Genomic DNA, 56,594 nt, shown 5'->3' on the forward strand with positions numbered 1-56,594 from the left:
CCGGCAGGATCGAGGTGACCGCCCCGCTGAACGGCCTCAGTGACTGGGTGGCGATCCGCCAGCGGCTGGCCGGGAGCCCCGCGATCCGTGGCTACGAGGTGCTCGCACTGTCCCGCCGCGAGGCGCGGCTCGCGCTCACGCTTCCGGGCGGCCAGGCGGAGGCGGCGGCAGCGCTCGCCAGCGCCGGGCTTGCGCTCCGGGACGGTCCGGGTGGGCCGACGCTCGGCCTCGTCCCCGGCACCTGAGCAGCAGGTGCGGCAGCGGCCCACCTCATGATCAGCATCCCCAACGCGATCACGCTCGCCAGGCTCTGTGCCGTGCCGCTCGCGGTGTGGCTGATCCTCAAGCACGAGATGGTCGCGGCGTTCTGGCTGTTCGTCGCCGCGGGGATCTCGGACGCGGTGGACGGCTACATCGCCAAGCGGTTCGATGCGCGCACCGAGGTCGGCGCCGTGCTCGACCCTGTCGCCGACAAGGCGCTGCTCGTCACCGTCTATGTCACGCTCGGGCTGACCGGGCGGCTCGATGACTGGCTGGTCATCCTCGTGGTGTTCCGCGACATCTTCATCGTCGGCGGCGTGCTGGTTCTCTACGTGCTCGGCTCGCCGCCAGAGATCAGGCCGCTGCTGGTCAGCAAGGTGAACACGGCGCTGCAGATCGTCCTGGCCGGCGTGGTGCTGCTGCAGGCGGCCTACGGCATTCCGGGCGCGATGGTGGTCGAGGCGCTGGTCTGGGCCGTGGCGGCGAGCACGCTGGCCTCGGGCGGCGCCTATGTCGTGCACTGGGTGCGCGGCGGCGGCGCTGCCGGATGAGCGTCCCGGAACGCCCGAGGGAACCGGAGGTCGGCGAGGGCACGCACAGGCAACGGCTGATCCTGCTTGGTGCCGGCATCGCGCTGCTGCTGCTGGCGCTGCATGCCTTCGCCGCGATCCTGCTGCCCTTCGTGGTTGCCGCGCTGATCGCCTACCTGCTCGATCCGCTCGCTGGCAGGCTCGAGGCGGTGCGCATGCCGCGAGGGGTGGCGGCACTGCTGCTCACCACCGGCGTGGTCGCGCTGTTCGTGCTGTTCCTGCTGCTGTTCTACCCGCTGCTGCTGGCGCAGCTGACCATCCTCGTGACCCGCATTCCCGAGTACATCGGCGCGATCAGGGTGCTGATCACGGAAAGCCTGCTGTGGCTTGCCGACACGCTCGGGCCCGAGGTGGTCGACCGCCGCCTGCGTGAGCTCGCGGTCGGCCAGGCGGCCGGCATGCTGGGCTGGATCGCCGGCGCGCTGGGGGCGCTGATCGGCGGCGGCGCGCGGCTCTTCAACGTCGCGGCACTCGCGGTCGTGACGCCGGTGGTCACCTTCTACCTGCTGCGCGACTGGCCGCGCATGGTCACGGCGATCGATGGCTGGGTGCCGCGCCGCTACGTCGCGACCGTACGGCTGCTCTCGACCGAGATCGACCGCATCCTGTCGGCCTGGGTGCGCGGCCAGGCGATCGTCTGCCTGCTGCTTGGTGCCTTCTATGCCGCGGCGCTGACGGTCGCGGGGCTCGAGCTCGGGCTGATCGTCGGGCTGACGGCGGGCATCATCAGCTTCATCCCCTATGTCGGCACGCTGACGGGCTTCGTGATCGGGGTGGGGATGGCGGCGGTGCAGTTCCCGACCTGGTACGACGTTGCCGTCGTTGCGGCGATCTTCTTCGTCGGCCAGATGGTGGAGGGCTACATCATCTACCCGCGCCTGCTGGGCGACCGGGTGCAGCTTCACGCCGTGTGGGTGATCTTCGCGCTGTTCGCCGGCGGCGCCGCGTTCGGGTTCATCGGCGTCCTGCTCGCGGTGCCGGCCGCCGCGGCGATCGGGGTGGTCGCGCGGTTCTGGCTGCGGCGATATCTCGCGAGCCCGCTGTTCCACGACCGGAGCCCGTGACCCGTGGCGGATGACCCGCCTGCTGTGACGCAGCTGCCGCTGCCCTTTGCGCCCGCACGCTCCTTCGCCGCCGCGGACCTCGTTCCCGGCAGCGCCAACGCAGACGCCCGCGCCTGGCTCGCCCGCTGGCCCGACTGGCCATCGCTGCGCCTCGCCCTCTGGGGCCCCGAGGGCAGCGGCAAGAGCCACCTCGCCGCGATCTGGCGCGACCGCGTCGGTGCGGTGCTGCTCGAAGGGCCGTCGCTCGGGCAGGGCGGCCCCGTGGCGATGCTCGATGCCCTTGCCGGCCAGCCCGGCGCGGTGGTCGAGGACGCCGACCGCGCCGGCGACGAGCGCGCATTGCTGCACCTGATGAACGCGCTGGCCGAGGCAGGCGCGGGGCTGCTGCTCACCGCCCGCACCCCGCCGGCACGCTGGCCGGTCGCGCTGCCCGACCTTCGCTCACGCCTTGCCGCCACCGCGTCCGTCGCGATCGCCGCCCCCGACGAAGCGCTGGTCGAGGCGGTTCTCGCCAAGCTCCTGGCCGACCGGCAGGTGGAGGTGAGGCCTGACCTCGTTGCCGCCCTCGCTCTCCGGATGCCCCGTGACTTCGCGACCGTCCATGCGCTTGCCGCGGAACTCGACGCCGCCTCGCTGGCCGCCGGGCAGCGCGTGACGCGGGGCATCGCGGCCGTCGCGCTCTCCCGGGCGATGGCGGTCACCGGGCATGCCGCCCCCGGCCCCGGCGACGCGGCGGATGACAATTCGGTTGAACAGCCTGCCCCTCCCTCGCCCGGCCAAGGCTCCGTGCTGTAGGATTGATCCTTCGACCGTTGGGGAGACGAGGCCATGGCCCGCGTACGCGAGGTCGCCAAGCTTGCCGAGACCGATGACGCGCACGCCCCGGCCCAGCCCGGCGCGCCCGAGGCATCAGGCCCGCCGGAGGCATCAGGTCCGATCGACCCGGCAAGTCCGGAGCGCTTCATCAACCGCGAGATCTCGTGGCTCGCCTTCAACACCCGCGTGCTGGAGGAGGCGGACAACCCGCGCCATCCGCTGCTCGAGCGTGTGCGCTTCGTCTCGATCTCGGCCTCGAACCTGGACGAGTTCTACTCCGTCCGCGTCGCGGGCCTGGTCGGGCAGGCTGCCGCGGGCGTGGTCAAGGCAAGCCCCGATGGGCTGACGCCGATGCAGCAGCTCACCGCCATCCACGGCAAGGCACTGGAGCTGATCGTCGAGCAGCAGCGCGTCTGGCGGAAGCTGGCCGACCAGCTGCGCACTGCTGGCCTCGCCGTGGTCGATACGCCGGAACTTTCCGCCGATGACCGCCCATGGCTCGAGCAGTGGTTCATGGAGCGGATCTTCCCCGTCCTCACCCCGCTGGCGATCGACCCTGCCCACCCCTTCCCCTTCATCCCCTCGCTCGGCCTGGTGATGGTGCTGAAGCTGACCCATGCCGACGACGGCACGGCGATGCGCGCGCTGCTGCCGATCCCGACGCAGGTGGAGCGCTTCATCCGCCTGCCGGACGTGGCGGGACAGGGCCAAGGCCAGGGCCAGGCACAGGGAGGAGGCCAGGGAGGGGGTCCGCAGATCCGCTTCATGCTGCTCGAGGAGGCGATCGGGTTGTTCCTCGACCGGCTGTTCCCCGGCTACCGGGTTGCCGCGAAAGGCTATTTCCGCGTCATCCGCGACAGCGACGTGGAGTTCGAGGAAGAAGCCGAGGACCTCGTGCGGTCGTACGAGACCGCCCTGAAGCGTCGCCGCCGCGGCAAGGTGATCCGCCTCTCCGTCAACGCCACGATGCCGCAGGACCTGCTCGACTTCGTGACCGACGAGCTCGACGCCCCGCGGGCGGAGGTGTTCGCGGTCGATGGCATCCTCGGCGTGACCGACCTCAAGCAGATCATCGTCGATGACCGGCCCGACCTGCTGTTCACGCCGTACACCGCGCGCTTTCCGGAGCGTATCCGCGATTTCGGCGGCGACTGCTTCGCCGCCATCCGCCACAAGGACATCGTCGTCCACCACCCCTACGAGAGCTTCGACGTGGTGGTGCAGTTCCTGCGCCAGGCCGCGCGCGATCCCAACGTGGTCGCGATCAAGCAGACGCTCTACCGCACAAGCCGCGACAGCCCGATCGTGCGCGCCCTGATCGAGGCGGCGGAGAACGGCAAGATCGTCACCGCCATGGTCGAGCTGAAGGCACGGTTCGACGAGGAGCTGAACATCCGCTGGGCGCGCGAGCTGGAGGCGGCCGGCGTTCAGGTCGTCTACGGCTTCATCGAGCTCAAGACACACGCCAAGCTCAGCCTCGTGGTGCGCCGCGAGGGTGCCAACCTCCGCTCCTACGCCCATGTCGGCACCGGCAACTACCACCCCTACACCGCGCGGGTTTACACCGACCTCTCCTTCTTCACCTGCGACCCCGACATGACGCGCGACGCCCAGCGCCTGTTCAACTTCATGACCGGCTATGCGCAGCCGGTGGGGATGGACGCCTTCGCCTTCGCACCGCTGACGATCCGCCCGCGGCTCGGCGAATTGATTGACCGCGAGATCGGCTTCGCCCGCGCGGGCAAGCCGGCCACGATCTGGCTCAAGATGAACTCGCTGGTCGACGAGGACCTGATCGACCGCCTCTACGCCGCATCGCAGGCAGGGGTTGCGATCGAGATCGTCTGCCGCGGCATCTGCTGCCTCCGGCCCGGCGTGCCGGGGCTGTCGGAGAACATCCGCGTCAAGAGCATCGTCGGCCGCTTCCTCGAGCATGCGCGCATCTTCGCGTTCGGCAACGGCCACGCTTTGCCTTCGCGGGAGGCGGCGGTGTACATCTCCTCCGCCGACTGGATGGCCCGCAACATGGACTGGCGCGTCGAGGTCATGGCCCCGATCCACACCCCGACCGTGCACGCCCAGATCCTCGACCAGATCATGGTGGTGAACCTGAAGGACGAAGCCCAGTCCTGGATCCTCGGGCCGGACGCTGCCTATCGCCGCATCGTTGCCGCCGAGGGCGCCTTCTCCGCGCACGACTATTTCATGACCAACCCCTCCCTCTCCGGGCGTGGCAGCGCGCTGCACGGCCCGGCGACGGTGGCAGTCGCGCCAGGGCGCGAGCGGCAGGACCGTGTCGCGCAGGACTGAGCCGCTCACCGCTGCGCCCGACGAAGCGCATCCCCACCGCGTCGGCGTCGTCGATCTCGGCTCGAACTCGGTGCGCCTCGTGGTCTACGAGGGGCTGGCCCGGAACCCCGTGGCGATCTTCAACGAAAAGGCCATCCTCGGCCTCGGCCGAGGCCTCCAGGCCACCGGCCTGCTGAACGAGGACGCGATCGCCCATTCCATCCTGGTGATGGAGCGCTACGTCGCCGTCGCCCGCTCCATGGGGGCCGACCCGGTCGAGGTGCTGGCCACCGCGGCCGTCAGGGACGCCACCAACGGCGACGCCTATGTCGGCATGCTGCGCCGCCGCTTCCCAGGCCTGACGCTGCGCGTGCTGACGGGGCAGGAGGAGGCCAGGCTCTCGGCCGAAGGCGTGCTCTGCGGCATTCCCGACGCCGACGGCATCCTCGGCGATCTCGGCGGCGGAAGCCTCGAGCTCGTGCACATCCGCGGCGGTGCCATGGTCGGTGCGGCCACGCTGCCGCTCGGCGTCATCCGCCTGTCGGAGCAGTCGGGCAACGACGTGGTGCGCGCGCGCGCCATCGCCGAGGAGGCGCTCGCCGCCATCCCGTGGCTGCGCGAGGGCGTGGGCCGCGACCTCTATCTGGTTGGCGGCGCCTGGCGTGCGCTCGCCCGCATCCATATCGGGCAGACCGGCTATCCGCTGCAGATCGTGCACCACTACACCCTGCCGCGGGAGGAGGCGCGCGACCTCACCAGCGTCGTCACGAACCTCTCGCGGCGCACGCTCGAACGCATTCCCGGCCTGTCGCGCAAGCGTGTCGATGGGCTGCCCTTCGCCGCTGTGGTGATGCGCCGGCTGCTGCGGGTGACGCAGGCGCGGCGGGCGGTGTTCAGCGCCAACGGCATGCGCGAGGGCTGGTTCGCCGGCCGCCTTCCCCCCGCCGTGAGGGCCGAGGACCCGCTGATCGCCGCCGGCCGCGAGCTCAACACCCGCTTCGGTCGCGGCGACGCCCTGCCACCTGCCCTGATCGCGTGGACCGCCCCGCTGTTCACGGGCGAGACGCGGCAGGAGCGGCGGCTGCGCGAAGCCGCGTGCTGGGTGAGCGACATCGGCGCCCACGAGCACCCCGACTACAAGGCGGAGCAGGCCTTCCTGCGCATGCTGCGCCAGCCGGGCATCGGGCTCGACCACCACGCCCGTGCCTTCCTCGCCCTCGTCGTCGCCATGCGCCACGAGGCTGAGCCTGACCAGCCATGGCTCTCGCCAGCCCGCGTGCTGCTTGATGTGGCAGCCGCGCAGCGGGCGGAACTGCTCGGCGCAGCACTTCGCCTCGCCTACACGCTCTCGGGTGGGTCGGCTGGCCTGCTCGCGCTCACCGGGCTCCGGCGCGAGCATGAGCGCCTCGTGCTCCGCCTCTCCCAGGGCGGCGGCGTTTTCGCCGGCGACAGCGTGTGGCGGCGCCTCGAGCGCCTGGCGGAACTGGCCGGCGGGGAGCCCGCAACCGAGATCGCGCCCCCCAAGGACCAGGCAATCGACGTCGACGCGGCCGATTGACCGCGGCGCCGGCGTGGCCGATCACGTTTCGTGTCTTGCCGATGTCATGGTGGCGCATGGCAGGAATGCTCTGGTACTCTACGTCCCATGGTTGCAACGCGCCGTGCAGTCCTCTCCGCCATCCCCGCCCTCGCGGCGGCAAAGGCGGCCAGGGCAAGCGCAGAGCCCGTCGACGTGCTGCTCGTTCTCGCAGTCGACGTCAGCCGTTCGATCGACGAGGACGAGGCCAAGCTGCAGCGCGAGGGCTATCGCAGCGCGATGACCGACCCGCGCGTGGTCTCGGCGATCAGGAGCGGCACGCTCGGCGCCATCGCCGTCGTCTACATCGAGTGGGCGTCGGCCGACTACCAGCGCACCGTCATCCCCTGGACCAAGATCGACGGTGCCGCCTCGGCCAATCGCTGGGGCGAGGCGCTGTCTGCGGCGCCACGCGTCTCGATGAACTGGACCTCCATCTTCGGCGCGATCGAGGCCTCGATGCGCGCGCTGGGCGAGGCACCGTTCGAGGGCACTCGGCGGGTGATCGACATCTCGGCCGACGGGGTGAACAACTCCGGCGGCCCGGTGACGCTGATGCGCGACCTCGCCGTCGATGCCGGCATCACGATCAACGGCCTGCCCATCCTGAACGACCGCTCACCCTTCGGCCGGCCGCAGAACATGTCGCTCGACACGTATTTCCAGGATTTCGTGATCGGCGGCCCAGGCGCCTTCATGATCGCGGCCGAGGATTTCAACGCCTTCCAGGGCGCCGTCCTGCGCAAGCTGATCCGCGAGATCTCGGCAACGCCCGGCCCCCGCTACGGCTGAGGGATCATTCTGGCGCCCTCAGGCGCCGGGATCGTTCTGGTGCCCTCAGGCGCCGAGCGCCCGCTCCGCGGGCTTGGCTCGAAGTCTTTTTTCAGGCCCTCAAGCGCCGGGCGGCGGCGCGCAGTTCGCGCGCTTGGAAAAACGGGGACGGCAGCCGGTGGCGCTACTCCCCCGCGGCGTGGGCCGCCGGGGTGGACTTCTTGCCGAACCAGCCCTTGATGCGCTCGCGCTCGCGCTGGAAGAACACATAGAGCATCGGGATCACGAAGATGCCGATGAACGACGCGGCGATCATCCCCGCGAACACGCCGATCGAGACGTTCCGCCGCGCGATCTCCGCCGCACCCTGGGCGGTCACGAGCGGGACGAGGCCGAGGATGAACGCGAACGACGTCATCATCACGGGCCGGAAACGAAGCCGCGCGCCCTCGGTCGCGGCTTCCAGCAGCGGCATTCCCTTCTCGCGCAGCTCCTTCGCGAACTCCACGATCAGGATGCCGTTCTTGGCGGCCAGCGCGATCAGCACGACAATGCCGATCTGGGCGTACAGGTCGAGCGGCGCCTGCGCGATCCAGATGCCGATGAACGCGCCGAGCACGCCGACGGCCACCGAGAGCAGCACCGGCACCGGAATGGTCCAGCTCTCGTAGAGGCCGACGAGGAAGAGATAGGCAAACAGGATCGCCATCACGAGGATGCCGCCGATCTGCCCGGCCGCGCGCTTCTCCTGGAACGAGATGTCGGACCACTCGAAGCCATAGCCGGATGGCAGCGTCGCGCGCGCCACACCTTCCATCGCAGCCAGCGCCTGGCCGGACGAAACACCCTCGGCGCCGGCGCCAAGCACCGTCGCCGCGCGGTAGTTGTTGAACCGCGTGATCGACTGCGGCGCCTCCTCGATGCGCACCTCGGCGAGCGAGCGCATCGGCACCATCTCGCCATTCGCATTCCGCACGAAGATGCGGAGGATGTCATCGACCCCGCGCCTGTCATCAGGCTCACCCTGCACGTTCACCTGCCAGGTGCGGCCGAACAGGTTCAGGTCGTTCACGTAGGACCCGCCGAGCATCGTCTGCAACGTGCCGAACACGTCGGAAATCGGCACGCCGAGCGCCTGCGCCTTATCACGGTCGATCTCGAGGAACACCGACGGCGTGGAGGCCGAGAAGGTGGAGAACACGCGGGTGAGGCTGTCATTCTGGTTGGCGGCGACCACGAGGCCGCGCATCGCCTGGGCAAGCTCCTTCGGCTCGCGCCCCTCGAGGTCCTGGAGCATGAAGGTGAAGCCGCCGCCTGTGCCGAGCCCGATGATCGGCGGCACGTTCAGCGCCTGCACCGCACCGTCGCGCAGGGCACGGAACTGGCCGCCCAGGTCGCGGATCACCGCCTGGGCGCCCAGCGCCGGATCGGTGCGTTCCTGGAACGGCTTCAGCAGCACGATCATGAACACCGTGTTGGACTGCGCCGCGCCATCGACGAAATTGTAGCCGATGACGGAGGAGACGCTGGCCACCGCCGGGTGCGCGGCGAGGATCTTCTCGACTTCGGTCGAGAGCGCGGCCGAGCGGTTGACCGAGGCTGCATCGGGCAACTGGGCCACGACGAAGATCGTCCCCTGGTCCTCCTCCGGCACGAAGCCGGTCGGCGTCACGCGCGCGATGCCGACGATGCCGGCCATGCAGACGCCGACGACGACGAGCGAGACGGCGGACACGCGCACAAGACGCTTGACCACCGCGCCGTAGCCGTTCGCCACGCTGTCGATCCCGCGCATCATCGCCCCGATCGCTCTGCCGATCGGGCCCTTCCGCGGCCCATGGCTCGGGCGCAGGAACACCGAGGCGAGCGCAGGTGACAGGGTGAGCGCATTGATCGCCGACAGCACCATCGCGACCGAGATCGTCACGGCGAACTGGCGGAACAGCTCGCCGGTGATGCCGGGGATGAAGGCGATCGGCACGAACACCGAGAGCAGCACGAGCGTGATCGCGATGATCGGCGCGGTGATCTCGGCCATCGCCTTCTTCGTCGCCTCGGCCGGCGAAAGATGCGGCTCGGCGTGCATCACGCGTTCGACGTTCTCGACCACGACGATCGCATCGTCGACGACGATGCCGATCGCCAGCACCATCGCCAGCAGCGAGACGGTGTTGGCCGAGTAGCCGATCAGCAGCAGGATCGCGAAGGTGCCGATGAGGCTCACCGGCACCGCGATCGTCGGGATCAGCGTCGCGCGCAGGTTGCCGAGGAAGATGAACACCACGAGCACGACGAGGATGAACGCCTCGATCAGCGTCTTCTGCACCTCGTGGATGGTTTCGGTGACGAAGGTCGTCGCGTCGTAGGTCACCTCCCAGCGCAGCCCCTCGGGGAAGCGCTGGGCCATCTCGTCCATCGCGGCCTGCACCGCGCGCGCGGCGGTGACGGCATTGGCGCCGGGCGCCTGGTAGACCGCGAAGAGCTGGGCGGGCTTGCCCTGGAACCGCGTCTCGACGTCGCTCATCCGCGCGCCGAGCTCGATCCGCGCGACGTCGGAGAGCCTGAGCACGGAGCCGTCGGGGTTGGCGCGGATGACGATCTGGCCGAACTGCTCGGGGCTCGAGAGCCGCCCCTGCGTGGTGATGGTGAGCTGGAGCTGCTGGTCGTCGCTGATCGGCCGCGCGCCGATGCGCCCGACCGGCGCCTGCACGTTCTGCGCGCGCACCGCCGCCTGCACGTCGCCGGGCGTGAGGCCGAGCTGCGCGATCCGGTTGGTGTCGAGCCAGACGCGCATCGAATAGTCGAGCGGGCCGAACAGCGTCACGTCACCCACGCCCTGGGTGCGCTTGATCCGGTCGAGAACGTTGATGGTGAGGTAGTTGGAGATGAAGAGGTTGTCGTACTTCCCCTCCGGATCGTACACGGCGATGACGTTGAGGAAGGCGGAGGACACCTTCTTCACCGTGACGCCGATGCGCTTGACCTCATCGGGCAGCGAGGCAAGTGCCACCTGAACGCGGTTGTTCACGTTCACCGTATTGATGTCTGGATCGGTGCCAAGCTCGAAGCTGACGGTGAGCGAATAGGTGCCGTCGGAGGCCGAGAGGCTCCGCATGTAGATCATGTTGTCGACGCCGACGACCTGGCTCTCGATCACCTGGCCCACGGTCGTTTCGACGACGGATGCATTCGCGCCCGGATAGGTCGCCGTCACCTTCACCTGTGGCGGCACGATCTCGGGATACTGCGCGACGGGAATCCCGGTGAGCGCGATCAACCCCGCGATGGTCGTGACGATGGCGATGACGATGGCAAGGCGGGGACGGTCGACGAAGACGGCGCTGATCATCTCCGCTCAGCCCGCCCGGCCGGTGGCCGCGTCCGCACGCGGCGCCTGCGGCACCGCCTGCACCGGCACGCCGGGGCGGATTCGCTGGATGCCGTCCACGACCAGCATGTCACCCGGCTTGAGCCCGTCCTCGACCGCGATCCTGTTGCCCTGCTGCTGGCCGGTGCGGATGCGGCGCACCGCTGCACGGCCCTGCTCGGCCACGAACACGAAGGCACCCTGCTGGTCGAGCATGATGGCCGCCTGGGGAATGACGATCTTCTTCTCCGGCTCGCGGCCCTCGACGCGCACCGACACGAACATGCCGTCGGTCAGCAGGCGCTGCGGATTGCCGACACGCGCGCGCACCGCCACCGTGTCGGTTCCCTGCCCGACCGTAACGTCGACGAAATCGATCTCGCCCACCTCGCCATAGACGGTGCCATCGGCGAAGGCGACGCGCACCGCCACCTGCGACCGCCGCGCAGCCTCGCCCTGGCCGTCGCCAATCTGCTGGCGCTTGAGGTCGAGCAGCAGGCGCTGGCTGACGGGGAAGGTCACGAACATCGGGTCCTGGCTGACGAGCAGCGCGAGCGTTCCCGACTGCGGCGTGACGACGTTGCCGACGGTGAACGCCGCACGGCCGATGCGCCCGGCGACGGGGGCGCGGATCAGCGTGTAGGCGAGGTTGATCTCCGCCTGCTCGAGCGCGGCGCGCGCCTCGAGCACCTTCGCGGCGGCCTCCGCCGCCTCGGCGCGGCGCTGGTCACGGGTCGCGACCGGAATGTTGTTCGTGCGCACCAGCTCCTCGGCGCGGGCGAGCTGGACGTCGGCGTTCAGCTTCTGCGCCTCGGCCGAGGCAAGCGATGCCTTGGCGGCCGAGACCGAGGCGACGAAAGGCTCGCGCTCGATCACGAAGAGCAGGTCGTCCTTCTTCACCTCCTGCCCGTCGCGGAACGCCTGCTGCTCGAGGAACCCGGTGACGCGCGCGACGAGGGCCACGCGGTCGACCGCCTCGATCCGCCCGATGAACGCGACGGCCTGCGTCACGTCCTCCTCCGTCACGGCAACGACGCCGACGGAGACGGCAGGCGGCGCTGCCTGCTGCGCGACTGAGTGGAGCGGCACGGCAAGGAGCGCGATGATCGCTGTAGCGAGGCTGAACGTGCGCATGGCGGATTGGGCTCCTGGGGGATAGCGACCGTCGCAGAGACTAGACCAACGAGGCAGCATAGAATGGTGATTTTCGCAGGGGCGGCCTGTCGCCGTCCTTGCGCTGGATCAAGCCGCGTCGGGGCGCCGGCGCAGCGTCCAGTAGCGCGGGCGCCGGCCCTCGCGCAGCGCCTTCGCCTCGTAGCGCGTCGGCGGCCAGCCATCGGGCCGCGCATCGGCGACATCCTCGATCGCGAACCAGGGCTGGTTCGCCAGCGTCTCCGCCACCCAGGCCTGGTAGGTCGGGTCGTCGGACGCGAGCCGCCATTCGGCGCCGGCTGCGAGGATGCGCGCCACCTCGCCGAGCGTGGCGGGGTGCACGAAGCGCCGCCGCGCATGCCGCGCCTTGGGCCACGGATCGGGGAACATCAGGTAGAGGCGCTCCAGGCCGCCATCGGGGAGGGCTGCGATCAGCGTCCGCGCATCGGCCGGCCAGAGGCGGAGGGTAGGCGGCACCGCTGCCGTCGCCTCCTCGTCCTCGGGAACCAGGCGGGTGAGGAGGCTGGCCAACCCGTTCTCGAACACCTCGGCCGCGATCAGCCCGACATCCGGGTTGGCGGCGGCGATGGCCTCGGCATGCTCCCCCCCGCCGAACCCCACCTCGAGCCACACCGCGCGCACCGGGGCAGCGAAGGCGGCCTTCGGCGTCGCGGCAAGCGCCAGCGGAAAGACCATGCGCGGCAGCGTCTCGGCCAACAGCCGCTCCTGTCGCGGGCGGAGCGCATGGCCACGCCGGCGGCCGTAGAGCCGGGCCGCCGGGTCACGGTCGAGCTTCTTCGACCGGACCGGCGGTGCTTCCGTCACGTCAGCGCCAGGATCAACGACCGAAGGCGGCCTTCAGCGCGTGAACGAGGTCGGTCCTCTCCCAGGTGAAGGTGCCCTTCTCCTCGTCCGGCGTACGGCCGAAATGACCGTAGGCCGAGGTCGGCACATAGATCGGCCGGTTGAGGTGCAGGTGCTCGCGGATGCCACGCGGCGAGAGGTTCACCAGGTCCTGGACCACCTCGGCGAGCTTCACCTCGTCCACGTCATGGCCCGTGCCATGCAGGTCGAAATAGACCGACAGCGGCTTCGACACGCCAATCGCGTAGCTCACCTGGATTGTGCAGCGATCGGCCAGGCCAGCAGCGACCACGTTCTTGGCGAGGTAGCGGCAGGCATAGGCCGCCGAGCGGTCGACCTTCGTCGGGTCCTTGCCCGAGAAGGCACCGCCGCCATGCGGGGCAGCCCCGCCATAGGTGTCGACGATGATCTTGCGGCCGGTCAGCCCGGCGTCGCCGTCAGGCCCGCCGATCACGAACTTGCCGGTCGGGTTCACGTAGAACTCGTCCTCGGCGCACATCCAGCCCTTGGGCAGGCTGCTTTCGACGATCGGCCAGAGCAGGCGCTTGATCTCGGCCTGTTCCATCCCCTCGACATGCTGCGTCGAGAGAACGATCGAGGTCGCCGCCACCGGCTTGCCGTCGATGTAGCGGAGCGTCACCTGGCTCTTGGCGTCGGGCAGGAGGCCCGCGACGAGCTTGTCCTTGTTCCGCCGCATCTCGCTGATCCGGCGCAGCACGAGGTGGGCGTAGTAGAGCGGTGCCGGCATGAGTTCCGGCGTCTCGGTGCAGGCATAGCCGAACATGATGCCCTGGTCGCCGGCACCCTCGTCCTTGTTGCCGGCCGCATCCACGCCCTGCGCGATGTCGGCCGACTGGGAGTGGAGGTGGCAGTCGATCACCGCGTTGCGCCAGGAGAAGCCGGCCTGGTCGTAGCCGATGTCGTGGATGGCAAGCCGTGTCAGGTGCGTGAGGTACTCGGCCGTCACGGTCTCGGGGCCGCGCACTTCGCCGGCCAGCACGACGCGGTTGGTCGTCACCAGCGTTTCGCAGGCGACCCGGCTGTACGGGTCGGCCGCGAGGAAGGCATCGAGCACCGTGTCGCTGATGCGGTCGGCGACCTTGTCGGGATGGCCTTCGGACACGGATTCGCTGGTGAACAGGTATTCGCCCGTCGCGCGCATGGCGTGCTTCGTCCTCTTGTCGCAGGGGATGGTTCAGAGCGGCCGGGGCCCCCGGAAAAGCCGGCCATGGAAAGGGTCGGCGGGGGACATCGCAAGGAACCGTGGCCGGGTCAAGGCAGGGCAGGTCAGCGCGGTGCGGGGATATGCGCTCCGCTGGCCACGCCGGGGGCCCCCAAGGCCCTGCTCACCGCGCCATGCCGAGAACGTCGAGCATGCCATGCAGGCCCGGCGGCCGGCCCGCCGCCCAGAGCGCCGCCCGCACCGCGCCCTCGGCGTAGATGCGCCGGTCGAAGCTGCGATGGCCGATCGTGATGTGCTCGACCCCGCCGGCGAAGATCACGCTGTGCTCGCCCACCACCTGGCCGCCGCGCAGCGTGGCGAAGCCGATCGCGCCATCCGCCCGCCGCCCGGTATGGCCATGCCGGCCGCTCTCCATGACCGCCTCGAGGTCGACACCACGGCCGGCTGCCGCCTCGCGGCCGAGCGCGATTGCCGTGCCCGAGGGGGCATCGACCTTCTGGCGGTGGTGCATCTCGACGATCTCGATGTCGTAGTCGGGCCCGAGTGCCGCGGCCGCCTGGCGGACCAGGCCGAGCATGACGTTCACGGCGGGCGCGAAGTTCGCCGCGTAGACGATGGGGATGCTGCGCGCGGCATCGGCCACCGCCTCCTCCTCCGCACGCGAGAGGCCCGATGTGCCGAGCACCAGCGCCTTGCCGGCCGCCACCGCCGCCGCGAGATGGGGCGCGAGTGCCGCGGGGCTCGTGAAGTCGATCACCACGTCGGCACGGCCCAGGAGCGTCGCCGGATCATCGGTCGCTGGCATGCCGAGGGGTTCGAGGCCGGAAAGGCGGCCGACATCCTGGCCATAGAGAGGGCTCTCGCGCTTGACCGTGCCGCCGGCGAGCGCAGCACCCGTCGCGCGCCCGATCTCGGCCACCAGCAGCCGCCCCATCCGCCCACCAACGCCAAGCACGCCGATCCGTGTGGCCATCCGCACCCCTCCCTCCCGAACGGAAGCCACGGTGCTTGCAAGGGCGGGACGGGTCAATGCGGCCTTGCGCGCGCCACCAGCCGGCGCGACGCTGCACCAGGAGGACGAGATCCCATGACGATCCACCAGCCCGGGCCCGTGGCCATGTCGCGCGGCACAGCCTTCGTCGAGGGCGAGTTCGTTCCGCTCGCCGAGGCAACGGTGCCGATGCTCGACCGTGGGTTCCTGCGCTCCGACGCGACCTATGACGTCGTGCATGTCTGGCAGGGGCGGTACTTCCGCCTCGACGATCATCTCGACAGGTTCGAACGCTCCGCCGGGGCCTTGCGCATGACGCTGCCGCTCGCGCGCGAGGAGATCGTCGCCGCGCTGACCGGCTGCGTGCAGCGGAGCGGGCTCGCCGATGCCTATGTGCAGATGACGCTGACGCGCGGCGTGCCGCCGCCCGGCACGCGCGACCCGCGGCTCTGCCAGAACCGGTTCAGCGCCTTCGCCCAGCCCTTCGTGTGGATCGCCAACGCCGCACAGCGCGAGCAGGGCCTTGCGATGATCGTGTCGGAAACGCAGCGGATTCCGCCGGAGGCGGTGGACCCGCGCATCAAGAACTTCCACTGGCTCGATTTCACCCGCAGCATCTACGAGGCGGCCGATGCCGGGGCCGACGTGGCGATCCTGCCCGACCGGGACGGCAACGTGACGGAGGGGGCCGGCTTCAACATCTTCGCCCGCTTCGGCCGCACCCTCGTCACCCCCGATCGCGGCGTGTTCGAGGGCATCACCAGGCTCTCGATGATCGAGCTGGCACCCGAGCTTCAGCTCGCGGTGGCCGAGCGTGCGCTGCCGGCCGACGAGTTGCGCCGGGCCGACGAGGTGTTCATCACGAGCACGGCAGGCGGGGTGATGCCGGTGACGCGCCTCGACGGGGCGGTGCTGGGTGACGGCGCACCGGGCCCCGTGACTCGCGCGCTGCATGACCTGTACTGGCAGCGCCACGCCGAGGGCTGGCACGCGACACCCGTGTAGCCGACTGGCAGCGGACGCTGTTAAGACCCGGTCCGCGCGGGCGTGGCGGAACTGGTAGACGCAACGGACTTAAAATCCGTAGCCGGGAAACCGGCGTGTCGGTTCGACTCCGACCGCCCGCACCAGCCGGATGATCTGGTTCACGTAGGCTAAGGCATTACACGCAAGGTGGGGCGACGGATGCCGGGTCTGCCGTTATCGGTCTGCCTAGAGGGATCGGGGCAATATATGCGGAAAGCAATTACAAGAAATGCAATGAGGCGGCTGTTTGCATTTTCAGGAAACCGGTGTGCATTCCCAGGATGCACACATCCGCTGATCGATGAGGATGGAGATTTTATCGCACAAATCTGTCACATCGAAGCGGCATCACCGGACGGAGAGCGATACAACCCTTCTATGACAGATGATGATCGATCTCATCCAGCAAATCTAATGCTCCTTTGCTATAAACACCATGTTAAGACTAATAACTGTGAAATTTATACAGTCGATGCCCTCAAGAAAATGAAAACGCTGCACGAATCGAAGTTTGCCAAAGAGCCCTACTTCATACCGCCACAGCACCTGGAACAGATCGTACAACAAGAGTTTCATTTTTGGGCCGAGATCAAGAAAATTTCAGATCTGAGAAAAAACGACGGACCGGAGGCAATCGATATGAATTTAGTAGATAATGCTCTTGTTTACATCGAACGCATACAGGAAACGAATATTTTTCAAAGTTCAATGATTGATATTGTCGCGGGTAAACTTAACTCTCTGCCGCGTGATGTTGTAAATTATCTAAAAGAAATAGGTCTTGATGCGGAAAAATTTGACGAACAGCCATACTATAATAATCCAGTGTACAACATAGAATGGGAGCGGATGAATATTGGGCTACCAAATTGTGTTATACATATTCATCGTGACTGTCTGCTAGCAAAAGCTTCCTTCCTTGAGATGTCATTGCGTGCAGATCCAGATAACCTAGAAATCGCCGCATCTCTCACTGCAGTGCGTAAAGAGCTCAGGGAAATGGCTTTGTACGCAAATATATATGATTGAGGAGCTTTATTCTGTTCAGACCGTGAGATTCACGGTGGAACGGAACGCGTGGCCAGCGTCACCCCTGCCGCGCGCCGGTGGCGCGGACGACAGGAATCCACAGCTCCCGCTCGCGCGCGTAGTAGGCATCCACCCCGGCGGGCGACATTGCCGCCGGCACGAAGCTGCCGAGCTCGCCAAGCCGCGCCCGCATCGGTTCTGCCTGCACCACCTCGTTCACCACCGCATTGATGCGGGCGACGACCGCAGCCGGCGTGGCGGAGGGAAGCGCGATCGAGTTCCACGTTCCGGCAACGAAATCACCGAGGCCACCCTCGATCAGCGTCGGCAGCTCGGGGGCCGCCGCAAGCCGCACCGGCGAGGACACGCCCAGGCCACGCACCGCACCGCCACGGATCTGCGGGATTGCGGTGACCGCGATGTCGAACATGCACGTCACCCGGCCGCCCAGGATGTCGCGCATCGCCTGGCTGCCGGCGGGATAGGGCAGGTGCTCGAGGCGCACGCCCGCACGCTGGGCGAAGTGCAGCCCGATGATGTGCGTCGTCGTTCCCGCCGGGCCGCTGCCCATCACGAACTCGCCGGGTGCGGCCTTGGCGCGGGCGATGAAGTCGGCAAGGTCCCGCGCCGGGTTGTCGGCCTTCACCACCAGAACGCCCGGTGCCTCGTTGATCATCGCGGCACCGCTGAGCTCGCGCGTGATGTCGACCGGGAGCGGATCGAACAGCGCGATGTTGTGCACGAGCTGCGATGAGGTGCCGACCAGCCAGGTGTGCCCGTCCGGCGCGGCGCGGCTCACCGCCTCGGTCGCGCGCATGCCTGAGGCGGCGGGGATGTTCTCGACCAGGATGCGCTGCCCGAGCCTGGGCTCGAGCTCGTTGGCCACCAGACGCGCGACGACATCGGCATTGCCGCCAGCGGCGGAGGCGACGACGAGGCGGATCGGCTGGCTCGGCCAGGCCTGCGCCCGGGCGTGACGGAGGCTGAGCGCGGGCGTGGCGAGGGTGGCGAGCAGGAAATGACGACGTGACGGCATGAAGGGGACTCCCGGAATGCTTCGGGCGCTGATATGCGCATGGCATGAGCCAGTTGCAATCGCCTCGCAATCGCAAATTTTCACTTGGCCGCGCCGCGCCGGGCCTGCTGCTCGCGGCCCTCGGGATCGCCGCGCTGGCGATCGCGCAGGGCCAGCCCTTCCGCCTGGCGGGAGGGCGGCCGGGCCCTGGCTTCTTGCCTGCGCTTCTGGCTGGCGCCCTGATGGGGCTTGGGGTGCTGCATGCGCTGCTGGCCGCCAGCATCCGGCGCCCTGACCAGACTCCGGACCGGCCTCAGGGGGGCAGCGAGCTGCGGGTGGGGCTTGCCCTCTCGGGCGCGGTGGCGGCCTTCGCCCTGCTGCTGCCCTGGGCCGGCTTCCTCCCGGCCGCCTGGGCGACCGGCAGCCTGGCATTGGCCGCGGCACCCGGGCTTCGGCCTGCCGCCGTGCTGGCCGGCGGCGGCGTCCTGGCCGGCCTCGCGGCTGGCTTGTTCCTCGCGGGCCTCGGCCTGCCGACGCCGCTGATCGGCCCACGATGACCGATGCGCTGGGGATGCTCGGCGCGGGGCTCGGCCTCGCGCTCGCGCCGGGGAACCTGTTGCTCTGCCTCGTCGGTGTCGCGCTCGGCACGCTGGTGGGCGTGCTGCCGGGGCTCGGACCGGTGGCGACCATCGCGCTGCTGCTGCCGGTCACCTTCGGCCTGCAACCGGCCGGCGCGCTGATCATGCTGGCCGGCATCTACTACGGCGCGCAGTACGGCTCCTCGACCACGGCGATCCTGCTTCGCGTCCCGGGCGAGGCCTCTGGCGTGGTCACCGCGCAGGAAGGGCACATGCTGGCACGGCAGGGTCGCGCCGGCCCCGCGCTCGGCATCGCGGCGCTGGCCTCGCTGATGGGCGGGGTGATCGCGGCCGTTGTGCTGGCGCTGCTGCTCGCGCCGCTGGCGCGCTTCGCCGTCGCGTTCGGCCCGGCCGAGACGGCGGGGCTGATGCTGCTCGGCGTCGCCGCGGCCGTCGCCCTCGCGCCGGTGCCGCTGCTCGCCGGCTCGGCGCTGGCGGCGATCGGCGCGCTGCTCGGCATCGTCGGCACCGATGTCGCGGGCGGACGGCCGCGCTTCACCTTCGGCATCCCGGAGCTCGCCGACGGCATCGGCTTCATTCCGCTCGCCATGGGCCTGTTCGGCGTGGCCGAACTGATCCGCGCGCTCGGCGGGGGCGAGGCCGGCCGGCAGGCAGCCCCGGTCGGCTCGCCCTGGCCGGGGCGGGCCGACATCGCGTCCTCGGCGGGGCCCGCATTCCGGGGAAGCGTGATCGGCGCGGCGATCGGGCTCCTGCCGGGCGCGTCCACCCTGCTCGCCGCCCTCGCCGCGCAGGCGGCCGAGCGCGGCGTGTTCCGGCGCGGCGGGCGATGGGGGCAGGGCGAGATGGCGGGCGTCGCCGCGCCGGAGGCGGCCAACAACGCCGCGGCGCAGAGCTCGTTCGCGCCGCTCCTCGCGCTCGGCCTGCCGGCGAATGCGGTCATGGCGGTGCTGGCGGGCGCGATGTTCCTCCAGGGCGTCGCGCCCGGCCCCGCGGTGGTGGCGGAGCGGCCGGACCTGGTGGGCGCGATCATCGTCTCGATGCTGATCGGCAACGCGATGCTGGTTGCGCTGAACCTGCCGTTCATCGGCCTCTGGGCGGCCCTGCTGCGGCTGCCGATGCGGCTGCTGGCGGCGGTGGTGATGGTGCTCAGCTGCGCCGGGCTGTGGGCGAGTTCGGGCAGCGTGTTCGATCTCTGGCTGCTGCTCGGCTTCTCGCTGCTCGGCTGGGCGCTGCTGCGCGCGGGCCTCGAGCCGACGCCGCTGCTGATCGGGTTCGTTCTGGCAGCGCCGTTCGAGGAGGCGCTGCGCCGCGCCCTCGTTCTCGCCCGTGGCGACTGGTGGGTGTTCGTGGTCGAGCCTGCCAGCGCTTTGTTGCTGGGCGCGGCAGCGGGGGTGACGACGCTGTCGGCGGCGCGCCGCAGCCTGGCGCGGCGCTGACGATCGCCCCGCTGCCTCGCCTCGCCCAGGCGTGCCGCGCACCCCTCGCTCAGACGCCTGGGCGGTGGTTGCCGAGACCGCGGTCGCGGGCACGCTGGCCCAGAGACTGTGACCAGAGACTGCGACCAGACACTGTGAGATGAGGGGGCCGATGCCGTTCGATGCTGGTGAGAATGGACGGCTTCGGGCACTGGCTTCGCCCTGCAAGGAAACCGGCGACGCCTTCACGGCCAAGGCCGCCCCGTCAGCAGATATTGCTCCAGGAGCGCGGGCCGGCAGCGCAGACGCGCTGCCGGCCCGGGCCGCAGGCCAGGATTAGGCCAGGATCAGGCCAGGATCAGGGCAGCACGGCCTTGTCGACGATGTGGACGATGCCGTTGGTCGCCGGCATGTCGGCGGTCGTCACCGTCGAGGCGCCCCAGATCGAGCCGCCGCCGGCGTTGAACCCGCCACCGCCGTCGGACTCCACCGTGACACGCGAGGTATTGGTGGCATCAATGATGACGCGGTTGCCGTTCACCGTCATCAGCGTCGTGCGCCGCCCGGCAAGGCTGGCAACCGTGTGGCGCCCCTCGACGATGTGCGCGACCATCAGCGCGCGGCCGCGGATCGGATCGGCCGGGGCGTTCGGCGGCAGCACGTCGTTGCGGATCTGTGCGGGGATCGATCCCCAGCCACTGTTGGTCGGCGCGAACACCGTGTAGGTGCCCTGGCCGCGCAGCAACTGGTCGGCCCCGGTGCGGCGCAGGCCGTCGGTGAAACGCTCGAGGTCGGAGTTCGATGCGATGACGGTCATCAGGTCGCGCTGCTGCGTGACCGCGGCCGTCTGGGTGGTCGAACTGCTGCCACAGGCCGCAAGCACGAGTGCGCCGCCGCCGAGAACGGCAAGCCTGCGCGAAACCGTCACATGATTCATGACTGACACCTCTCTCCCGAGTTCCTCGTCCGGACGCCGCTTGATGCGACGCCTCCTTGTCGTCAACGCGAAGGGGCTTGGTCGGTTGCAGCGTCGGCTGGTTGCAGAAACGGGGCTGTTCAGCCCCTTCTCTCGACCATCAGCTTCTTGATCTCGCCGATGGCCTGCGCCGGATTCAGGCCCTTCGGGCATGTCTTTGTACAATTCATGATCGTATGGCAACGATAAAGCTTGAATGGATCCTCGAGTGCATCAAGCCTTTCGCCAGTTGCCTCGTCCCGGCTGTCGGCGATCCAGCGATAGGCCTGGAGGAGCACGGCCGGGCCAAGGAAGCGGTCGCCGTTCCACCAGTAGGAGGGGCAGGCGGTCGAGCAGCAGAAGCAGAGGATGCATTCCCATAGCCCGTCGATCTGCGCGCGCTCCTCGACGCTCTGCAGCCGCTCGGCATCAGGTGGGGCAGGCGTGTCGGACTTGAGCCAGGGCTCGATCGAGCGCAGCTGGGCATAGGGCTGCGAGAGGTCGGGCACCAGGTCCTTGACCACCGGCATATGCGGCAGCGGTGCGATCTTGACCGCCCCTTGCACCTCGTCGATCGGCTTGAGGCAGGCGAGCGTGTTGGTGCCGTCGATGTTCATCGAGCAGGAGCCGCAGATGCCCTCGCGGCACGACCGGCGGAACGTCAATGTCGTATCGATGTCGTTCTTGATCTTGTTCAGCGCGTCGAGGACCATCGGCCCGCATTGGTCGAGGTCGATCCTGTAGGTGTCTGTCCGCGGGTTCTCCCCGTCATCGGGGTTCCAGCGGTAGATCTTGAACTCCTTGACGCGCGTTGCCCCGGCGGGCGCCTCGAAAGTCTTGCCCTGGCCGATGCGGCTGTTGGCCGGCAGCGTGAAAGTCGCCATCGTTCGTGTTCTCCGTCCGTCCCGCTCAGTACACGCGTGCCTTTGGCGGGAACGACTGCACCTCGTTGGTCAGCGTCGTCAGCGTCACGCCGCGGTAGCCGAGGCGAACGGCGCCGGACGCATCGCACCAGGCCAGGCTGTGCTTCATCCAGTTGGTGTCATCGCGGTCGGGGAAGTCCTCGTGCGCATGCGCGCCGCGGCTCTCCTGCCGCGCCTCGGCCGAGACGACCGTGGTCATGGCGTTGCCCATGAGGTTGTCGAGTTCCATCGCCTCGACCAGGTCGGTGTTCCAGATCAGGCTGCGATCGGTGACGCGGAGGTCGTCCATGTGCTGCCAGTGGCCGCGCATCTTCTCCGCGCCCTCCGCGAGGCTCGCGGAGGTGCGGAACACCGCGGCGTGGTTCTGCATCGTCTTCTGCATGCCGAGCCGGATCTCGCCGGTGTTCGTCCCGCCCTTGGCGTGGCGGATGCGGTCCATCCGCGCGAGTGCGGCCTCGCCTGCCTTCGGCGGCAGCGGCGGCTGGCTCTGGCCGGGCTTCACGATCTCCGCGGCACGGTGCGCGGCGGCACGGCCGAACACCACGAGGTCGAGCAGCGAGTTGGTGCCGAGCCGGTTCGCGCCATGCACCGACACGCAGGCGGCCTCGCCCACCGCCATCAGGCCAGGCACCACACGGTCACCGTCAGGCCCGGAGGTGATCACCTCGGTGCGGTAGTTCGTGGGCACCCCGCCCATGTTGTAGTGCACCGTCGGCAGGATGGGGATCGGCTCGCGCGTCACGTCGACGCCGGAGAAGATCCGCGCCGTCTCGCTGATGCCGGGCAGGCGCTCGGCCAGCAACTCGGCGCCGAGATGCTCGAGATGCAGCAGGATGTGGTCCTTGTTCGGGCCGCAGCCACGCCCCTCGCGGATCTCGATCGTCATCGACCGCGAGACGACGTCGCGGCTCGCCAGGTCCTTCGCGGTCGGCGCATAGCGCTCCATGAACCGCTCGCCGGCGCTGTTGGTGAGGTACCCGCCCTCGCCGCGCGCGCCCTCGGTGATGAGGCAGCCGGCGCCGTAGATGCCGGTGGGGTGGAACTGCACGAACTCCATGTCCTGCAGCGGCAGGCCGGCGCGCAGCACCATGGCGTTGCCGTCGCCGGTGCAGGTATGGGCGGAGGTGCAGGAGAAATAGGCACGGCCATAGCCGCCGGTGGCCAGCACCGTCATCGCCGCGCGGAAGCGGTGGATCGTGCCGTCCTCGAGGTTCCAGGCAACGACGCCGCGGCAGGCGCCATCCTCGTCCATGATGAGGTCGAGGGCGAAGTATTCGACGAAGAACTCCGCCTCGTGCTTCAGGCTCTGCTGGTAGAGGGTGTGGAGGATGGCATGGCCCGTCCGGTCGGCAGCGGCACAGGCGCGCATCGCCGGCGCCTTGCCGAAGTCCTTCATGTGCCCGCCGAAGGGGCGCTGGTAGATGCGGCCATCCTCGGTGCGGCTGAACGGCACGCCGAAATGCTCGAGCTCGTACACCGCCGGGATCGCCTCGCGGCACATGTACTCGATCGCGTCCTGGTCACCCAGCCAGTCAGACCCCTTCACGGTGTCGTACATGTGCCAGCGCCAATCATCCTCGCCCATGTTGCCGAGCGCGGCCCCGATGCCGCCCTGCGCGGCGACGGTGTGGCTGCGCGTCGGGAACACCTTGGTGATGCAGGCGGTCTTGAGCCCCGCCGCACCGAGGCCGAGCGTGGCGCGAAGCCCGGCCCCGCCGGCACCGACGACCACGACGTCATAGGTATGGTCGACCACCCGGTAGGCGCCCCGCGAGGGCATGCTGATCGCGTTCATGCGTCAATCCGTCCTGTTCTTTCGACCCGCGCCTCAGAGCGCCCACGCATTCAGAGAGCGACGCGAAGCACCGCAAGCAGGCCCGAGAGCGCCATCAGCACCAGGAGCGCCTTCACGCCGAGCAGTACCGCGAACTTCAGCCGCTCCTGATGGATGTAGTCCTCGATCACGACCTGCAAGCCCAGGGATGCATGCCAGAACGTTGCTACCAGAAGGGAAAGCAGGAAGACCGTGTTCAGCGGCCGGGCGATCCAGGCCGAGACGGTGGCGTGGTCGGCACCCGCCATCATCACGACGGACGCGACGAACCACAGCGTCAACGGCACCAGCGCGATCGCCGTGACCCGCTGCACCCACCAGTGATTCACGCCTTCCTTGGCGGAGCCGAGGCCGCGGACGCGCCCGAGGCCACTCTGCAGCGTCCTGCGGGACAGTTTCTCGGCACGTTCCATGTGCGCCCCCATCAACCCAGCAGCGCGTAGCCGAGGACCCACGCAAACAGCGTGAGCCCGACGGTGCCGCCAACCGTCATCCATCCCGTCCGCGCCATGGTGGGAAGGTCGTAACCGTAGCCCGCGTCCCAGGCCAGGTGCCTGATGCCGTTCAGCAGATGGTAGAACAGCGCGAAGGTCCAGCCGAACAGTATCAGCCGCCCGAGGAACGAGCCCATGAAGCCCTGCGCCTCGGCGAAGGCGACGGGCCCTGCGGCGGCGGCGACGAGCCAGGAGACGAGCAGCCCGGTGCCCACGGCCAGCGCCACCCCGCTGATCCGGTGGAAGATGGAGAGGACGGAGCTGATCTGCGGCCTGTAGACCTGCAGATGCGGGCTGAGCGGACGGCGGACGAGCTTGCCGTCAGTGGTGGTGCCCATCATCAGGGCTTCGCGGGCGTCCATCAGGCGCTCCCCTCACGGCGGGCCAGCCTGCCCCTGCGCGCCTCGGCACGCGGACGCGCCGGGGAAAGTGCGCTGGTTGAAGTGCGCGGGGCAGACGGGGCAACACGCATCACGACCATGACCGGTGACGAAAAAAGACGCGTCGGCCAACGGCCTCCGCGCCCCCTCAACGGCGCATGAGTGTTACGCCTGCTGCGGTGCAGCGTCAACGAACGGCAATCCCGGACGCCCTCCCCGACGATGTGATTTCTGGGAATCGTGGCCTCATGCTAGGAACAAATGCAGAACACAAACGGACCGTATGCGAAGAGGGAAAGATGGAGCAGCGCCACGCGCATGACAGGCTCGCGCACGCCGAACGCCTCGTATCGCTTTTGCACAAGGCAGCGATGACCGCGCTCGCGTTCGTCTCGCTCTGGCTCCTGCTCCGGTAGGCGCCCTCAGCCGCGGATGCCCGCGGGCGGCGGCACGCAGCCCGCCCTCTCCTGGCCGCGGCAGAGGCGATAGCGCGCCAGTTGCGCCCAGTAGCGGGCGATCGCCTGCACATCGTCCCAGCGCGAGGTATGCACCGCGATTCCGGCACGCGCGTCACGGCTGTCGACGGCAGCGCCGATCACTTCGCCCGTCACCGAATCCGTGATCCTGATCTCGCCCGAGACATGCCCGACCAACGGGTCGCTGCCGGTCAGCACGGCGGCGCCGCGCCGGGCGAGGCGGGTGATCGGCACGAAGTTCGAGACGGTGCTGAGCACAGGCGGCCCGCCCTCGCTCAACTGGGTGATGGCGGTCGCGACCACCATCGTCGTCGGGCCGGGCTGGCTGACGATCTGGAAATCCTTCGCCAGTTCCTCACGCAGCGTGGCGTGGAACAGATCGGCAGCGACCTGGCGCTGTTCCGCCGTCAACGTCTGCTGCATGCCTGGCGGGCGCCAGAACTGCATGGGCTCGAGGATGATACGGTCATAGCGGCGGAGATGCGCGTCGGGGTTCACATAGAAGAATTGCGCCGTCTCGCCGCCAGCCCCGGGGCGGAGCAGCGCGTAGGTCTCGGCGCCGAGGAAGCCGCTCGGCGGCATGGTGCTTGTCGACGGCGCCGTGGTGGCGCATGCCCCGAGCAACAGACATGCCGCGCCGATGATCCGTCCCCGCATCCGGTTGTTCCCCCTGCCCTGGCCTGCCCCGCATGCGCCGGGGCAGGTGCATCAGCGCACGGATCCCGCCCGCGCTCCATCCGTTTCGGCGAAGCGACGATCAGTCGAGGATGACGCCGAACCGGGCCGCGAGGGCAGCGACCGCCGCACGGGGCCCGGGGGCGCGGGCGAAGGCGGCCCGCGCCTCCGCCATCCGCCCCGCCTTGGCGTGCAGCATGCCGATGATCTGCGCATTCGCCGCCGTGCCGCGCGCGTCATCCTCCGCCGCCAGGGCGGTGATCATCGCCTCCGGGCTCGCCCGCGCCGCGAACCAGGGCAGCGCGTGGTGCGCGAGGTCGGCTGCGATCCGTGCGCCGAGGGCTGCGTCATCGGTGTCGGGGCGAAGCGCGTAGGCCTGCCCCTCCTTGCCCCAGAGCGAGGCGATGGGGCGGACGACCGCGGGCATCCCCTCGGTGATCAGCGTGCGATAGGAGGGCCGCGCCGAGGAGAAGGGACCGAAGGCGATGCCGACGGCAAGGTCGAACGCTGCCTCGACCGGGGTGGCGAAGCGCGACACCTCGTGCGTCACCATGTCCGCCCGCACGCCCTCCATCCTGAGCGCGAGCGCCTTCGTCGTGCGGAAGCCAGCGGCCCGCAGCAGCGGGTGGATATCGCGGGCGAGCACCCCCTCGATCCGCGCGCGGAGATCGGCGGTGCGCGTTCCCACCAGCGCGGCACCGGCAGCATCGGACGCGGCCTGGGCGAGCGCATCGACCGTGACCGGCCCGCCCCCGATTGCGGAAAGCCCGGCAAGCCCGCCGGCGAGAGCGACCGTCCCGCCCGCCATCGGTGTTGCCCCGGCACGCGGCATGGCCGCAAAGGATGCGACCCCAGCGACGGCGCCGAGCAGCGTCAGCACGTGGTCGGCCGCGGCCTCCACCAACGAACGCGCCGCGCCGCCGCCCCAGGGAACGAACACGGCTTCGCCGCCGAGCGTGACGGCGAGGCCGCGCGCAGCACCCACCGCCTCGGCCAGCCTCACACCGTCGAGCACCAGCGTCGTGCCGCCATCGCCCGCCATGACGGCAGCGAGCCTCGCCTCGCGGAGCAGCGCGAGCACCGTCGTCGCATCACCCGCGTTCATGCGATGCCGAGGGACTGCATCCTCGCCTCGATGCCGGCAGCACCCGCCTCGTCACCGGCGCTGCGCAGCGCGGCGATGCCGCTGGTCAGCGCGCGCCGGCCGCGGGTTTCGCTGAACCCCTCCGTCGCCAGACTGGTCACGGCATTCTTGATCGCATCGATGTCGGTCAACGGCGACAGCGCGGCGAGCAGCTGGTCACCCGGTGCGTCCGGGATGCTGCCGACGGCAGCGGTGACGGAGCGCGGCATCGCATCGCCAGGCAGGTCGTAGGCAGAGCCGGTCGCATCCCTGTCGGCCGCCTCGGGGAAGGTCGCGCGCGCCACCGTATCCGCCGCGGCGGGAAGGCCGGGCGTCGAGAAGCCAAGCAGGGCGAGGATGCCGGCGGCGGATGCGCCCAGGGCCACCACCGAGGCGACGACACCGACCGTCGAGGTCCCGGCGGAGGGAGCCTCGGCCAGGATCGATGCGATGAGCGCGACGATTGCGACCACGAGGATGACGAGCAGCGCGAGCAGGGCAAGGACGCGGCTGTTCTCCTCGCCCCATTCCACGATGTCGCCGATCACGCCGCTGATCCAGCGCGCGACCGCGCGGCCGCCGGCGATGACGCCATCGATCAGCTCGTTCATCGTCTCGCGCAGCGCATCGAGCTGCTTCTTCAAGTCCTTCAACGCCTTCTTCAGCAACACGAGCCAGGCCGGGTTCAGCGTGCCGATGCCCGTGCACCAGTAGACGACGGCGCCAAGCGCATCGCCCTCGATCCAGAGCTGCTTCAGCGGGTCACCGGCAAAGGGTCCGAGCGCGATGCCGGTGCTGGTGAAGGAGGAGAGATTGAGCGGCAGCCCAGCCTTCGTCATCAGGCCGACGTCGGTATGGTAGGCGACGTCATCGGGGTCCACCGGGCCGCGCGCCATCGACTCGTCATGCCGCAGCACGTAGTGGGCGGCTTCCCTGGCAGCGACGGTCGAGCCCGTGGCGGTCGACTTGATCTCGCCGATCGACACGCTCGCCGAATTGTTGCGCCAGAGATCCGCATAGCCACGGGGAAGATGCGGGAACGAGGGAGCGCCCATGAACAGCTTGGTCGCACGCGGGATGCCCTTGGGCGGAATGCCGAGGCTCGAGGCGATCTGGCCATGCGCGATCGTGCCGGCGATCCATGGCGGAAGCGGAATGGTCCAGTTGTGGCAGTTGGTCGGCGTGCCATCATGCGTGCAGGCGCGCTGGAGCATCGCCCCGCCCTTCGCCTGCTGCGCGACGTGGACGAGCTCATGCGCCAGCAGCGCGCGGCCCGATGGCGTCTCGGGCGCATAGTGGCCATCGGCGAAGACGATGTCGCGCCCGACCGTGAAGGCCCGCGCGCCGACCGACCGCGCGGCGCGGTCAGCCCCCGCGCCGCGATGGATGCGCGCGGAGGCCGCCGCAGCCGAGAGCCCTGGTCCGACAGCTGCGCGCGACGCGCCATCGAGGCCATGCGAGGGGCTGGCAAGTCCCGCGTGAACGGCCGGCGGGGCGAGTGCGGGGGTTGCAGCCCCGGCCGCGGCGGCGCGGTGGAGCTTCTCCTCCTCCACCTCGCAGTCGGCGCAGGCCCGCTGCACGGCCGGCGGCGCGGCCATCACGGGGGGCGGCGCGGCTGCGCGGGCGAGAACGGTCTCGGCCACGGCTTCGGCCTCGCGCTCCGCCGCGTCGTTGGCCGGTGCGACGACGAGCGAAGCTGGCCGCGCCGGCGGGGCATGCCCGGTGACGGCCGGTGAAGCTGCCTGCCGCATTCCTCACTCCTCGCGAGCGCAATCATGACGCTCAGGCACCGACCATAGCACGCAACGGCGGCGGCCTCTACACAACCGCGTTCAGCGACCAGTCATACGCATCCTCGGCGATACGCGCTGCCGGCCCGAGACGTGCGGCAAGCGCAGGGCCCGCGTAGCGGCGGATATGCGCGACGGTCCCCTGGGCCCCGCCGAAATCCTCGGCGAACCACGTGTAGATGGAGGAGACGCGCAAGCCCCCGTCCGCCCGCACCGTGACGCCGCGCGGATGGTTCACGAAGGCGCTGGCGGCCGTCTCGAGCTCACGGTCGAGCGTCGCTGCCTCCCACGGCACGGGGCGGAGATTGGGGCAGCCATTCGCCGCGCAGTTGACCGCATAGTGAACGCGCGGATCGCGGAAGGTCGGGCGCATGATCACGTGCTCGATGTCGTCGAGCGAAAGCCTCCGCCCCTCCACCGTGACGAGCCTGGTACGCCACGGCCCGAACCAGCCCTTCGGGTCGAACGGCACGCCGCGCGACTTGATGTCCTTGATCGAGCCGACGGGGAAATGATCGAGCACCTCCTTCAGCGTCAGCGCGTTGTAGAGATTGGCCCAGAAGGCGAAGGCCTCGTCGCGTGCCATGCGCGAGGGCGTGCGCGCCGCCTCGCCCTCGATCCAGCGCGCGAGTGCCGCGCGGTCCTCCGCCAGCGCGGCCCACGCGGCATAGCGCACGCGGTTGATGCCATCCACGCCGACAACGACATGCCGGGCGAGAAGTGCCGCGAACACCTCAGCCGCCCGTGCGGGTCCAGCCAGCATCAGGGCGGGGGCGGCAAGCAGCACAGCGCGACGCGACATCATATGCTTTCTCCTCATGAACGTGCGAACCGGGCCTTGAGCGGGATCGCGGCCAGCGACAATGCCGCCAGGCCGACGAGTGCGCCGATCACGCGCGGGGTGAGCACCGCGCGCACATCGAACGCACCGCCGAGTGCGAGCACATCGCCAAGCCCCGCACCGGCGAGGGTGAACACCGCCGTCCCCGGCAGGATGCCGATGAACGTCGTCACCACGTAGGTGACGAGCTTCACGCCGACGAAGGCGGGAACGAGGTTCACCAGGAAGAAGGGAAAGATCGGCACGAGCCTGAGCACGAGCAGGTAGGACCCCGCGTTGCGGCGGATCGCCGCCGCCAGCGCCTCCGCCCTCGGCCCGAGCCTGGCCAGCGCATCCTCGCCGAAGATGGTTCGCGCGAGCAGGAACACCGCCGTCGCGCCGATCGTCGCGCCGACCACCGTCAGCGCCGTGCCAGCGACGGGCCCGAACAGGAACCCCCCGGAGAGGGTGAGGAACACCGCACCCGGAACGGAGAAGGCGACGGCCGCGACGTAGACGCCGACGAAGGCGAGCGCGGCCAGCGTCCAGTTCGCCGCGACGAAGCCCGTCAGCGTCTCGCGGTGCCGCGCGAGCGTGTCGAGCGAGAGATGATCCGCCAAGCCGCTCGCACGCAGCCCCGCGATCACCGCGATGATGCCGAGGACGATCCAGAGCCGCCGGTCCCGCAGAATGCGCATGGTCGTTTTCCTTACGGCAGGAAGCGCTGGAGCAGGCCGACGATGCGGCGCGTGCGCGCGCCGAACAGTGTCGGCGTGTAGAAGCGGCCGGCGGCGCGCTTGGAGATCTCGGCCATCGTCGGGTACGGCGCGAGCGACGACGCGACGGCGCCGATCGCAAGCTTCCGCTGGATCGCCAGCCCCCAGAGGCCGAGCATCTCGCCGGCCCGCGGTGCGACGATCGTGGCACCCAGGATGCGCCCGCGCTTGCCGAGCACCACCTTGATCAGCCCGTCCGTCTCACGCTCGGCCTGCGCGCGATCGTTGCCCGAAAGCTGCTCGACCAGCACCGAGACGTCGTGGCCCGCCTTGCGCGCCTCGGCCTCGGTCAGCCCGGCATGGGCGAGCTCAGGGTCGGTGTAGGTGACCCAGGGCAGGGCGGCGTAGTCGGTCTTCACCGGCAGGCCGAACAGCGCGCTGCGGATGACGAGCCCCGCGTGGTAGCCGGCGATGTGGGTGAATTGCGGCCCGCCCGCGACATCGCCGATCGCGAAGACGGCGCGGTTGCTGGTACGCAACCCCGCATCGACGGTGATGCCGCGCGGCGTATGGGCGATGCCCGCCTCCTCGAGGCCGAGGCCCGCCACGTTCGCCTTCCGCCCTGCCGCGACCAGCAGGTGGGTACCCGCGATGACGGCATCGCCGAGTGTCACCGCCACGCCATCGGCGCTGCGCGCGATGCCGGCGATCTTCGCCTGCTCGATGAGGGTGACGCCCTCCTCCACGAGCCGCGCGCGCACGACGGCGACCGCCTCCGGCTCGTCACGCACCAGGATCGTTCCGACATCGATCAGCGTCACCGCAGCGCCCAGCCTGCGGAAGGCCTGCGCCATCTCGATGCCGATCGGCCCGCCGCCGATCACGATGAGATGGCCGGGCCGCTCGGTCAGCCCGAACACGGTCTCGTTCGTCAGGAAGGGCGTGTCGGCCAGGCCCGGGATCGGCGGCACGGCGGCGGCGGAGCCGGTGGCAACAACGAAGCGGCGGGCGCGGATGCGCTCGCCCCCCGCCTCGACCTCGCCGGGGCCGGTGAAGCGCGCAGCGGCCTGGATGACGGTGACGCCAAGTCCCTCGAACCGCGCGACGCTGTCATGCGGGGCAATGGCGGCGATCACGCCATGCACATGCGCGTGCACCTGGCTGAAATCGATGTCCGGCTGAGGGCCGTTCACGCCGAACCGGCCACCGCCGCGCACCGCCGCCGCCGCATGCGCCGCGGCGATCAGCGCCTTGGAGGGAACGCACCCGGTGTTCAGGCAATCCCCGCCCATCAGGTGCTTCTCGACCAGCACCACAGCAGCGCCCATCTGCGCCGCCCCCGCCGCGACCGAAAGCCCACCGGAGCCAGCGCCGATGATGCAGAGATCGGCATTCAGCACGCCATCCTTCCGCCAGGGGCGCCGGCCGGGGGAGGTGGGGCTGGGTGTCGGGTCGGTCACGATGGTTCTCCGCCGGGGCCTGGCCCGGGCTGTGCGCGCGCTGTGTCAGCACAGGGTTCGCAGCCAGGGCGGCGGAGGTTACCAGACGATCTGACATCACGGCGCGCATGCGCCGCGCCGTCACACGCCGATCAGTCGTTCAAGAGCGCGTCGATCGCCGCTTGGGCAAGATCGTTGCCAACCTTCTCCGGGGCGGCACCGACCTCGGGCAGCGTGCTCATCAGCGCCTTCACCTCGAGCTTCGGCCCGGCGCCGCCCTCGGGCTCCGGCAGGAACTGCTCGAGCACAGACTCGACCTGCTGGAGATGCTGGATGGCGCGGCGGATGCGCTGTCCGGTGACGTCCTGGAAGCTGCACGCCTCGAAGATCGAGTTCACCCTGGCCGCAAGCACCGGCCCGGCCTTGGCATCGATGGTGCCGGCCTTGATCCAGGCCTCGACCGAGATCTGGATCTCCTCAGCCGCCTCCATGATCGTGTTGGCCGCGATCTCGGTCGCCTCGACCACCGCCTCGAGCTCGATGCCGCTGTTGCGCGTCTGCGCCGCCGGCACGGCGACCAGGCCCGCGACCGTGTCGTGCACGCGCTGAAGCTCGCGCGAGAGCTTCTCCTCGGTCATGTCGGTCAACTGAACATGCGCGTCGACCTCGGCCGACAGCTCGGCGATCCGGCGGTCGACGAAGCGGCGAAGATCGGAAAACAGCGGCTCGAGCTCGGCGCGGACGGCCGTGCGCAGCGTTCCCTCGAGGGTCTGGTCCATGCCCTGTTCCGCCTCCACGTTCATCCGCCTCGATCCTCAGGTGTTGCCGGCACGCGGACCCTGCCCGAGATGGGTGAAGACAGGATTACCGTGCCATGGCGGTTGCCCAGGCCACGGCAGGGCTGGCATCGTTGCCATGCAGGAATGGGCAGGGGAGGGCGCAGGATGCGCCGTGGCGTGGCAGGTCTGGGCGTGCTGATCGTGCTGGCGGCGCTGCCGGCCCATGATGCGCACGCCCAGGCACCGCGCGAGGCAAGCCCGCCGGAGCTCGTGTTCCGCTGGCTCGCCGACCTTTTCGGGCCCTATGCCGCGGCGGCGCTGATCTTCCTTGCGCTGCCCGCGGCGGGTTTCCTCGGCAAGTGGGTGTTCGACGAGGTGAAGGCCGCGAACGCCAAGCGGCGCGACTTCGTGGCGAAAACCTCCGACAAGGTGGTCGGCCTCGCCTGGGACCACTACTGGGCACTCGCCAACGCCACCGGCACGCTGGCGGGGCACCTCAACAACCATCTCAGGCTGGTCGATGCCCATCTCCTGGTGGTCTGGGACGATCCGAAGGCGATGCAGGAGCGGATGCGCGCAATCGCAGGCGACACCGAGGGCGAGAGCTTCGTCTCCTTCGTCAGGCTGCTGCATGCGTTCGAGCGGTTCCAGTTCCGCGGCAGCAACACCTATCTCCTGCCGCACCACGCCGCCGGCGAGGCGCTGCGCAGGCTGTACAACCGCTTCATCGGCAGCCTCGGCACGCAGATGGGCCGGTCGCTGACGCCGATCAGGCTTGCGATCGAGCGCAAGCTCGTGCCCGCGACCGGTCACGGCGAGGCAGCCAAGCCGCCAGATCTCGGCTCCGCCCAGTTCGAGACCAAGACGTGGTTCACCATCGGCGACCGGCTCGCCGCCGCCGACTGGAACGACGCCGAGCTGCAGGAGCGGCTCGACACAGCCCGCGCACGCTATCGCACTTGGCTCGCGACCGAGCCGGCGGCGGTGGCCGAGGCAGCCGACAGCCTGCACGCCTTCTCGCGGCTGCTCACGCATGAGCTCGCCGTGCTGCACGCCGTCTGGCACCACGATCGCGGGCCGATGGCGATGACCGACAGCTGGCGGCAGGTCGAGGCCGCCGTCGCCTCCCGCGCGTGGCCTGGGGTGCTGGATGACCGCGCGGCCGAGACGGTGCGGCGCGCGCGCTCGGTCTCGTCGTACTTCGCCCCGCTCGGCGGCATCGCAGAGGCGCCGCCGGCGGAGCGCACGCGCCAGGGCGGGGCGGCACCGGCGCAGCCAGGCCGCGGGCCGGAGCAGGATCGTATGCCCGGGCTGCCCAGCGCAGGGGGCGCGGGCTAGATGCGCTGGGCCAGGGCCATCGCCTTCCGGGTGCGGACGTCGCTTCTGCCCCGCCCGGGCACCGCGAGGCGCGACGCGGCGCGCGAGGAGGAGCGGCGCGCGATCGCCGCCTTCATCGCAGTGCCGCAGGGCAGCACCCTGCCGCGGGGCATCCGCCACGCCGCCGGCCTCTCCGGTACGCCGGGCATCGGCGAGGCGCTGGCCGGCCATGCGCTTGCCTTCGCCGGCGACCCTGTGGGCGCGGCCGAAGCGTTCTGGCGCGCCGCCAGAACCATCCCCGATGTCGAGGACGACACCAGCGACGAGACCCGCCAGAAGCGGCTCGCCAAGGCACTCGCGCTCATGATGCTCGCCCGCCACGCCGTGCGCGCTGGCCTCGCCGGGCAGCGCTGGACCGGGTTCGGCACGGCCGAGGAGATTGCGGCGGACGCTGTTGCCCGCCAGCCGCTGCTGCTGCACCTCCGCTTCGAGCAGGCGGAGCTGCTGCGCTCGCTCGGCCGCACCGATGCGGCGCTCGACGCGCTGGCCGCCGCCTGGCCGATCGCCGCCGACCAGGCCGCGCGCCTGCGCATCGGCGACGCGGCGGGCGAGATCGCCGCGCAATCGGGCGAGAGCGCGGCAATGGCGCGGGCAGAGCTGGACTTCATCTCACCATTGCTGGCGGATCGCCGCGACGATGGCCCCCCGATGCTGGCGGATCGCCGCGACGATGGCCCCCCGACGCCGCCGGCGAGTGACCGCGAGGCCGGCAACTGGGCCTGGGTGTTCGCCTTCCGCGCCGGCAAGCTCGCCCACACCGACGCCGATCTCATGACGGACGATACCGCCCGGGCGCGGCTTGCCGATCTCGCCGCACGCCGCTTCGCACGCTCCATCGCGCTGATGGACGCAGCCCAGGATGGCGTGCGGGCAGAGGACCGCGCCAATGTCGGCGACTGGCGGCGCCTCGCGCTGCGCATGGCGGCCGACACGGCGCTGGTGACGGCGAGGCCGCTCGCCGCCGCCCGCCGGCTGCGCTGGACAGGCGAGGCGGAGGACATCGCGATGGCCGACCGCCTGCGCGCCTGGGTCCGCAGCGGCAAGCCAGCGCGTTTCGCCCCCGTCGCCCTCCTCGCCAGGCCATACACCGCGCGGGCGGAGGCGAGCGCCGTCGCGGCGCTCACCCGCGCCACCGACCCAGGGCGCGACGAGGGGCGCGTCGCCCTCCCCCCCACGCCGGATGCGATCGCGATCGAGGCCGCCGATCCGCTGCTGGCGGAGAGAGCGATGGCGCAGCACCTGATCGGCCAGGCCAGCGATTCCGGAAACACGCCCTCCGTGCTCGGGCTCTATGTCAGGTTGCGCGAGACCTACCGCTTCGAGCTTCCTGTCGTTCCGCTGCGGAGAGTGGCAACCCAGCCCGTGCCCGGGCAGGTCACAATCCTGCTGCGCGGCCGCGCCGTGCACAGACTCATCGTGCCGGACGATGCACGCCTTGCCCTGAGCCCGCCCGAGGTTGTCGCGGCGGCAGGCTGCACGCCGCTGGCAGCGCCAGCCCCCACGATCAACGGCGTTGCTTGCGCCTGGGTCGGGCCGGGGCCTGTGCCAGAGACGCTCCTTCTCCTGCCCGCCGGCTTCGCCGTCCTCGGCGCGCTCGAGACGGCGGTGCTGCGCGCGATGCATCGCCTCACCGGGCTCGACGACGCAGACGCCGCGCTGCCCGACCTGCCCCACCACCTGCTGCCCGCTGCCCTCGTCGCGCTGCGCGCGCTGATGCGCGAGCGCACGCCAATCGGCGAGGCGATGGTCGCCGATCGGCTCCGCGCGCGGCTTGCCGCGGGCGAGGCGCCGGAGGAGATCGCCGCGCGCATTCGCACCCTGCCGGCGGTCTCGCCGTTGCTGTGGGGCAACGAGCCTGGCCGTGTTGCCGTCACGCTCCCGGCACGCCTCCAGGCCGCCGTCGAGAAACTCGGCCGCTCGCGGATGCCGCGCGCCCTCGCGACGCTGATCCACCAGGCTGTCACAGGCGCGATCGGGGCCAGCCCATCAGCCGTGCTGGTCGTGGCCACCGACACGATCCGGCGCCGCGTGCGCACGGCACTCACCGACACGCTGCCGGACGGCCAGCCCGACCTGCCGATCCTGACGGTCACGGAACGACGAGGCAGGCGATGACCAGCGGCGCCGCGCTGACCATTCTGCTGCCCGAGGACGCCCACGACTCCTGGGCCGCCATCATCCGCGCCATCGTCGGCAGCGCGGCAGAGGCGATGACCGAAGGGCTGGGCCTGCCGCCGCCCTCGCTCGTGGTGACACGGCAGGGCAGCGAGGTAGTGCTGCTCGCCGGCCCCTCGCGCCATGTGCTGCATGCGGCCCCGACGCCTGAGGCGATCGCGGAGGCAGCGCTTCACGCACTCTCCCTCGACCACTGGGAGGTGCTGTTGGCGCCAGCGCTCGCCGCCCGCGGCATCGGCGCGCGCTGGTGGCTCAGGCACGCGGCGCGGCGCGGGCTGACGATCGATGAACTCGCCGATCTGGCGCGCAACGATGCGTCGGAGGACGAGATCGCCTGGCGGCTGGCCGATACCTACCGGCCCACCATCACGCTGATGGCGGGCCGCGACGCGCGCGCGGCACTTTCCGACGCCGATGTCCGCCGCGGAGCAGCGATGCAGGCGGCCGCATTGACCGGCCTGCCGATCCCGTTCCCAGGCGAGCCGGTGGCCGACCCGTTGATCGAGGACCAGGCAGCCGTGGTGATGATCGGCGCGCTGCGCGGTCCGGCCCTGTCACCGACGGGGATCGGCACGGTGCTCGCCGCCCTCGCCCCCGCGCTGGTCGACCCCGCGCTGGCGGTCGCGCTCATGACCGACGAGGCGCGCATTCCGCGCCGCCTCGGCACGCTTGCGCTGGCCGCACCCGGCCCCGTCGCGGTAGCGCGCGCCATGCTCGGCGCATTTGAGAGCGCGCTCTGGCCGATCGACCTCGTGGCGGTGGTCGAGGCGGAAGCGGGGCTCGCGGCGCGTCAGTAATGCGTGCGGTCGAGCTTCGCGGTCCACGCCGCGTAGGCGGCGAGCGCCTCCTCGCGCAGCATCTGGCGCAGCGGGATCGCGCGCAGCGCTGCCGGCCTGCGGCCAAGCTCCGCGTCGATGAAGGCATCGTCGAAGCCCACCGCCGCCGCATCGGCCGCCGTCGAGGCATAGAAGACCCTCGCGGGGCGGGCCCAGTAGCTGGCGGCGAGGCACATCGGGCACGGCTCGCAGCTGGCGTAGATGTCGCAGCCCTCGAGCTGGTGCGAGCCAAGCCGCGCGCAGGCATCGCGGATCGCCACCACCTCGGCATGCGCCGTCGGGTCGTTGTCGCGCGTCACGCGGTTGGCACCACGGCCGACGATCACGCCGTTGCGCACCACGACGCAGCCGAACGGCCCGCCCCCCTCCGCCACCGAGGCGATCGAGAGCGCGATCGCCTCGCGCATCATCGCCGGATCGCCATCCGCGCCATCACGCTCCATCACGGCCTCCCTGCCAGCGTCGCGGCCACTCTCGCCTGAGTGCCGCGATCGGGTCGAGGGTCGCTGCGCGGCGGGCGGGATCAAACGAGAAGAACACCCCGACGAGGGCCGAGAACCCCACCGCGAGGCCGACGCCAGCCGGCTCGATCAGCACCGGCCAGCCGGCCGAGGCGGCGGCGAGATGCGCGCGCAGCGGGTTCGCCGCGATCGCCGACAGCGCGCTGGCAAAAGCCTCACCGATTCCCATCGCGCTGCGCCTTGCAGGCAACGCCGCGGCGGTCACGCCGCCTCGCTCGCCTCGCCGTCGGCGGGCGGCAGCGCGTCAAGCATCGCCGCCGCATCCTCCGGCACCTGCGCGCGGTCATCGACGAGGCGGCCATCACGGAAGCGCAACAGCCGCTGCGCGAAGCGCGCCATCTCCGGCTCATGCGTGACGAGCAGAATGGCAAGCCCGCCTCGGTTCAGCGCCTGGAACAGCGCCATGATCTCGAGCGAGGTGCGCGTGTCGAGCGCCCCCGTCGGCTCGTCGGCCAGCAGCAGGACGGGTTCGTTGACGATGGCGCGCGCGATCGCCACGCGCTGCTGCTGCCCGCCCGAAAGCTCGTTGGGCCGGTGGTGCATCCGCGCACCCAAGCCGACGCGCGCGAGAGCGAGTTCCGCGCGCTCGCGCCGCGCGCGGCGGCCGATGCCCGCATAGACCATGGGCAGTTCCACGTTTGCCCGCGCATCGGCGCGCGGCAGCAGGTTGAAGCCCTGGAACACGAAGCCGAGCTTGCGACTGCGCACGGCCGCCAGCGCATCGGCGGAAAGGCGCGACACATCCTCGCCATCGAGCCTGTAGGTGCCGCCGCTCGGCCGGTCGAGGCAGCCGATGAGATTGAGGAACGTGCTCTTGCCGCTGCCCGACGGCCCCATGACGGCGACGAAGGCGCCATGCGCGACCGCCACGCTCACCTCGCGCAGCGCCGGCACCGCGCCACCTCCGAGCGTGTAGCTGCGGGCGAGCCGGTCGGTCTCGATCAGCGGCGCGGGGTTCGGTTCGTCCATCGCTCAGAACCCGAAGCGCGGCACGAGGCCCGCGCCCTGCTGGCGCTGCGCCGGCGCACCGCGCGCGGCGCCGATGATCACGCGGGCGCCGGAGGCCAGCGCGCCGGCGACACCCTCCGTCACGCTGCCGTCGGCGATGCCGATGCGCAGCGGCACGGCGCCCGGCTTGCCCGCGTCGTCCAGCACATGCACCTGGCCGGTCTGGCCGCCCTCGTCCTGCTGCACCCGGCCACGTGCGCTGCGCAGCGCATCGGCAGCACCGGCCCCCTCGCGCAGCAGCGCGAGGCCGCCCAGTGCGGCGGCTGCGGTGAACCCGGCGGCGAGGACGAAGCGGACCGTCATGGCGCCACTCTACAGCGGCGGGTGTCACCGGCGCATGTCCCGCGCATGCCCGGCGCATGCCCGGCGCGTAACGGAGGGTAGCGCCGCCGGGGGCGCCCCCCCCCCGACGCTTCGGCAGCAACCGGCGCGGCGCGGCGGCCCACCGCAAGGGGCATGGATGGCGAACCCCACGCCGGAGCGACGCCCGATGCCACAGCACCCTCGCCTCCTCCCCCTGCTCGGCGGTGCCGCGGGGCTGCATGCCGGTGACCAGCTTGCCATGGCCGCGCTGCCCCTCGCCGCCATGCTCGCGCTGGGCGGCAACGCGCCGCTGGTGGGGCTCCTGCTCGCGGTTCAGGCCTCCGCCTGGCTCGTCTGCTCCCTCCCGGCGGGACTCGCGGTCGATCGGTTCGGGCGGGCGGGCGTGCTTCGGCTGGCAGCAACGCTCGCCGCGGCCGGCCTCTCGCTCGCCGCCCTCGGCGCTGTGCTGCGGCTGGCTGTGCTGCTCGCCGCGGGCGCATTCGCAGGCTCGGCCGGCACGGTGCTGTTCGTTCTCGCGGCAGGCTCTGCCGTGCCCGACCTCGTGGCGCGCGACAGGCTTGCTGCGGCCAATGCGAGGCTCGAGCTCGCGCGCGCCCTCGTCACGCTGGCCGCCCCGCCGATCGCAGGGCTGGCCGCCTCGCTCGGCAGGCCGGAGCTTGCGTTCGCCCTGGCGGCGCTGGCCGCCGGCGCGGCGCACATCGCACTCGCGCGCATGCCGGTGATCAAGCCCGCACCCGCGGCGCCGGGGCCTCGGCTTCGCGCAGCCCTTGTCGAAGGGGGCAGGTTCCTGCTGCGCGAGAAGCTGCTGCGGGGCATCGCGCTCTGCGCGGTGTTCTGGAACATGGGGTTCTTCGCGCTGCTGGCCGCCTTCGTTCCCCATGCGCTCGGCACGCTCGGGATGGGGGCGGCCGCGATTGGCCTCGCCCAGGGTGGATACGGTGCGGGCCTGCTTGCCGGGGCGATCGCGGCACCCTTGATGCTCGGTCGGTTCGGGCCGGCGCCGGTGCTGTTCGGCGGACCTGCCGTCTCGGTTCTCGCACCCATGCTGCTGCTCGGCGCCTCGCCTGGCGGCACGGCCCTGCCGCTCAGCCTCGCCGCGCTGTTCCTGATCGGCGCCGGGCCGATGATGTGGCTGATCTGCCAGCAGAGCATCCGCCAGGCGGTGACGCCCCGCCCGCTGCTCGGCCGCGTCGGGGCGGCGCTGCAGATGGCGATCTATGGCGTTCGCCCGGCGGGCGCGCTGGCCGGCGGCATGCTGGCAGAGGCGTGGGGGCCGCGGGCGGGCATCGCGCTCGCGCTCGTTCTGTTCCTGCTCTCGCTCGGTGCCGTGTGCGTCTCGGCCCTCGGCAGGCTCAGGCGGATGCCGGTGCCTGAGGGGCAGCGCGCGGGGGCTTGATCCACATCATGTGCTAAACCTGGGCGTTGCGGGAGTATGCCGCCAAGGGAGGGCCATCGATGTCACGCCTCTATACCGTCCAGATGCTGTTGGCCCGCAATCCGGGCTTCCCCGAAGGCTCGACCGAGCGTGGCTACGAGCTTCACCTGCCACTGACGGCGGATGGACACCTCGACACCGAGACCTGGAAGGCACGCAAGGCAGACTGCACCGTCCGCCGCTTCTGGCATGACGAGAGCGACAGGATCGGAGAGCTGATCCACGGCCGCCATGGCTGGGCGTTCAGCTACGAGCCTGGGGAGGCGGATGACGAGCCGCTGTTCAAGCTCGACGGCCACGTGTTCCGCCCGGGCGAGTACGTCACGGTTCGCGAAACCGATGGCGAGGCGCTGACCTTCAGGATCGTCAGCGTCCGCTGAGCCGCAGGATCGTCAGCGTCCGCTGAGGCGACCCAGACTGGCGCATCGCGTCAGGCGCGCAAATGCCTGCAGAATTGCAGGAAAGGGCAGAACCGATGCCCGTATTGCCCGGCCCGGTTGCACGAAATCATTAACCAAAAGTAAAAACTGCTTGTTTGCTCATACCAGTGAGCGGTATGCCCTGCTTTGCCGACAGGGCTCCGCCCATGCGGCACGGCCAACCGGGTCCGGTGCGGGCGTCTGCCCGTGCCGCGGTGGCGGCAGGAAGCCGCGCCCAACACAAGGGCGCCGGCAATGGTGCAGGTGCCGTCGGGCGTAAGAGGTGGGCGGCGACATGCAGTTGTCTCGTTGGCACGTGTCTCGCTGGATGCTGTTCGCAGGCACTGCGCTCTGCGCTCCCGGCGCGCACGCACAGGCACCCGCCCCCCACACGCTGCCGACCGGCGGGTCCGTGCTCGCCGGGCAGGCGAGCATCGCGGCCACCGCGCCGAACCGGCTGCAGGTGACGCAGGGCTCTGACCGCGCCGTCATCGGCTGGCAGTCCTTCTCCATCGGCTCCGCTGCCACGGTCGATATCCGCCAACCCGGGGCCGGCTCGGTCTCGGTGCAGCAGGTCCAGGGCAGCGACCCGAGCCGCATCTTCGGCCAGCTCTCCTCCAACGGACGCGTCGTCATCGCCAACCCGAACGGCATCTGGCTCGGGCCTGAGGCGCGGGTCGATGCCGCCGGCGTCGTCGCCGGCGCCGGGCGGATGTCGGGCCAGGCGATCGGCCAGTTCATGGCCGACGGCCAGGTGCGGCTTGACCAGGCCGCCACGCCCGGCGCCCAGGTGGTGAACGAGGGGCGCATCAGCGTGACGGGCGGCGGGCTCGCTGCCCTCGTCGGGCCGACAGCGCGCAACGCCGGCACGATCGAGGCCCGCCTCGGGCGCGTGCAGATCGCCGGTGGCGAGGCGGCGACAGTCGATTTCGACGGTGACGGGCTGATCGCGGTGCGCGCCGCCCCGGGCGCGCTCGCAGAGAACACGGGGCGGATCAGCGCAGATGGCGGCCGCGTGCGCATGACGGTGGCCGAGGCGAAGGGCGTGCTGGCCGGTGCCGTCAACATGGGCGGCGTGGTCGAGGCGCGGAGCATCGGAACCGATGCGGGCGGCATCACGTTGGGCGGCGTCCATGCCGAAGGGCCCGCCGTCACCGTCGCGGGGCGCGTCGATGTGTCGGGCGGGGCGGCGGGGCAGCGCGGCGGCAGTGTCGCGGTGCTGGGTGACCAGGTCACCGTGCGCCAGGGCGCGCGCGTCGACGCCTCGGGCGCGGACGGCGGCGGCAGCGTCCGCGTCGGCGGCGATGCGCGTGGTGCATCGGGAACGCGCGCGGCGCGCACCACGCGCGTGGAGCATGGCGTCACGCTTGCGGCCGACGCGACGGCCGCGGGCAACGGCGGCAGCGTCGTTCTCTGGGCAGACGAGGCGGTGAGCTTCGCCGGGCTGATCACCGCGCGCGGCGCCGGGGCTGGTGCTGGCGGATTCGCCGAAGTGTCGGGCCGGCTGGCGCTCGACTACGCCGGCACGACCGACCTGACCGCCGCGTCAGGACGCTGGGGCACGCTGCTGCTCGACCCGACCAACATCACCGTCGTCACCTCAGGCGGTACCAACACGGTTCCCTCGCCCGGCACGCCGGGCAACGTGAGCCTCAACGCGCCCGCCCTCGTCACCGCCCTCGGCACCGCGGACGTCGAGCTGGTGGCGACGAACAACATCGTCGTGAACGCCGCCTTCACCTGGGCGAGCGCCGGGACGCTGCGACTGACGGCAGGCAACAACATCACGCTGAGCCAGGCGGTGACGGCGACGGGTGCTGGCGGCCTCGTCGTGCGCGCCGATGCGGATGGCAGCGGGGTCGGAACGGCGAACCTGAATGCCGGGATCACGCTCGCCTCCGGCGCGTTGGACGCGCAAGGCGCCTCGGTCCGGGTCGGCGGTGGCGGCAACATCCGCGTGGGCACGACCACCGGCACGATCCGCCTCGCAGCGACGGCGGGTGACGTGCTGGTCGCGGGCACGAGCGCGCTGCGCAACACCCGCGTCGAGAGCGACAGCGGCGCGATCGCCGTCACGGCGAGCCAGGACGTGCTCGTGCGCGGCTCGGGCGGCAACGGCACCTGGTCACGCATCGCCGGTGGCGGCACCGTTTCGGTGTCGGCGGGGCGCGACGTCGAACTCAGGGCCGGGACAGGCGCGAACGGCGACAACTTCGCCCGCATCACCTCAGGCACGGGCATGACTGTCACGGCAGCACGCGACGTGATCGTCGGCACGGGAACGGGAGCGGGCGTTCCTGCCTTCAACCCAACGGGGACGAGCCTCGAGAACGCCGCGGGCACGCAGACGATCACCGCCGGTCGCAACCTCCTCGTCCAGGCCGGGGGCGCGCGGGCAGCAGCCGCCGTCACGAGCGGCGGGATGCAGGTGCTCGACATCGGCGGCAGGCTCGATGTCACCGCCAATGGCAGCGGCGCGATCGTCAGCGCTGGCGGCGGCCAGACCATCACGCGCGTCGGGGCGATCACCGTCACAGGCGGGGCGGCTGGGTTCGGGGCCAGCATCCTGAACACGGGCGGTGACCAGGCGATCACGGCCTCGCAGGCGCTGACGCTCACGGGCAACGCGGGCGGGGCGCGCATCGCCAACACCACCGGCAACCAGGCGGTCACGGCCCAGAGCATCGCGCTCGCCGCCAGCCCATCGGCCACCGTCGAGATCGCCAACGCCAACGGCGCGCAGACCATCGCCGCCACGGGCGGGCTGATCAGGCTCGTCGCCGCCGCGAACGCGCCCGCGCGCATCACCAACAGCGGCGGCGCGCAGGGCGTGTCGGCCGCAACCACGCTCGACCTCCTCGCCTCCACCGGCACGGGTGCGGCGTCGATCACCAACGCCGGCGGCGGGCAGACCGTGACGGCCGAGACATCGATCACCCTCTCCGGCAACGGTGCGGCCGCCTTCATCACCACCACGGGCGGGGCGCAGGACGTGACGACGACGGGCACGCTCACACTCGCCGCCGCTGCCGGGGCGACGCCGCTCGGCCTCTCCGAGACGACGCCGACGGCAGCACCAACGCCGGGCAGCGCATCGATCCAGTCGAACCCCGGCACCGCACCCGGCGTCGCGGCGGGGGCCGCGAACCAGACCGTCAGCGCAGGTGCGATCGCCTTCGCCGGCGCGGCGGGTGCGGCGGCGATCGGGCTGCAGGACTGGCGCGCGATCACCGACAGCCCGGGTGCCACGCCGCGCTACCAGTCGGTGCTTGCCGGCGGGACGCAGCTTTCGCTGGCGGGAAGCACGAGGGTGTTCGCCCTGCTGCCGCCGGCAGTCCCGCCCGTCGTTCCGCCGAGCGGCGGTGGCGAGGCGACGGTGGCCGCCTCCGGCATCAATGCCGACGTGAACGCCGTGCTCGCGCTGCGCGACACCACGCGGCAGGCCCAGGGGGCAGAGGCTCTCGCCGCCGGAACGGCCGGGTTCACACCCGCTGGCCTCGCCGAGACGCAGGGCTTCACGCCCGCCTCCGTCACGGTGGAGGGCGAGGACCCGGCGACGGTGTTCGCCAACACGGTGCTGGCGACGCGCGTCGATGGGCTGTTGCCGCCGCCGACGCAGTATTTCAGCGGCTATGTCGCGCCCCCCATCCTGCCCGTACGGTAGGCGCATGACGCACGCCGCATGACCCGCTCCGCATGAGCCGTGGCACAGCACCCAGAAGGGGTGCGCACAGGCGACGGGCGCTGGCCGTTGCCGCCGCCCTGCTCGTCGGTGCGCCCGCACTCGCGCAGCAGCAGCTTCCGGCGCGGATCGACCCCGCACGCCTGCCGGGCCAGGCGCCCACCCCCGCCCCCGCCCCCGCCACGGCCCCGCCGGCGACGGAGCTTCCCGCGCAACCACGCTCGGGCCCGCCTGCGGGGGCCGAGAACCTGCGCTTCACGCTGACCGAGCTCCGCATCGACGGCGCGACGGCCTTCACGGCCGAGCAGCTTCGGCCCCTCTACGCCGCACGCCTCGGCACCGAGATCTCGGTGGCTGACCTCTACGCGATGGCCGATGCGATCACGGAACGGTACCGCGCGGGCGGGTTCCTGATCAGCCGCGCGCTCGTGCCGGCGCAGCGCATCGACAACGGCGTCGCGCGGCTGCAGGTGGTCGAGGGGTTCGTCTCCGAGGTCGGGCTGGGGCCGACGCCCGACGCCGTCCTGCAGGCCCGTGCTGAACGTGCGGTGCTCGGCGCGCGGCCACTGACGCTGCGCGCCCTCGAACGCTCGATCCTGCTGCTGAACGACCTGCCCGGCGTGACGGCGCAAGGGCTGATCGAGCCCGCACCCGCAGGCCCCGTCGGCGCCGCCCGCCTCTCCGTCACGGCCGAGAGCGCGCGGGTGTGGCAAGGCTATGTCGCGGTCGACAACCGCGGCAGCCGCTATGTCGGGCCGTGGCAGGCGACGGTGGGGGGCTCCGTCTCCTCGGTCATCCGGGCCTATGACCGGGTGGCCTTCCGCGTCGTCGGCGCCTCGCCGCTGAAGGAACTCCGCTACGGCGAGATCGGGTACGAGACGCCGATCGGCGCCGATGGCTGGACGATCGCCGCCTCGGCCTTCGTCTCGCGCTCCGACCCCGGCTTCACGCTGTCGCGGTTCGACACGGCTGGCGAGTCCGAAGGCTTCAGCCTCGGCGCGTCCTATCCGATCATCCGCACGCGGGCCGAGAACCTGCGCATCAGCATCGCCTTCACCCCCTACAACAGCCGCAATGACCTGTTCGGGAGGCGTGACGTTTCGCCTGCGTACGAGGATGACATGCGCCCGCTGCGCGCGGCACTCGCCTACGACATCGCCGATGGCTGGGGCGGGCTCAACGGTGCGACGGTCGAACTCAGCCAGGGGCTGAACGCCATGGGCGCTTCGCCGGAGGGCCGCGCCAACCCCTCCCGCCCCGGTGCGCAGAGCGACTTCACCCGCCTGGTGGCGGAAGCGTCGCGGCTCCAGGACCTCGGCATGATCGCCGATGGGCTCGGGCTGCTCGCGCTCGTGCGCGGGCAGTGGGCATTCGGCAACCCGCTGGTCGCCGCCGAGCAGTTCGGCGTCGGCGGTGCACGGATCGGGCGCGGCTACGACCCCTCCGAGATCGCCGGCGACAACGGCGTCGCCGGCACGCTCGAGCTGCAATGGACCGCCGGCTTCGCACCCTCGCGCTACAGCTTCATGCGCGAGGCGACGATCCAGCCCTACCTGTTCTGGGATGCCGGCGTGGTGACGAACGCCAAGGGCGCCGACACGCCGTCAGCGAGCCTCGCCAGCACGGGGGCGGGTGTACGCCTCTGGCTCGGCGACGCCTTCGCCGCGGCGATCGAGGTGGCCAAGCCGCTGACGCGCGGCCTCGGCACCGAGGTGCTGTCGGGCAGCGACGGCAAGGACCCGCGGCTGTTCGTCTCCTCGGTGATCCGGTTCTGAGCCGCGCTTGCCGGGCGCGGCGCCCGGCCCCACCTCATCCGCATGGATCACATTGCCGAGCAGATCTTCGACGCATCCATGGCCCAGGCCCGCGAGAGCGGGTGGGACGCGCTGGCGCTTGACCGCGTGGCGGAAGGCCTCGGCATCCCGCTGGCCGACATTGCCCGCCGCTTCCCCGACGCGGATGCGATCGCCGACGCGCAATTCCGCCGCCTGCTGCGCGCCATGCTGGCCGACCCCGAGGAGGGGGCGGAGGCCTTCGCCGCGCTCTCGCCGCACCAGCGCGCCACCGCCGTGCTCTGGCGCTGGTTCTCGGCCGCGCAGCCTGACCGCCGTGTGGTGGCCGACATGCTGAAGGTGAAGGCCTGGCCGAGCCACCCCCACACCTGGGTGCCGATGGTGTTCAACCTCTCGCGGCTGATCCACTGGGTGAGGGCGGCGGCCCACCTGCACCGTGGCGGCATCGCCCGGATGGCCGAGGAGGTGGGGCTAACGGCGGCGTTCCTCGCCGCACTTGCCGCCTTCGCGGTGGATGGCACCGAGGATGCGGCGCGCACCCGCCGCGTGCTCGAGGGCGCGGTCGCGCGCGTTCCGCTCGGCTGACCCGCCGCGCCTTGCGTGGCCGGCCCTCTCAGCCGCGCGGCTTCACGCGCCAGATCTCCTCGGCGTACTCGCGCACCGTGCGGTCAGACGAGAACCAGCCGACCCGGGCGGTGTTCAGGATGGTCTTCCGCCGCCACGCGGCTTCGTCCTGCCACAGCCGGTCGACCGCGCGCTGCGCCTCGGCGTAGGCCGCGAAATCCGCGGCGACGAGGAAGTGATCGCCGCCATAGAGCGTGCCGATGAGATCGCCGTAGCGGCCAGGCTCGTCGGGCGAGAACAGCCCCTCGGCCACCGCGCCGAGCGCGTTGCTGAGCGCCGGTGTTGCCTCGATCGTCGCGCGCGCGTCGTACCCGTCATGCCGGAGGGCGGCGACCTCCTCCGCCCTCAGGCCGAAGATCACGATGTTGTCCGACCCGACGAGGTCACGGATCTCGACATTCGCGCCGTCGAGCGTGCCGATGGTCAGCGCCCCGTTCATCGCGAACTTCATGTTGCCGGTGCCCGACGCCTCCATCCCCGCCGTCGAGATCTGCTCGGAGAGATCGGCCGCCGGCATGATGCGTTCCGCGAGCGAGACGTTGTAGTTGGGCAGGAACACCACCTTCAGCTTGCCCTGCACCGCAGGGTCGGCGTTCACCACGCGGGCGACGTCGTTGATCAGGCGGATGATCTGCTTCGCGGTCCAGTAGCTCGCCGCAGCCTTGCCGGCGAACACCTTCACGCGCGGCACGGGGAAGCGGTCAGGGTCAGCACGGATCGCGTCGTAGAGCGCGATCGTCTCGAGGATGTTGAGCAACTGGCGCTTGTATTCGTGGATGCGCTTGACCTGCACGTCGAACAGTGCGGTGGGGTCGACGCGGATGCCGGTGCGCTCGCTGATCAGCGACGCCAGCCGCTGCTTGTTGGCGAGCTTGATGGCAGCAAACGCGGCCTGGAACGACGCATCCTCGGCATGGGGCGCAAGGTCGGCCAGCGCCTCGGCATCCTCCATGAAGCGATCCCCGATCGTCTCGCGGAGCAGCGCGGTGAGGCCAGGGTTCGCCTGGAACAGCCAGCGCCGCGGCGTGATGCCGTTGGTCTTGTTGACGATCCGCCCCGGATGCAGCCGCGCGAGCGAGGCGAACACCGTCTCCTTCATCAGCCCCGTGTGCAGCGCCGAGACGCCGTTGACCTTGTGCGAGCCGACGAAGGCGAGGTTGCCCATGCGTACGCGGCGGCCGGCATGCTCATCGATCAGCGATACGGCGGCGATGAACGCATCATCGGCTCCCGCGACGCGGCGCGCCTGGGCGAGCAGGCGTGCGTTGATTGCGTAGATGATCTGCATGTGGCGCGGCAGCATCCGTTCCATCAGGTGAACGGGCCAGGTCTCGAGCGCCTCGGGGAGAAGCGTGTGGTTGGTGTAGCTGATCGTTTCCTGCGTCGTCGTCCACGCCTCCTCCCAGGAAAGGCCGTGGATGTCGAGGAGGATGCGCATCAGTTCCGCCACCGCAATGGCGGGGTGCGTGTCGTTCAGCTGCACGGCCGCGTGCTCGGGCAGGCTGCGCACGTCGCCGAACTGCTGCACGTGGCGGCGCAGCATGTCCTGCAGCGAGGCGGAGGTGAAGAAGTACTCCTGGCGCAGGCGAAGCTCCTGCCCGGCCGGCGTGCTGTCGGCCGGATACAGAACGCGGCTGATCGATTCCGCGCGCATCCGTTCGTGCACCGCACCGACATGGTCGCCCGAGTTGAACGCCTCAAGCTGCATCGGGTCCATCGCGCGGGCAGACCAGAGCCGCAACGTCGTCACCGCCTTGCCCTGCCAGCCGATCACCGGCGTGTCATAGGCGACCGCGATCACACGCTCGGCCGGCTTCCAGGTCGGCTTGGTCGCGCCGTCCCATTCCTGACGCCCCTCGACGACGCCGCCGAACCCGATCTCGTAGGCCGCCTCGCGCCGCTCGAACTCCCAGGGGTTGCCGTGCGACAGCCAGTTCTCCGGCACCTCGACCTGGCGGCCATCGACGATCTTCTGCCGGAACAGACCGTGTTCGTAGCGGATGCCGTAGCCGAAGGCGGGGATCCCCGTGCTCGCCATGCTCTCGATGAAGCAGGCCGCGAGCCTGCCGAGGCCACCATTGCCGAGCGCGGCGTCGGGCTCGATCTCGGCGATGTCCTCGAGTGCGACGCCGAAGGTGGCGAGCGCCTCGCGCAGCGGCTCGAGGATGGCGAGGTTCGAGGCGCTGTCGCGGAACAGCCGCCCGATCAGGAATTCGAGCGAGAGGTAGTAGACGCGCTTGTGGCCCGAGCGATACGTCTCGCGCGTGGCGGCGATCCAGCGGTCGATGATCGCATCGCGCACGACGTGGCTCGCCGCGAGCAGCCAGTCATACCGCCGGGCGACGAAGGGGTCCTTGCCCACTGCGTAGGTGAGCTTGGCGAGCAGCTGGTCGCGTACGACCGAGGACCTGGCATTCAGTGAGGGCACCCCTGGCAGTGACGGCACCGGCAGTGACGGCCCCCCTGGCGGCCCCACGGGCAGCTCGGTTGCCGGGGCGATCTGGGAAGCCGTATCGGTCTCGTTCATGCGCTCGTCCGATGTTCGCGGTCATTCACCCAGGGGCATCGTCCCATGGTGCGGTGCACACGACGTTAACACCTGAATGCGCGGGCAGGCGTCAAAAACTGTCGATGGCTGGATTCACGCCCCGCCAAGCCATTGCGACAGGGCGTGCAGCAGCGGCAATCCAGCCAACAGGTTGAATGGAAACGTGATGCCGAGCGAGGCAGTCAGGTAGATGCCCGGGCTCGCCTCCGGCAGTGCAGCGCGGCAGGCAGCCGGGGCATCGATGTAGGACGCCGACGCACAGACGGCGCCGAGCACGAACGCCCCGCCGGTCCCGAGACCCGCGACATGGCCCGCCACGACGCCGAGCGTGCCGAACACCAGCGGGGCGACGATGGCAAACCCCGTCATGAACCGCCCGACGGTGGCGAAGTCGCGCACCTGGCGCGCGGCCGTCATGCCCATCTCAAGCAGGAACAGCATCAGGATGCCGCGGAAGAGGTGTTCGTAGAACGGCGCGATCTGCGACCAGCCCCTGTCGCCGGCGAGCGCGCCGATCACCATCCCGCCCGACAGCAGCAGGATGCCGCGACCCCTCAGCGTATCGGCCACCAGTTGCCCGATGCTCGCGCGACCAGAGGCCCGGCCGAGCGACCAGCGGGCAAGCATGAGCGCGACGATGACACCCCATTCCATGATCGCGACGACCGCCGTCATGTAGCCCTCCGCCGGCGTTCCGGCAGCGCGCGCGAAAGCCATCGCGGCGAAGAACGTGACCGAGGAGACCGAGCCGTAGTGGGCCGCGACCGCGGCGGCGTTCGATACGTCGAACCGCCCGAGGCTGCGCAGCACGACGAAGGAGGCGATCGGGATCACGATCGTCAGCAGCGCGGCGACCGCGACGAGCGGCGCGATCGCGGCAAGCCCCGCGAGCGCAAGTTCACGCCCGCCGACGAGCCCGATCGAGAACAGCAGGTAGATCGACAGCAGCTTCAGCACCGGCTCGGGCAGTTCGAGCTCGCTTCGGATGAAGCCCGCGATCGCGCCGAGCACGAAGGCCAGCACGATGGGCGAGATCAGGTTGGCGAGCAGCAGGTCGAAGCCAGGCATGGCAGCCTCCGGTGCGGGGAACGCGCCGGGGCTGTAGCCCCCCTACCTCATCAGGGGAAATTGGAAATCTCGGCTCAGCCGATAAGTTTTCCTAATGGCCAAACGCATCCGCCACGAAGCGCGCGAAGGCCTGGGCCGCCGGTGGCGCGCCGGCGCGCGTGGCCACGCACACCACCGTGTCGGCCAGCGCCGGCAGCCTGCCCGCGGGCATCGGCGCAAGGCCTGGCGGCATCATGGTGCGCGGCAGCACCGTGACGCCGAGGCCCGCCCGCACCGCCGCGGCAACGCCCGCGAGCGAGGGGCTCGTATAGACGATGCTCCACGGTGCCCCTGCCGCGGAGAGGGCCGCGATCGCCCGCGCGCGGTAGACGCAGGGTTCGGGCGACAGCGCGAGCCGCACGGGCAGGGCAGGACCCGCCGGCACGTCGGCCGCCCCGGCCCAGACCAGGCGTTCGCGCCACACCGGCACCGCGCCGGGGTGGATGCTGCGCGGCTCCTGCTTGATGACCACCACGTCATAGCTCCGCCGCCCGAGGCCCTTCAGCAGGTCGAGCGTCAGGGCGCAGGTGGTCTGCAGCCGCACGGCAGGGTGGCGGTGGACGAAGCGTGCCAGGATGTCGGGCAGGAAGAAGGTGGCGATGTCCTCCGGGCTGCCGAACCGCACCTCGCCGGCATCGGCTGAGGGCTTCAGCGCGGCTGCGGCACCATCGGCGAGGTCGAGGATCTGCTTGGCATAGCCGAGCAGCGTCTCGCCGGCGGCGGTGAGCGCGATGCGCTGGCCGCGCACCACCAGCGTCTCGCCAAGCAGCACCTCGAGTTTCCTGATCTGCTGAGTCACCGCCGGCTGGGTGCGGCCGACGCGTTCCGCCGTACGCGTGAAGCTGCGGGTCTCGGCCAGCGTGCGGAAGCTGCGCAGCACGGCGGTGTCGAGGTCGATCAGGCGCTTCGGGGGTGGGGCCTTGGCCATCGAGGCAGAAGATACCAGGACGCGGCGGTTGACACGACCCGCGCCGCAGCCTACCCGCGCGGCCATGGACGCCCCCACCGCTTCACACGCCGCCTCGCTCGCCGCCAGGATTGCCGCCCGCACCGCCACGGTCGCGATCATCGGCCTCGGCTATGTCGGGCTGCCGCTCGCGCGCATATTCGTCGAGCGGGGCTTCCCCGTGCTCGGCTTCGACACCGATCCCGCGAAGGTCACGGCACTCGCCGCTGGCCGTTCCTACATCCACCATATCGGGCCAGAGGTGATCGGCGCGCTCAACGCCACCGGCCGCTTCGCCGTGACAGCCGATCCAGCGCGGCTGGGCGAGGCCGATGCGCTGCTGATCTGCGTGCCGACGCCGCTGACGCGCCACCGCGAACCGGACATGACCTATGTCGTGGCCACCGCCGAGACCATCGCCGCCACGCTGCGCCCCGGCCAGCTCGTCATCCTCGAGAGCAGCACCTATCCCGGCACGACGGCGGAGGTGGTCAAGCCCATCCTCGAGCGCGCGGGCCTCCGTTCCGGGACCGACATCTTCCTCGCCTACTCGCCCGAGCGCGAGGACCCCGGCAACATCGACCATTCGACGAGCCGCATCCCCAAGGTGGTCGGCGCCGAGGGTGAGGATGCGCTGGCCCTCTCGCTCGCCCTCTACGACGCCGTCGTGCCCCGAACCGTGCCGGTCTCAAGTGCCGCGACGGCCGAGGCGGTGAAGCTCACCGAGAACATCTTCCGCGCGGTGAACATCGCACTCGTCAACGAGCTGAAGCAGATCTACGCCGCGATGGGCATCGATGTGTGGGAGGTGATCAACGCCGCCGCGACCAAGCCGTTCGGCTTCATGCCGTTCTGGCCAGGCCCCGGCCTCGGCGGGCACTGCATCCCGATCGATCCGTTCTACCTCACCTGGAAGGCGCGCGAGCACGAGGTGGCGACACGCTTCATCGAGCTCGCCGGCGAGATCAACACCGCCATGCCGCGCTGGGTCGTGCAGCGCCTGGCCGATGCGCTGAACGATCGTGCCGGGAAGGGATTGAAGGGCGCGCGCATCCTGCTGCTCGGTGCGGCCTACAAGAAAAACGTCGACGACATGCGCGAGAGCCCGACGCTCAAGATCATCGAGCTGCTGGAGGAGCGTGGCGCCGCGGTGGACTACCACGACCCGTACGTTCCGGAGATCCGCCCCTCGCGCGAATATCCGCACCTCGCCGGCCGGCGCTCGGTGCCGTGGGACCTCGCTGCCTTCGGCGGTTACGACGCCGCGATGATCGTGACCGACCATGACGGGCTCGACTATGCCGGGCTGCTCGCCGCCGCTCCCCTCGTGGTCGATACCCGCAACGCCTGCCGCCGTGCCGGGGCGGATGGGCCGACGCTGGTCCTCGCCTGACGCAGCATTGCAGCGCCCACCGTGGGCGGGGTTGACGTTCACGGCGTGAACAGCGTAGACGCGAGCCGTGCCAGCTACGCAACCAGCCCGCGCCGCGCCGCGCGCGCGCGCCGATGCCGAGGACCCAGCGATTCTCCTCGGCCTTCTGGCCGCCGTCGAACGCGATGCGGAACAAACCCAGCGCGGCCTTGCGCGCGAACTCGGCATCGCGCTCGGGCTGACCAACGCCTACCTGAAGCGCTGCGTGCGCAAGGGCCTGGTGAAGGTGCGCACCGCGCCCGTGCGCCGCTACGCCTACTACCTCACCCCGCGCGGCATGACCGAGAAGGGCCGACTGACGGCGCAGTACCTCTCCGACAGCCTTTCCTTCTACCGCCGCGCCCGCGCCGCCTGCACGCTGCTGACTGACCATCTCGCCGCCACCGGCCGCCGCCACGTGGCGCTGATCGGTGCCGGAGACCTTGCCGAGGTGGTGATGCTGAGTGCCGCCGATTCGGGCCTCGCCGTCACCGCAATCATCGACCCCACAGGCCACAACCGCCGCTGCGCCGGCCACGTTGTGACCACCGCCGCACCGCGCGGCCTCGTGGCCGATGCGCTGATCATCGCCGCGGCTGACGCCGATGGGTCGCTCCGTGCCACAGCAGCGTCACTTGCCGCGCGCCTCCGCCTTCCGCCCGATGCCATCGTGATGCCCGAGTTGGCGCGCGTGGTCGCCACCGTCGCCACCGAGGAGAGCGCCTGATGCCAGACCTGATTCCCGACACCGCCGCGAAGCCCCAGGCGCCCATCGCCTTCATCGACCTCGACGCACAGCGCCGCGCGATCGGTGCACGGATGGAGGAGGCGATCCTACGCGTCGTGCGCTCGACGCAGTACATCCTCGGCCCCGAGGTGCGGCAGCTCGAAGCCGAGCTCTCGGCCTTCGCCGGCGTGCCGCACACGCTCTCCTGCGCCAACGGCACCGATGCGCTGGCGCTCGCGCTGATGGCGTGGAACCTGCGCCCGGGCGATGCCGTGTTCTGCCCAGCCTTCACCTTCGCCGCCACCGCCGAGGTCGTCGCCTGGCTGGGGGCAACGCCCGTCTTCGTCGATGTGCGCGAGGACAGCTTCAACATGGACCCCGCGAGCCTCGAGGCCGGCATCGAGACGGCGAAGCGCGCGGGCCTCGCGCCGCGTGCCGTCATCACCGTCGACCTGTTCGGCCAGCCGGCGGATTACGACGCGCTGCTTCCCATCGCGCGCGCTGCCGGCCTCAAGGTTCTCGTCGACGCGGCGCAGAGCTTCGGCGCCACCCACCACGGCACGCATGTCGCGGCGATCGGCGACATGGCGGCGACAAGCTTCTTTCCCGCCAAGCCGCTCGGCTGCTACGGCGACGGTGGCGCGGTGTTCTGCCACGATCCCGAAACGCTCGACGTGCTGCAATCGCTCCGCGTGCACGGGCAGGACAACCAGGACAAGTACGAGAATGTCCGCGTCGGCATGAACGGGCGGCTCGATACGATGCAGGCCGCCGTGCTGATCGAGAAGCTGCGCGTGTTCCCCGATGAGATCGCCGCGCGCCAGCGCGTGGCCGACCGATACAACGCCGCACTTGCCGATGTGGCGATCGTGCCCAGCGTCGCCGCCCACAACGTCTCGGTCTGGGCGCAGTACACGCTGCGCATCCCTGGCCGCAACAGGGCGGACGTGCTCGCCGCGCTGAAGGCGCGCGGCGTGCCGACGGCGATCTACTACCCGAAGCCGCTGCATCACCAGAAGGCCTATGCGCGCCACCCCATCGCCGGCAACGGCCTGCCGGTGAGCGAGCGGCTGGCGGCCGAGGTATTCAGCATCCCGTTCCACCCCTATCTCGACGAACCCACGCAGGACCGGATCATTTCGGCCATGCGCGAGGTTCTCGCCTGAGGCTCGCGATGAAGGTCGTCATCCTCGCAGGCGGCCTCGGCACGCGTCTCGCCGAGGAGACGGTGGTGCGGCCGAAGCCGATGGTCGAGATCGGCGGGCGGCCGATGCTCTGGCACATCATGAAGATCTACGCCCATTTCGGGCTGACGGACTTCGTCGTCTGCCTCGGCTACAAGGGCTACATGGTGAAGGAGTACTTCGCCAACTGGACGCTGCACCGCGCCGACGTGACGATCGACCTCGCCGCGAACACGCTGACGTACCATGACACCCCGGCCGAGCCCTGGCGCGTGACGCTGGCCGAGACGGGCGATGCGACAATGACGGGCGGGCGGCTCAAGCGCGTCGCGCGGCATCTCACGCCGGACGAGACGTTCTGCCTCACCTACGGCGATGGCGTCGCCGACATCGACATCGGCGCACTGCTCGCCTTCCACAGCGCGCACGGGCGCAAGGCGACGCTCACCGCTGTTCGCCCACCGGGTCGTTTCGGTGCGGTGGCGCTTGACGGCGACAGCGTCGCCCGCTTCATCGAGAAGCCGCAAGGCGATGGCGGCTTCATCAATGGCGGGTTCTTCGTGCTCGAACCCTCGGTGCTCGACGAGATCGACGGCGACGCGACAACCTGGGAAGCAGGCCCGCTGGAGCGCCTGGCCGCGCGGGGTGAGCTTCGTGCCTTCCGCCATGACGGCTTCTGGCAGCCGATGGACACGCTGCGCGACAAGGCTGTGCTGGAGGAGCACTGGCGCTCCGGCCGCGCGCCGTGGGCAATGTGGCCATGACCGCGCCTCTGCCGAACCCTGCCTTCTGGGCAGGACAGAACGTCCTGCTCACCGGCCACACCGGCTTCAAGGGCGCCTGGCTTGCGCACTGGCTCACCCGCCTCGGCGCGCGCGTGCACGGGTGCGCCTTGCCGGCAGAGCCTGGCGCGCGGGCGCTCGCCCCGCTCTGGTTCGGCATCGGCGAGACGCTGGGGGACCTGCGCGACGCTTCGGCCATCGCCACGGCCGTTGCGGCAGCCGAACCGACCATGGTGCTGCATCTCGCGGCACAGGCGCTTGTCCCGCGCGGGTGGCATGATCCAGCATTGACGGTCTCCACGAATGTCGGCGGTACGGTGGCATTGTTGGAGGTGCTGCGCAGCGCACCCTCGCTCCGCGCCGTGCTGGTCGTGACCAGCGACAAGGTCTACCGCAACGACGATGGCGGCATCGCCTTCGCCGAGGATGCGCCGCTCGGCGGCGATGATCCGTATTCGGCGAGCAAGGCGGCCGTCGAGATCTTGCTCCCTGCTTGGCGCACGCTGTTCGCACAGCGCGGGATCACGCTCGGCACCGCGCGGGCGGGCAATGTCGTCGGTGGCGGCGATTTCGGTGCCGCACGGCTGATCCCCGACACGGTATGCGCGGCAGCGGCAGGCAGGCCCGTCATGCTGCGCGCGCCAACCTCCACGCGACCCTGGCAGGATGTGCGCGACTGCCTGCGCGGCTACCTTCTCCACGCCGAAGCGCTGGCCGCACGCGGGGGGCTGGCCGCGCTCAACTTCGGTCCCTCGCCTGAAGCGCCTTGCCTGACGGCGGAGGCGATCGCCAGCCGCATCGCCGCGATCCTCGGCGCGCCCGCGCCGGTGTACGACCCGGCCGCCGCGATTGCCGAGAAGCGCTCGCTCTCGCTCGATCCCACCCGGGCGGCAGCGACGCTCGGCTGGCGCACGCTGCATGGTGCGGCGGAGGCGGTGGATGACGCAGCCCGCTTCTACCGCGCGCTCGCGGCCGGCGAGGATGCCGCGTGGCTGGCCGACGCTGCGCTCGACGCGCACGCTGCCCTGTGCCTGCGGGCGGCGGCATGAGCACGCTTCGCCCCATCGGCGGCGACGGGCATCGCACCTGCCGGTTCTGCGGCTCGCCCCTTTCGCTCAGCCTGGTCGATCTTGGTGACCAGCCCCTGGCAAATGCCTACCTGGCGGCAGACGCACTGGCGCGCCCTGAACCGCACTACGCGCTGCATGCGCGGGTTTGCGGCGCCTGCCGCCTCGTGCAGGTGGGCGCTGCCGTGCCGCCGGAGGAAATCTTCTCCGACTATG

General features: G+C 70.6%; 50 protein-coding genes and 1 tRNA gene (2 of these 51 cut by a window edge). 26 read left to right on the top strand and 25 right to left on the bottom strand.

The genetic code is table 11. From position 1 onward, the window contains the following. From Q0C38_RS10820 to Q0C38_RS10850, 7 genes are all read left to right on the top strand, one after another. A protein-coding gene (locus Q0C38_RS10820; protein WP_291297098.1) for a hypothetical protein crosses the window boundary here: on the top strand, positions 1–245 show its final stretch. Its footprint begins 421 nt before the window's first position; the window shows 245 of its 666 coding nt (coding positions 422–666); its start codon lies beyond the left edge, outside the window; the stop codon is at positions 243–245. Positions 246–272: 27 nt separating this feature from the next. Beyond that, on the top strand, positions 273–812 hold the full coding sequence (locus Q0C38_RS10825; RefSeq protein ID WP_291297099.1) for a CDP-alcohol phosphatidyltransferase family protein: 540 nt from the start codon (positions 273–275) through the stop codon (positions 810–812). After that, entirely contained in the window at positions 809–1,915 is a 1,107-nt protein-coding gene (locus Q0C38_RS10830; RefSeq protein WP_291297100.1) for an AI-2E family transporter, read from the top strand. Before Q0C38_RS10825 ends, Q0C38_RS10830 begins: the two co-directional genes overlap by 4 nt. A 3-nt stretch (positions 1,916–1,918) precedes the next feature. Further along, a complete protein-coding gene (locus Q0C38_RS10835; RefSeq protein ID WP_291297101.1) occupies positions 1,919–2,710 on the top strand; it encodes a DnaA ATPase domain-containing protein in 792 nt (263 codons plus the stop codon). Positions 2,711–2,743: 33 nt separating this feature from the next. Then, on the top strand, positions 2,744–5,041 hold the full coding sequence (locus tag Q0C38_RS10840; protein ID WP_291297102.1) for an RNA degradosome polyphosphate kinase: 2,298 nt from the start codon (positions 2,744–2,746) through the stop codon (positions 5,039–5,041). After that, a complete protein-coding gene (locus tag Q0C38_RS10845) occupies positions 5,025–6,578 on the top strand; it encodes a Ppx/GppA family phosphatase (RefSeq protein WP_291297103.1) in 1,554 nt (517 codons plus the stop codon). The genes Q0C38_RS10840 and Q0C38_RS10845 overlap by 17 nt, the downstream gene beginning before the upstream one ends. An 87-nt stretch (positions 6,579–6,665) precedes the next feature. Beyond that, positions 6,666–7,388: a DUF1194 domain-containing protein gene (locus Q0C38_RS10850; protein WP_291297104.1), complete on the top strand. Its 723-nt coding sequence runs from the start codon at positions 6,666–6,668 to the stop codon at positions 7,386–7,388. Between the two features lie 163 nt (positions 7,389–7,551). Here the strand turns inward: Q0C38_RS10850 and Q0C38_RS10855 are convergent, their stop codons facing one another. From Q0C38_RS10855 to dapB, 5 genes are all read right to left on the bottom strand, one after another. Beyond that, the gene (locus Q0C38_RS10855) at positions 7,552–10,716 is read right to left on the bottom strand and encodes an efflux RND transporter permease subunit (RefSeq protein WP_291297105.1); all 3,165 of its coding nucleotides are present in this window, start codon (positions 10,714–10,716) and stop codon (positions 7,552–7,554) included. A 6-nt stretch (positions 10,717–10,722) separates the two neighbouring features. Next, complete coding sequence (locus Q0C38_RS10860) at positions 10,723–11,868, bottom strand: efflux RND transporter periplasmic adaptor subunit (RefSeq protein WP_291297106.1); 1,146 nt, start codon at positions 11,866–11,868, stop codon at positions 10,723–10,725. 108 nt (positions 11,869–11,976) lie between these two features. After that, entirely contained in the window at positions 11,977–12,711 is a 735-nt protein-coding gene (locus Q0C38_RS10865) for a tRNA (guanosine(46)-N(7))-methyltransferase TrmB (RefSeq protein WP_291297107.1), read from the bottom strand. Positions 12,712–12,724: 13 nt separating this feature from the next. Further along, positions 12,725–13,912 (bottom strand): methionine adenosyltransferase, encoded by a 1,188-nt coding sequence (gene metK, locus Q0C38_RS10870; protein WP_291297108.1) that lies wholly within the window; start codon positions 13,910–13,912, stop codon positions 12,725–12,727. Positions 13,913–14,096: 184 nt separating this feature from the next. Continuing rightward, entirely contained in the window at positions 14,097–14,906 is an 810-nt protein-coding gene (gene dapB / locus Q0C38_RS10875) for a 4-hydroxy-tetrahydrodipicolinate reductase (protein WP_291297109.1), read from the bottom strand. A gap of 114 nt (positions 14,907–15,020) precedes the next feature. Here dapB and Q0C38_RS10880 point away from each other — a divergent pair, with 114 nt between their 5' ends. From Q0C38_RS10880 to Q0C38_RS10890, 3 genes are all read left to right on the top strand, one after another. After that, positions 15,021–15,929, top strand: coding sequence for an aminotransferase class IV (locus tag Q0C38_RS10880; RefSeq protein ID WP_291297110.1), 909 nt, complete (start codon positions 15,021–15,023; stop codon positions 15,927–15,929). Between the two features lie 36 nt (positions 15,930–15,965). Next, positions 15,966–16,054 (top strand) — tRNA-Leu (locus Q0C38_RS10885). A 55-nt stretch (positions 16,055–16,109) separates the two neighbouring features. After that, on the top strand, positions 16,110–16,979 hold the full coding sequence (locus tag Q0C38_RS10890; protein ID WP_291297111.1) for a hypothetical protein: 870 nt from the start codon (positions 16,110–16,112) through the stop codon (positions 16,977–16,979). A gap of 58 nt (positions 16,980–17,037) precedes the next feature. On the opposite strand, the gene Q0C38_RS10895 is transcribed toward Q0C38_RS10890, so the two are convergent. Further along, positions 17,038–18,015, bottom strand: coding sequence for a tripartite tricarboxylate transporter substrate binding protein (locus tag Q0C38_RS10895; protein WP_291297112.1), 978 nt, complete (start codon positions 18,013–18,015; stop codon positions 17,038–17,040). Between the two features lie 44 nt (positions 18,016–18,059). On the opposite strand from Q0C38_RS10895, the gene Q0C38_RS10900 reads away from it, so the two are divergent. Beyond that, positions 18,060–18,551 carry a tripartite tricarboxylate transporter TctB family protein gene (locus Q0C38_RS10900; RefSeq protein ID WP_291297113.1) on the top strand — a complete coding sequence of 164 codons (492 nt, stop codon included), beginning with the start codon at positions 18,060–18,062 and terminating at the stop codon, positions 18,549–18,551. Next, entirely contained in the window at positions 18,548–20,029 is a 1,482-nt protein-coding gene (locus Q0C38_RS10905; RefSeq protein ID WP_291297114.1) for a tripartite tricarboxylate transporter permease, read from the top strand. Before Q0C38_RS10900 ends, Q0C38_RS10905 begins: the two co-directional genes overlap by 4 nt. A gap of 337 nt (positions 20,030–20,366) precedes the next feature. Here the strand turns inward: Q0C38_RS10905 and Q0C38_RS10910 are convergent, their stop codons facing one another. The 12 genes from Q0C38_RS10910 to Q0C38_RS10965 form a co-directional block, all read right to left on the bottom strand. After that, positions 20,367–20,945, bottom strand: coding sequence for a fasciclin domain-containing protein (locus Q0C38_RS10910; protein WP_291297115.1), 579 nt, complete (start codon positions 20,943–20,945; stop codon positions 20,367–20,369). Between the two features lie 119 nt (positions 20,946–21,064). After that, on the bottom strand, positions 21,065–21,847 hold the full coding sequence (locus Q0C38_RS10915) for a succinate dehydrogenase iron-sulfur subunit (RefSeq protein WP_291297116.1): 783 nt from the start codon (positions 21,845–21,847) through the stop codon (positions 21,065–21,067). Between the two features lie 25 nt (positions 21,848–21,872). Then, complete coding sequence (gene sdhA, locus Q0C38_RS10920; RefSeq protein WP_291297117.1) at positions 21,873–23,681, bottom strand: succinate dehydrogenase flavoprotein subunit; 1,809 nt, start codon at positions 23,679–23,681, stop codon at positions 21,873–21,875. Positions 23,682–23,731: 50 nt separating this feature from the next. Further along, complete coding sequence (gene sdhD, locus Q0C38_RS10925; protein ID WP_291297118.1) at positions 23,732–24,133, bottom strand: succinate dehydrogenase, hydrophobic membrane anchor protein; 402 nt, start codon at positions 24,131–24,133, stop codon at positions 23,732–23,734. Between the two features lie 11 nt (positions 24,134–24,144). Continuing rightward, complete coding sequence (gene sdhC, locus Q0C38_RS10930; protein WP_291297119.1) at positions 24,145–24,576, bottom strand: succinate dehydrogenase, cytochrome b556 subunit; 432 nt, start codon at positions 24,574–24,576, stop codon at positions 24,145–24,147. A gap of 440 nt (positions 24,577–25,016) precedes the next feature. Further along, positions 25,017–25,652: a DUF3313 domain-containing protein gene (locus Q0C38_RS10935; RefSeq protein ID WP_291297120.1), complete on the bottom strand. Its 636-nt coding sequence runs from the start codon at positions 25,650–25,652 to the stop codon at positions 25,017–25,019. Positions 25,653–25,827: 175 nt separating this feature from the next. Continuing rightward, a complete protein-coding gene (locus Q0C38_RS10940; protein ID WP_291297121.1) occupies positions 25,828–26,850 on the bottom strand; it encodes a hypothetical protein in 1,023 nt (340 codons plus the stop codon). After that, positions 26,847–28,619, bottom strand: coding sequence for a DUF4157 domain-containing protein (locus tag Q0C38_RS10945; RefSeq protein WP_291297122.1), 1,773 nt, complete (start codon positions 28,617–28,619; stop codon positions 26,847–26,849). Before Q0C38_RS10945 ends, Q0C38_RS10940 begins: the two co-directional genes overlap by 4 nt. A gap of 67 nt (positions 28,620–28,686) precedes the next feature. Next, the gene (locus Q0C38_RS10950) at positions 28,687–29,460 is read right to left on the bottom strand and encodes a DUF547 domain-containing protein (RefSeq protein WP_291297123.1); all 774 of its coding nucleotides are present in this window, start codon (positions 29,458–29,460) and stop codon (positions 28,687–28,689) included. A gap of 14 nt (positions 29,461–29,474) precedes the next feature. Beyond that, entirely contained in the window at positions 29,475–30,176 is a 702-nt protein-coding gene (locus Q0C38_RS10955) for a TVP38/TMEM64 family protein (protein ID WP_291297124.1), read from the bottom strand. 11 nt (positions 30,177–30,187) lie between these two features. Beyond that, complete coding sequence (locus Q0C38_RS10960) at positions 30,188–31,654, bottom strand: NAD(P)/FAD-dependent oxidoreductase (protein WP_291297125.1); 1,467 nt, start codon at positions 31,652–31,654, stop codon at positions 30,188–30,190. A gap of 131 nt (positions 31,655–31,785) precedes the next feature. Continuing rightward, complete coding sequence (locus tag Q0C38_RS10965; RefSeq protein ID WP_291297126.1) at positions 31,786–32,436, bottom strand: hypothetical protein; 651 nt, start codon at positions 32,434–32,436, stop codon at positions 31,786–31,788. Between the two features lie 153 nt (positions 32,437–32,589). On the opposite strand from Q0C38_RS10965, the gene Q0C38_RS10970 reads away from it, so the two are divergent. From Q0C38_RS10970 to Q0C38_RS10980, 3 genes are read left to right on the top strand one after another with little or no spacing between them, the layout of a single operon-like run. Further along, a complete protein-coding gene (locus Q0C38_RS10970) occupies positions 32,590–33,750 on the top strand; it encodes a hypothetical protein (RefSeq protein WP_291297127.1) in 1,161 nt (386 codons plus the stop codon). Beyond that, the gene (locus Q0C38_RS10975) at positions 33,751–35,904 is read left to right on the top strand and encodes a hypothetical protein (RefSeq protein WP_291297128.1); all 2,154 of its coding nucleotides are present in this window, start codon (positions 33,751–33,753) and stop codon (positions 35,902–35,904) included. It abuts the gene before it with no gap. Next, positions 35,901–36,761 (top strand): hypothetical protein, encoded by an 861-nt coding sequence (locus Q0C38_RS10980; protein ID WP_291297129.1) that lies wholly within the window; start codon positions 35,901–35,903, stop codon positions 36,759–36,761. The genes Q0C38_RS10975 and Q0C38_RS10980 overlap by 4 nt, the downstream gene beginning before the upstream one ends. On the opposite strand, the gene Q0C38_RS10985 is transcribed toward Q0C38_RS10980, so the two are convergent. Genes Q0C38_RS10985 through Q0C38_RS11000 form a run of 4 tightly spaced genes read right to left on the bottom strand, consistent with a single transcriptional unit; the run spans position 36,755 to position 38,632 of the window. Next, entirely contained in the window at positions 36,755–37,243 is a 489-nt protein-coding gene (locus Q0C38_RS10985) for a nucleoside deaminase (protein ID WP_291297130.1), read from the bottom strand. The genes Q0C38_RS10980 and Q0C38_RS10985 overlap by 7 nt on opposite strands. Continuing rightward, complete coding sequence (locus Q0C38_RS10990; RefSeq protein WP_291297131.1) at positions 37,233–37,490, bottom strand: ABC transporter permease; 258 nt, start codon at positions 37,488–37,490, stop codon at positions 37,233–37,235. Before Q0C38_RS10990 ends, Q0C38_RS10985 begins: the two co-directional genes overlap by 11 nt. 32 nt (positions 37,491–37,522) lie before the next feature. Beyond that, positions 37,523–38,290 carry an ABC transporter ATP-binding protein gene (locus Q0C38_RS10995; RefSeq protein ID WP_291297132.1) on the bottom strand — a complete coding sequence of 256 codons (768 nt, stop codon included), beginning with the start codon at positions 38,288–38,290 and terminating at the stop codon, positions 37,523–37,525. 3 nt (positions 38,291–38,293) lie between these two features. Then, positions 38,294–38,632 carry a hypothetical protein gene (locus tag Q0C38_RS11000; RefSeq protein WP_291297133.1) on the bottom strand — a complete coding sequence of 113 codons (339 nt, stop codon included), beginning with the start codon at positions 38,630–38,632 and terminating at the stop codon, positions 38,294–38,296. Between the two features lie 187 nt (positions 38,633–38,819). On the opposite strand from Q0C38_RS11000, the gene Q0C38_RS11005 reads away from it, so the two are divergent. The 5 genes from Q0C38_RS11005 to Q0C38_RS11025 all read left to right on the top strand — a co-directional run bounded on the left by Q0C38_RS11005 (position 38,820) and on the right by Q0C38_RS11025 (position 46,567). Beyond that, a complete protein-coding gene (locus Q0C38_RS11005) occupies positions 38,820–40,049 on the top strand; it encodes an MFS transporter (protein ID WP_291297134.1) in 1,230 nt (409 codons plus the stop codon). A gap of 59 nt (positions 40,050–40,108) precedes the next feature. After that, positions 40,109–40,468: a hypothetical protein gene (locus Q0C38_RS11010; RefSeq protein ID WP_291297135.1), complete on the top strand. Its 360-nt coding sequence runs from the start codon at positions 40,109–40,111 to the stop codon at positions 40,466–40,468. Between the two features lie 367 nt (positions 40,469–40,835). Then, on the top strand, positions 40,836–44,171 hold the full coding sequence (locus Q0C38_RS11015; protein WP_291297136.1) for a filamentous hemagglutinin N-terminal domain-containing protein: 3,336 nt from the start codon (positions 40,836–40,838) through the stop codon (positions 44,169–44,171). A gap of 32 nt (positions 44,172–44,203) precedes the next feature. Then, entirely contained in the window at positions 44,204–45,964 is a 1,761-nt protein-coding gene (locus Q0C38_RS11020) for a ShlB/FhaC/HecB family hemolysin secretion/activation protein (protein WP_291297137.1), read from the top strand. 42 nt (positions 45,965–46,006) lie between these two features. Continuing rightward, positions 46,007–46,567: a hypothetical protein gene (locus tag Q0C38_RS11025; RefSeq protein ID WP_291297138.1), complete on the top strand. Its 561-nt coding sequence runs from the start codon at positions 46,007–46,009 to the stop codon at positions 46,565–46,567. Positions 46,568–46,595: 28 nt separating this feature from the next. On the opposite strand, the gene Q0C38_RS11030 is transcribed toward Q0C38_RS11025, so the two are convergent. The 3 genes from Q0C38_RS11030 to Q0C38_RS11040 all read right to left on the bottom strand — a co-directional run bounded on the left by Q0C38_RS11030 (position 46,596) and on the right by Q0C38_RS11040 (position 51,189). After that, positions 46,596–49,133, bottom strand: a complete 2,538-nt coding sequence (locus Q0C38_RS11030; protein WP_291297139.1) for a glycogen/starch/alpha-glucan phosphorylase — start codon at positions 49,131–49,133, stop codon at positions 46,596–46,598. 114 nt (positions 49,134–49,247) lie between these two features. Then, positions 49,248–50,222 (bottom strand): sodium-dependent bicarbonate transport family permease, encoded by a 975-nt coding sequence (locus Q0C38_RS11035; protein ID WP_291297140.1) that lies wholly within the window; start codon positions 50,220–50,222, stop codon positions 49,248–49,250. A gap of 91 nt (positions 50,223–50,313) precedes the next feature. Then, positions 50,314–51,189, bottom strand: a complete 876-nt coding sequence (locus Q0C38_RS11040) for a LysR family transcriptional regulator (RefSeq protein ID WP_291297141.1) — start codon at positions 51,187–51,189, stop codon at positions 50,314–50,316. Between the two features lie 64 nt (positions 51,190–51,253). On the opposite strand from Q0C38_RS11040, the gene Q0C38_RS11045 reads away from it, so the two are divergent. The 6 genes from Q0C38_RS11045 to Q0C38_RS11070 form a co-directional block, all read left to right on the top strand. Next, positions 51,254–52,600: a nucleotide sugar dehydrogenase gene (locus Q0C38_RS11045; protein ID WP_291297142.1), complete on the top strand. Its 1,347-nt coding sequence runs from the start codon at positions 51,254–51,256 to the stop codon at positions 52,598–52,600. A 67-nt stretch (positions 52,601–52,667) separates the two neighbouring features. Further along, positions 52,668–53,345: a winged helix-turn-helix transcriptional regulator gene (locus Q0C38_RS11050; protein ID WP_291297143.1), complete on the top strand. Its 678-nt coding sequence runs from the start codon at positions 52,668–52,670 to the stop codon at positions 53,343–53,345. Next, positions 53,345–54,511, top strand: coding sequence for a DegT/DnrJ/EryC1/StrS aminotransferase family protein (locus tag Q0C38_RS11055; RefSeq protein ID WP_291297144.1), 1,167 nt, complete (start codon positions 53,345–53,347; stop codon positions 54,509–54,511). The genes Q0C38_RS11050 and Q0C38_RS11055 overlap by 1 nt, the downstream gene beginning before the upstream one ends. Before the next feature lie 8 nt (positions 54,512–54,519). Beyond that, complete coding sequence (gene rfbF / locus Q0C38_RS11060) at positions 54,520–55,293, top strand: glucose-1-phosphate cytidylyltransferase (protein WP_291297145.1); 774 nt, start codon at positions 54,520–54,522, stop codon at positions 55,291–55,293. Continuing rightward, complete coding sequence (gene rfbG, locus Q0C38_RS11065) at positions 55,290–56,360, top strand: CDP-glucose 4,6-dehydratase (RefSeq protein ID WP_291297146.1); 1,071 nt, start codon at positions 55,290–55,292, stop codon at positions 56,358–56,360. Before rfbF ends, rfbG begins: the two co-directional genes overlap by 4 nt. Then, positions 56,357–56,594 carry the beginning of a class I SAM-dependent methyltransferase gene (locus tag Q0C38_RS11070; protein ID WP_291297147.1) on the top strand. Its footprint extends 1,034 nt past the window's final position, so the window shows 238 of its 1,272 coding nt (coding positions 1–238); the start codon lies at positions 56,357–56,359; its stop codon lies beyond the right edge, outside the window. Before rfbG ends, Q0C38_RS11070 begins: the two co-directional genes overlap by 4 nt.

Origin of the sequence: Elioraea sp., assembly GCF_022842375.1 — a bacterium.
Taxonomy (GTDB): Bacteria; Pseudomonadota; Alphaproteobacteria; order Acetobacterales; family Acetobacteraceae; genus Elioraea_A.

Excerpts from the sequence above, each read along its gene's own strand:
- Q0C38_RS11040 (WP_291297141.1), bottom strand. The coding sequence starts at position 51,189 with ATGGCCAAGGCCCCACCCCCGAAGCGCCTGATCGACCTCGACACCGCC.
- Q0C38_RS10915 (WP_291297116.1), bottom strand. The coding sequence starts at position 21,847 with ATGGCGACTTTCACGCTGCCGGCCAACAGCCGCATCGGCCAGGGCAAG.
- Q0C38_RS10995 (WP_291297132.1), bottom strand. The coding sequence starts at position 38,290 with ATGGACGAACCGAACCCCGCGCCGCTGATCGAGACCGACCGGCTCGCC.
- Q0C38_RS10900 (WP_291297113.1), top strand. The coding sequence starts at position 18,060 with ATGAGCCAGTTGCAATCGCCTCGCAATCGCAAATTTTCACTTGGCCGC.
- Q0C38_RS10895 (WP_291297112.1), bottom strand. The coding sequence starts at position 18,015 with ATGCCGTCACGTCGTCATTTCCTGCTCGCCACCCTCGCCACGCCCGCG.
- Q0C38_RS11025 (WP_291297138.1), top strand. The coding sequence starts at position 46,007 with ATGGATCACATTGCCGAGCAGATCTTCGACGCATCCATGGCCCAGGCC.
- sdhC (WP_291297119.1), bottom strand. The coding sequence starts at position 24,576 with ATGGACGCCCGCGAAGCCCTGATGATGGGCACCACCACTGACGGCAAG.
- Q0C38_RS10880 (WP_291297110.1), top strand. The coding sequence starts at position 15,021 with ATGACGATCCACCAGCCCGGGCCCGTGGCCATGTCGCGCGGCACAGCC.
- sdhA (WP_291297117.1), bottom strand. The coding sequence starts at position 23,681 with ATGAACGCGATCAGCATGCCCTCGCGGGGCGCCTACCGGGTGGTCGAC.
- Q0C38_RS11055 (WP_291297144.1), top strand. The coding sequence starts at position 53,345 with ATGCCAGACCTGATTCCCGACACCGCCGCGAAGCCCCAGGCGCCCATC.
- Q0C38_RS10975 (WP_291297128.1), top strand. The coding sequence starts at position 33,751 with ATGCGCTGGGCCAGGGCCATCGCCTTCCGGGTGCGGACGTCGCTTCTG.
- metK (WP_291297108.1), bottom strand. The coding sequence starts at position 13,912 with ATGCGCGCGACGGGCGAATACCTGTTCACCAGCGAATCCGTGTCCGAA.
- Q0C38_RS11005 (WP_291297134.1), top strand. The coding sequence starts at position 38,820 with ATGCCACAGCACCCTCGCCTCCTCCCCCTGCTCGGCGGTGCCGCGGGG.
- Q0C38_RS10985 (WP_291297130.1), bottom strand. The coding sequence starts at position 37,243 with ATGGAGCGTGATGGCGCGGATGGCGATCCGGCGATGATGCGCGAGGCG.
- Q0C38_RS10830 (WP_291297100.1), top strand. The coding sequence starts at position 809 with ATGAGCGTCCCGGAACGCCCGAGGGAACCGGAGGTCGGCGAGGGCACG.
- Q0C38_RS10825 (WP_291297099.1), top strand. The coding sequence starts at position 273 with ATGATCAGCATCCCCAACGCGATCACGCTCGCCAGGCTCTGTGCCGTG.
- dapB (WP_291297109.1), bottom strand. The coding sequence starts at position 14,906 with ATGGCCACACGGATCGGCGTGCTTGGCGTTGGTGGGCGGATGGGGCGG.
- Q0C38_RS11015 (WP_291297136.1), top strand. The coding sequence starts at position 40,836 with ATGCTGTTCGCAGGCACTGCGCTCTGCGCTCCCGGCGCGCACGCACAG.
- Q0C38_RS10910 (WP_291297115.1), bottom strand. The coding sequence starts at position 20,945 with ATGAATCATGTGACGGTTTCGCGCAGGCTTGCCGTTCTCGGCGGCGGC.
- Q0C38_RS10860 (WP_291297106.1), bottom strand. The coding sequence starts at position 11,868 with ATGCGCACGTTCAGCCTCGCTACAGCGATCATCGCGCTCCTTGCCGTG.
- Q0C38_RS10940 (WP_291297121.1), bottom strand. The coding sequence starts at position 26,850 with ATGAACGCGGGTGATGCGACGACGGTGCTCGCGCTGCTCCGCGAGGCG.
- Q0C38_RS11030 (WP_291297139.1), bottom strand. The coding sequence starts at position 49,133 with ATGAACGAGACCGATACGGCTTCCCAGATCGCCCCGGCAACCGAGCTG.
- Q0C38_RS10945 (WP_291297122.1), bottom strand. The coding sequence starts at position 28,619 with ATGCGGCAGGCAGCTTCACCGGCCGTCACCGGGCATGCCCCGCCGGCG.
- Q0C38_RS10950 (WP_291297123.1), bottom strand. The coding sequence starts at position 29,460 with ATGTCGCGTCGCGCTGTGCTGCTTGCCGCCCCCGCCCTGATGCTGGCT.
- Q0C38_RS10840 (WP_291297102.1), top strand. The coding sequence starts at position 2,744 with ATGGCCCGCGTACGCGAGGTCGCCAAGCTTGCCGAGACCGATGACGCG.
- rfbG (WP_291297146.1), top strand. The coding sequence starts at position 55,290 with ATGACCGCGCCTCTGCCGAACCCTGCCTTCTGGGCAGGACAGAACGTC.
- Q0C38_RS11035 (WP_291297140.1), bottom strand. The coding sequence starts at position 50,222 with ATGCCTGGCTTCGACCTGCTGCTCGCCAACCTGATCTCGCCCATCGTG.
- Q0C38_RS10905 (WP_291297114.1), top strand. The coding sequence starts at position 18,548 with ATGACCGATGCGCTGGGGATGCTCGGCGCGGGGCTCGGCCTCGCGCTC.
- Q0C38_RS11045 (WP_291297142.1), top strand. The coding sequence starts at position 51,254 with ATGGACGCCCCCACCGCTTCACACGCCGCCTCGCTCGCCGCCAGGATT.
- Q0C38_RS10855 (WP_291297105.1), bottom strand. The coding sequence starts at position 10,716 with ATGATCAGCGCCGTCTTCGTCGACCGTCCCCGCCTTGCCATCGTCATC.
- Q0C38_RS10890 (WP_291297111.1), top strand. The coding sequence starts at position 16,110 with ATGCCGGGTCTGCCGTTATCGGTCTGCCTAGAGGGATCGGGGCAATAT.
- Q0C38_RS11010 (WP_291297135.1), top strand. The coding sequence starts at position 40,109 with ATGTCACGCCTCTATACCGTCCAGATGCTGTTGGCCCGCAATCCGGGC.
- Q0C38_RS10850 (WP_291297104.1), top strand. The coding sequence starts at position 6,666 with ATGGTTGCAACGCGCCGTGCAGTCCTCTCCGCCATCCCCGCCCTCGCG.
- rfbF (WP_291297145.1), top strand. The coding sequence starts at position 54,520 with ATGAAGGTCGTCATCCTCGCAGGCGGCCTCGGCACGCGTCTCGCCGAG.
- sdhD (WP_291297118.1), bottom strand. The coding sequence starts at position 24,133 with ATGGAACGTGCCGAGAAACTGTCCCGCAGGACGCTGCAGAGTGGCCTC.
- Q0C38_RS11000 (WP_291297133.1), bottom strand. The coding sequence starts at position 38,632 with ATGACGGTCCGCTTCGTCCTCGCCGCCGGGTTCACCGCAGCCGCCGCA.
- Q0C38_RS10990 (WP_291297131.1), bottom strand. The coding sequence starts at position 37,490 with ATGGGAATCGGTGAGGCTTTTGCCAGCGCGCTGTCGGCGATCGCGGCG.
- Q0C38_RS10955 (WP_291297124.1), bottom strand. The coding sequence starts at position 30,176 with ATGCGCATTCTGCGGGACCGGCGGCTCTGGATCGTCCTCGGCATCATC.
- Q0C38_RS10965 (WP_291297126.1), bottom strand. The coding sequence starts at position 32,436 with ATGAACGTGGAGGCGGAACAGGGCATGGACCAGACCCTCGAGGGAACG.
- Q0C38_RS11020 (WP_291297137.1), top strand. The coding sequence starts at position 44,204 with ATGAGCCGTGGCACAGCACCCAGAAGGGGTGCGCACAGGCGACGGGCG.
- Q0C38_RS10935 (WP_291297120.1), bottom strand. The coding sequence starts at position 25,652 with ATGCCGCCGAGCGGCTTCCTCGGCGCCGAGACCTACGCGCTGCTCCGC.
- Q0C38_RS10980 (WP_291297129.1), top strand. The coding sequence starts at position 35,901 with ATGACCAGCGGCGCCGCGCTGACCATTCTGCTGCCCGAGGACGCCCAC.